The 57,478-nt window shown below is 73.0% G+C and carries 46 protein-coding genes (2 of these 46 running past the window's edge); 19 read left to right on the top strand and 27 right to left on the bottom strand.

Going from position 1 to position 57,478, the window contains the following annotated elements; all coding sequences use genetic code 11:
• Positions 1 to 31 carry the beginning of a DUF3499 domain-containing protein gene (locus ACZ4M3_RS26100; RefSeq protein WP_467736524.1) on the bottom strand. It extends 344 nt beyond the left edge of the window, so 31 of the gene's 375 nt are visible here — the first part of the coding sequence; it begins with the start codon at positions 29 to 31; the stop codon falls past the left edge of the window.
• 172 nt (positions 32 to 203) lie between these two features.
• On the opposite strand from ACZ4M3_RS26100, the gene ACZ4M3_RS26095 reads away from it, so the two are divergent.
• Positions 204 to 698 carry a metallopeptidase family protein gene (locus ACZ4M3_RS26095; protein ID WP_467736522.1) on the top strand — a complete coding sequence of 165 codons (495 nt, stop codon included), beginning with the start codon at positions 204 to 206 and terminating at the stop codon, positions 696 to 698.
• 29 nt (positions 699 to 727) lie between these two features.
• Here the strand turns inward: ACZ4M3_RS26095 and ACZ4M3_RS26090 are convergent, their stop codons facing one another.
• The 3 genes from ACZ4M3_RS26090 to ACZ4M3_RS26080 form a co-directional block, all read right to left on the bottom strand.
• Positions 728 to 2,203, bottom strand: coding sequence for a DUF5719 family protein (locus ACZ4M3_RS26090; RefSeq protein ID WP_467736520.1), 1,476 nt, complete (start codon positions 2,201 to 2,203; stop codon positions 728 to 730).
• Entirely contained in the window at positions 2,200 to 5,808 is a 3,609-nt protein-coding gene (locus tag ACZ4M3_RS26085; protein ID WP_467736518.1) for a glycosyltransferase family 2 protein, read from the bottom strand. The genes ACZ4M3_RS26090 and ACZ4M3_RS26085 overlap by 4 nt, the downstream gene beginning before the upstream one ends.
• A gap of 207 nt (positions 5,809 to 6,015) precedes the next feature.
• Entirely contained in the window at positions 6,016 to 6,279 is a 264-nt protein-coding gene (locus ACZ4M3_RS26080; protein WP_003983763.1) for a WhiB family transcriptional regulator, read from the bottom strand.
• Between the two features lie 641 nt (positions 6,280 to 6,920).
• Here ACZ4M3_RS26080 and ACZ4M3_RS26075 point away from each other — a divergent pair.
• From ACZ4M3_RS26075 to ACZ4M3_RS26065, 3 genes are read left to right on the top strand one after another with little or no spacing between them, the layout of a single operon-like run.
• Complete coding sequence (locus ACZ4M3_RS26075; protein WP_467736516.1) at positions 6,921 to 7,490, top strand: cysteine dioxygenase; 570 nt, start codon at positions 6,921 to 6,923, stop codon at positions 7,488 to 7,490.
• Between the two features lie 42 nt (positions 7,491 to 7,532).
• A complete protein-coding gene (gene cofD / locus ACZ4M3_RS26070; protein ID WP_467736515.1) occupies positions 7,533 to 8,492 on the top strand; it encodes a 2-phospho-L-lactate transferase in 960 nt (319 codons plus the stop codon).
• Entirely contained in the window at positions 8,489 to 9,784 is a 1,296-nt protein-coding gene (locus tag ACZ4M3_RS26065; RefSeq protein WP_467736513.1) for a coenzyme F420-0:L-glutamate ligase, read from the top strand. Before cofD ends, ACZ4M3_RS26065 begins: the two co-directional genes overlap by 4 nt.
• Before the next feature lie 9 nt (positions 9,785 to 9,793).
• Here the strand turns inward: ACZ4M3_RS26065 and ACZ4M3_RS26060 are convergent, their stop codons facing one another.
• Positions 9,794 to 10,789, bottom strand: a complete 996-nt coding sequence (locus ACZ4M3_RS26060; RefSeq protein WP_467736511.1) for a DNA-3-methyladenine glycosylase family protein — start codon at positions 10,787 to 10,789, stop codon at positions 9,794 to 9,796.
• Positions 10,790 to 10,998: 209 nt separating this feature from the next.
• Positions 10,999 to 12,420, bottom strand: a complete 1,422-nt coding sequence (locus tag ACZ4M3_RS26055; RefSeq protein ID WP_467736509.1) for a peptidoglycan recognition protein family protein — start codon at positions 12,418 to 12,420, stop codon at positions 10,999 to 11,001.
• Between the two features lie 139 nt (positions 12,421 to 12,559).
• Between ACZ4M3_RS26055 and ACZ4M3_RS26050 the strand changes: the two genes are divergently transcribed.
• The 4 genes from ACZ4M3_RS26050 (at position 12,560) to ACZ4M3_RS26035 (ending at position 18,462) form a co-directional block, all read left to right on the top strand.
• Complete coding sequence (locus ACZ4M3_RS26050; RefSeq protein ID WP_467736507.1) at positions 12,560 to 13,309, top strand: TIGR03089 family protein; 750 nt, start codon at positions 12,560 to 12,562, stop codon at positions 13,307 to 13,309.
• Positions 13,310 to 13,472: 163 nt separating this feature from the next.
• The gene (locus tag ACZ4M3_RS26045) at positions 13,473 to 14,687 is read left to right on the top strand and encodes an LCP family protein (protein ID WP_467736505.1); all 1,215 of its coding nucleotides are present in this window, start codon (positions 13,473 to 13,475) and stop codon (positions 14,685 to 14,687) included.
• Positions 14,688 to 14,910: 223 nt separating this feature from the next.
• On the top strand, positions 14,911 to 16,650 hold the full coding sequence (locus ACZ4M3_RS26040) for an LCP family protein (RefSeq protein ID WP_467736503.1): 1,740 nt from the start codon (positions 14,911 to 14,913) through the stop codon (positions 16,648 to 16,650).
• Positions 16,651 to 16,773: 123 nt separating this feature from the next.
• Positions 16,774 to 18,462: an LCP family protein gene (locus ACZ4M3_RS26035; protein ID WP_467736501.1), complete on the top strand. Its 1,689-nt coding sequence runs from the start codon at positions 16,774 to 16,776 to the stop codon at positions 18,460 to 18,462.
• A gap of 80 nt (positions 18,463 to 18,542) precedes the next feature.
• Here the strand turns inward: ACZ4M3_RS26035 and ACZ4M3_RS26030 are convergent, their stop codons facing one another.
• Positions 18,543 to 19,586 carry a glycosyltransferase family 2 protein gene (locus tag ACZ4M3_RS26030; protein WP_467736499.1) on the bottom strand — a complete coding sequence of 348 codons (1,044 nt, stop codon included), beginning with the start codon at positions 19,584 to 19,586 and terminating at the stop codon, positions 18,543 to 18,545.
• 192 nt (positions 19,587 to 19,778) lie between these two features.
• Between ACZ4M3_RS26030 and ACZ4M3_RS26025 the strand changes: the two genes are divergently transcribed.
• Positions 19,779 to 21,296: an LCP family protein gene (locus ACZ4M3_RS26025; protein WP_467736497.1), complete on the top strand. Its 1,518-nt coding sequence runs from the start codon at positions 19,779 to 19,781 to the stop codon at positions 21,294 to 21,296.
• A gap of 15 nt (positions 21,297 to 21,311) precedes the next feature.
• Here the strand turns inward: ACZ4M3_RS26025 and ACZ4M3_RS26020 are convergent, their stop codons facing one another.
• Together ACZ4M3_RS26020 and ACZ4M3_RS26015 are read right to left on the bottom strand one after the other, a co-directional pair.
• Positions 21,312 to 22,817, bottom strand: a complete 1,506-nt coding sequence (locus ACZ4M3_RS26020; protein WP_467736495.1) for a glycosyltransferase family 39 protein — start codon at positions 22,815 to 22,817, stop codon at positions 21,312 to 21,314.
• Positions 22,818 to 22,920: 103 nt separating this feature from the next.
• Positions 22,921 to 23,457, bottom strand: a complete 537-nt coding sequence (locus tag ACZ4M3_RS26015) for an acyl-CoA thioesterase (protein WP_467736493.1) — start codon at positions 23,455 to 23,457, stop codon at positions 22,921 to 22,923.
• Between the two features lie 106 nt (positions 23,458 to 23,563).
• Here ACZ4M3_RS26015 and ACZ4M3_RS26010 point away from each other — a divergent pair, with 106 nt between their 5' ends.
• A complete protein-coding gene (locus ACZ4M3_RS26010; RefSeq protein ID WP_467736491.1) occupies positions 23,564 to 24,835 on the top strand; it encodes an LCP family protein in 1,272 nt (423 codons plus the stop codon).
• 181 nt (positions 24,836 to 25,016) lie between these two features.
• A complete protein-coding gene (locus tag ACZ4M3_RS26005) occupies positions 25,017 to 26,153 on the top strand; it encodes an acyltransferase family protein (RefSeq protein ID WP_467736489.1) in 1,137 nt (378 codons plus the stop codon).
• Positions 26,154 to 26,243: 90 nt separating this feature from the next.
• On the opposite strand, the gene manB is transcribed toward ACZ4M3_RS26005, so the two are convergent.
• Positions 26,244 to 27,326: a mannose-1-phosphate guanylyltransferase gene (gene manB, locus ACZ4M3_RS26000; protein WP_467736487.1), complete on the bottom strand. Its 1,083-nt coding sequence runs from the start codon at positions 27,324 to 27,326 to the stop codon at positions 26,244 to 26,246.
• A 109-nt stretch (positions 27,327 to 27,435) separates the two neighbouring features.
• Positions 27,436 to 28,593 (bottom strand): acyl-CoA dehydrogenase family protein, encoded by a 1,158-nt coding sequence (locus ACZ4M3_RS25995; RefSeq protein ID WP_453353931.1) that lies wholly within the window; start codon positions 28,591 to 28,593, stop codon positions 27,436 to 27,438.
• A gap of 239 nt (positions 28,594 to 28,832) precedes the next feature.
• On the opposite strand from ACZ4M3_RS25995, the gene ACZ4M3_RS25990 reads away from it, so the two are divergent.
• Positions 28,833 to 30,176, top strand: coding sequence for a UDP-glucose dehydrogenase family protein (locus ACZ4M3_RS25990; RefSeq protein ID WP_467736485.1), 1,344 nt, complete (start codon positions 28,833 to 28,835; stop codon positions 30,174 to 30,176).
• 101 nt (positions 30,177 to 30,277) lie between these two features.
• The gene (locus tag ACZ4M3_RS25985; RefSeq protein WP_467736483.1) at positions 30,278 to 31,579 is read left to right on the top strand and encodes a glycosyltransferase 87 family protein; all 1,302 of its coding nucleotides are present in this window, start codon (positions 30,278 to 30,280) and stop codon (positions 31,577 to 31,579) included.
• 28 nt (positions 31,580 to 31,607) lie between these two features.
• On the opposite strand, the gene ACZ4M3_RS25980 is transcribed toward ACZ4M3_RS25985, so the two are convergent.
• The 4 genes from ACZ4M3_RS25980 to ACZ4M3_RS25965 form a co-directional block, all read right to left on the bottom strand.
• A complete protein-coding gene (locus tag ACZ4M3_RS25980) occupies positions 31,608 to 32,687 on the bottom strand; it encodes a membrane dipeptidase (RefSeq protein WP_467736481.1) in 1,080 nt (359 codons plus the stop codon).
• Between the two features lie 212 nt (positions 32,688 to 32,899).
• Positions 32,900 to 34,078, bottom strand: coding sequence for a dipeptidase (locus ACZ4M3_RS25975; RefSeq protein WP_467736479.1), 1,179 nt, complete (start codon positions 34,076 to 34,078; stop codon positions 32,900 to 32,902).
• Positions 34,075 to 34,623 carry a 5-(carboxyamino)imidazole ribonucleotide mutase gene (purE, locus tag ACZ4M3_RS25970; RefSeq protein WP_467736477.1) on the bottom strand — a complete coding sequence of 183 codons (549 nt, stop codon included), beginning with the start codon at positions 34,621 to 34,623 and terminating at the stop codon, positions 34,075 to 34,077. Before purE ends, ACZ4M3_RS25975 begins: the two co-directional genes overlap by 4 nt.
• Positions 34,620 to 35,759 (bottom strand): 5-(carboxyamino)imidazole ribonucleotide synthase, encoded by a 1,140-nt coding sequence (locus tag ACZ4M3_RS25965; protein WP_467736475.1) that lies wholly within the window; start codon positions 35,757 to 35,759, stop codon positions 34,620 to 34,622. Before ACZ4M3_RS25965 ends, purE begins: the two co-directional genes overlap by 4 nt.
• Positions 35,760 to 36,016: 257 nt before the next feature.
• Here ACZ4M3_RS25965 and ACZ4M3_RS25960 point away from each other — a divergent pair, with 257 nt between their 5' ends.
• The gene (locus ACZ4M3_RS25960) at positions 36,017 to 36,574 is read left to right on the top strand and encodes a GtrA family protein (protein ID WP_467736473.1); all 558 of its coding nucleotides are present in this window, start codon (positions 36,017 to 36,019) and stop codon (positions 36,572 to 36,574) included.
• 26 nt (positions 36,575 to 36,600) lie between these two features.
• Here ACZ4M3_RS25960 and ACZ4M3_RS25955 read toward each other — a convergent pair whose 3' ends face one another.
• Together ACZ4M3_RS25955 and ACZ4M3_RS25950 are read right to left on the bottom strand one after the other, a co-directional pair.
• Complete coding sequence (locus ACZ4M3_RS25955) at positions 36,601 to 37,866, bottom strand: ATP-binding protein (protein WP_467736471.1); 1,266 nt, start codon at positions 37,864 to 37,866, stop codon at positions 36,601 to 36,603.
• A gap of 50 nt (positions 37,867 to 37,916) precedes the next feature.
• Positions 37,917 to 38,594, bottom strand: a complete 678-nt coding sequence (locus tag ACZ4M3_RS25950; protein ID WP_136213631.1) for a response regulator transcription factor — start codon at positions 38,592 to 38,594, stop codon at positions 37,917 to 37,919.
• Positions 38,595 to 39,097: 503 nt separating this feature from the next.
• Between ACZ4M3_RS25950 and ACZ4M3_RS25945 the strand changes: the two genes are divergently transcribed.
• On the top strand, positions 39,098 to 40,615 hold the full coding sequence (locus tag ACZ4M3_RS25945; protein ID WP_467736469.1) for a peptide MFS transporter: 1,518 nt from the start codon (positions 39,098 to 39,100) through the stop codon (positions 40,613 to 40,615).
• Positions 40,616 to 40,964: 349 nt separating this feature from the next.
• Here ACZ4M3_RS25945 and ACZ4M3_RS25940 read toward each other — a convergent pair whose 3' ends face one another.
• The 8 genes from ACZ4M3_RS25940 to hutU form a co-directional block, all read right to left on the bottom strand.
• Positions 40,965 to 42,314 carry a hypothetical protein gene (locus ACZ4M3_RS25940; RefSeq protein WP_467736467.1) on the bottom strand — a complete coding sequence of 450 codons (1,350 nt, stop codon included), beginning with the start codon at positions 42,312 to 42,314 and terminating at the stop codon, positions 40,965 to 40,967.
• Between the two features lie 14 nt (positions 42,315 to 42,328).
• Positions 42,329 to 43,426, bottom strand: coding sequence for a neocarzinostatin apoprotein domain-containing protein (locus tag ACZ4M3_RS25935; protein WP_467736465.1), 1,098 nt, complete (start codon positions 43,424 to 43,426; stop codon positions 42,329 to 42,331).
• Positions 43,399 to 44,463 carry a COG1470 family protein gene (locus ACZ4M3_RS25930; protein ID WP_467736463.1) on the bottom strand — a complete coding sequence of 355 codons (1,065 nt, stop codon included), beginning with the start codon at positions 44,461 to 44,463 and terminating at the stop codon, positions 43,399 to 43,401. The genes ACZ4M3_RS25935 and ACZ4M3_RS25930 overlap by 28 nt, the downstream gene beginning before the upstream one ends.
• 17 nt (positions 44,464 to 44,480) lie before the next feature.
• Positions 44,481 to 45,164 (bottom strand): LPXTG cell wall anchor domain-containing protein, encoded by a 684-nt coding sequence (locus tag ACZ4M3_RS25925; protein ID WP_467736461.1) that lies wholly within the window; start codon positions 45,162 to 45,164, stop codon positions 44,481 to 44,483.
• A gap of 125 nt (positions 45,165 to 45,289) precedes the next feature.
• Positions 45,290 to 46,483, bottom strand: a complete 1,194-nt coding sequence (hutI, locus tag ACZ4M3_RS25920) for an imidazolonepropionase (protein WP_467736459.1) — start codon at positions 46,481 to 46,483, stop codon at positions 45,290 to 45,292.
• A 17-nt stretch (positions 46,484 to 46,500) separates the two neighbouring features.
• Positions 46,501 to 47,841 (bottom strand): formimidoylglutamate deiminase, encoded by a 1,341-nt coding sequence (locus tag ACZ4M3_RS25915; RefSeq protein ID WP_467736457.1) that lies wholly within the window; start codon positions 47,839 to 47,841, stop codon positions 46,501 to 46,503.
• Positions 47,832 to 49,022, bottom strand: coding sequence for an allantoate amidohydrolase (locus ACZ4M3_RS25910; RefSeq protein ID WP_467736560.1), 1,191 nt, complete (start codon positions 49,020 to 49,022; stop codon positions 47,832 to 47,834). Before ACZ4M3_RS25910 ends, ACZ4M3_RS25915 begins: the two co-directional genes overlap by 10 nt.
• Positions 49,023 to 49,099: 77 nt before the next feature.
• Positions 49,100 to 50,764 (bottom strand): urocanate hydratase, encoded by a 1,665-nt coding sequence (gene hutU, locus ACZ4M3_RS25905; protein ID WP_467736455.1) that lies wholly within the window; start codon positions 50,762 to 50,764, stop codon positions 49,100 to 49,102.
• A 105-nt stretch (positions 50,765 to 50,869) separates the two neighbouring features.
• Here hutU and ACZ4M3_RS25900 point away from each other — a divergent pair, with 105 nt between their 5' ends.
• Positions 50,870 to 52,249: a type III PLP-dependent enzyme domain-containing protein gene (locus tag ACZ4M3_RS25900; RefSeq protein ID WP_467736453.1), complete on the top strand. Its 1,380-nt coding sequence runs from the start codon at positions 50,870 to 50,872 to the stop codon at positions 52,247 to 52,249.
• A gap of 42 nt (positions 52,250 to 52,291) precedes the next feature.
• Here the strand turns inward: ACZ4M3_RS25900 and ACZ4M3_RS25895 are convergent, their stop codons facing one another.
• Complete coding sequence (locus ACZ4M3_RS25895; RefSeq protein WP_467736451.1) at positions 52,292 to 53,134, bottom strand: MurR/RpiR family transcriptional regulator; 843 nt, start codon at positions 53,132 to 53,134, stop codon at positions 52,292 to 52,294.
• 145 nt (positions 53,135 to 53,279) lie between these two features.
• Here ACZ4M3_RS25895 and ACZ4M3_RS25890 point away from each other — a divergent pair, with 145 nt between their 5' ends.
• Positions 53,280 to 53,660, top strand: a complete 381-nt coding sequence (locus ACZ4M3_RS25890) for a hypothetical protein (protein ID WP_467736449.1) — start codon at positions 53,280 to 53,282, stop codon at positions 53,658 to 53,660.
• Positions 53,661 to 54,134: 474 nt separating this feature from the next.
• Here the strand turns inward: ACZ4M3_RS25890 and ACZ4M3_RS25885 are convergent, their stop codons facing one another.
• Complete coding sequence (locus ACZ4M3_RS25885) at positions 54,135 to 55,520, bottom strand: cystathionine beta-synthase (RefSeq protein ID WP_467736558.1); 1,386 nt, start codon at positions 55,518 to 55,520, stop codon at positions 54,135 to 54,137.
• 130 nt (positions 55,521 to 55,650) lie between these two features.
• On the opposite strand from ACZ4M3_RS25885, the gene ACZ4M3_RS25880 reads away from it, so the two are divergent.
• Both ACZ4M3_RS25880 and ACZ4M3_RS25875 read left to right on the top strand, forming a co-directional pair.
• Entirely contained in the window at positions 55,651 to 56,730 is a 1,080-nt protein-coding gene (locus tag ACZ4M3_RS25880) for an SGNH/GDSL hydrolase family protein (protein ID WP_467736447.1), read from the top strand.
• A gap of 166 nt (positions 56,731 to 56,896) precedes the next feature.
• Positions 56,897 to 57,478: the 5' end (the start) of an acetyl-CoA C-acetyltransferase gene (locus ACZ4M3_RS25875; RefSeq protein WP_467736445.1), read on the top strand. It continues 639 nt past the right edge of the window; only the first 582 of its 1,221 coding nucleotides appear in the window; the start codon lies at positions 56,897 to 56,899; the stop codon falls past the right edge of the window.

The raw sequence follows: 57,478 nt of genomic DNA, 5'->3' as shown, positions 1-57,478 counted from the left end.
CGGTGCGCGAACAGCGACGTACAAGGCTCACGACGTTGGACGGTACCGCACTCTTGACCGGGCCGCGACGACTCCGCCGTCGGCCACCCGGCCGTGTCGCCCCGAACGGGCCGCAACCTTGGCCGGATTGTTCGCGGTACGACATCGGTCCGTGACCGGGCCGGGCCCCTGCCGGGCGGCCGGGTGAGGGCTACCCTGCGGGGGTGACGGACAGCCCGCTGACTCCCCCGAGCCCTCCTGGCCCCTCCTCCGCCGGCCCTCCGCCGCCGCCCGCCGAGCCGCGGTCGCGCCGGCGCGACCGGCACGGTCGGGGCATGCGGGGTCCGGTGGCGCCCCCTCAGGTTCCGCTGGCGGCGAGCCGCTCGGAGCTCTTCGGCGACCTGGTCCGGGATTCGGTGGAGCGGCTGGAGCGGCGGTGGCCGCAGCTGGCCGAGGTGGAGTTCGTGGTCGCGGACGTGCCGGGGCCGCCGGGCGGCCCGGAGGGCGGCTGGAACGACGAGGCCGTGCCGCTCGGCGGCCTGACGGAGGCGGCCGAGGGCCGGCCGGCCCGGGTGGTGGTGTTCCGGCGGCCGGTGGAGATCCGCGCGAAGTCGCGGGACGAGCGGGCGCTGCTGGTCCACGAGGTCGTGGTGGAACAGGTGGCGGACCTGCTGGGGCTCTCCCCGGAGATCGTGGACCCGCGCTACGGCCAGGACTGACTTCCCGGGACTCCCCGGACTCCCCGGACCTACCGCATGAGGACCGTCAGGTCTTGCGACGGCTTCGGTACCGCCACCGTCGAGCGGTCGTCCGACAGGGGCTGGACGGTGAACATCGGGATGCCGTCCTGCGGCAGGGTCAGGGTCCGGGAGGCGTACACCGGGCCACCGGACAGGGTCTCGACCGTCAGGGCGTACGTCCCCTTGGCGCCGGTCGGGGCGGGGGCCGGCGAGAGGGCCTGGGTGGTGCCCGCCTTGACGGTGAGTTCCCGGACGGCCGGCTGGCCGCCCTCGGTGCCGGGTGAGGCCGTGACGCGCACCTTCGCGTCGGCGCCGACCGCCGTGAGGGCCAGGACGGTCGCCTTGTCGTCGGTGCGGTTGTCCGCGGCCGTCGCCCGCGCGCCGACCGGGGAGGTCGCCGGGAGGAAGCCCAGCTCCTGCTTCGTACCGCTGCCGCGCACCACCCGTACCGCCGCGACGACCGGTACGGGCTTCTTCGGGTCCGCGGGGGTCAGCAGCAGCGAGCCCGCCTCGCCGCGGGTCAGGTCCTTGAGGTCCACGCTCGCCGTCATGCCCGCCTTGACGTGCAGCTGCTCGTTGCCGGCCGGGGTGATGGCGCCGCCCGCTCCGGCGAGGCGCAGTTTCACGTCGGCGTCGTCCTCGCCGGGCGCGTAGGCGACCAGGCGTACGGAGGTGGCGTCGGCCGGGATGCCCGGCAGGACCAGGGATCCGGCCGGGTCGGCGGAGGCGGGCAGCCAGTCGGCGCCGACGCCGTCCTCGGAGATCTGCGCGGAGGCGCCGACCCGGCCCGAGCCGGTCGTGACGTGGGCGGTGACGTCGGCCACCTGGGTGTCGGGGACGAGGGGCGAAAGCAGGACGCGGGCGGAGGAGTGGGGGTCGACCTTGAAGACGCGGTCGGGGGTGCCCGGCTTGTCCTTGAGCAGCCCGTCGGGGCCGTAGAGCTTGATGTCGACCTCGGCGACGGTGTCGTCGGGGTTGGTGAGGTGGAGGTAGTCCTGGCGGCCCTTGGCGGTGCTGACGCCGGGGAACCAGAAGTCGGTGCCGGGGGCGGTGCAGCCGACCCCGAGGAGGCCGCGGGCCTGGCCGACGGCGACCTTCGTGGTCTGCTGGGCGGTCCAGCCGGGTGCCAGGTTCCCGGCGGCGGTGCCGGTCAGGGCGGGTGCCTCGGCGCCCGAGGCGGTGGCGCCGACGGGCTTGCCGGGCTCCTTCGGTTCCAGGACGGTCTTGCCGTCCTTGGTCGAGAGCCGGGCCGAGCCCTTGCCGCCGGCCGTGCCGGGGGTGATCGAGGTGTACGTGGTCTCGGCGATGTCCGAGGAGCTGGGCGCGGGGCACACCAGTACGGACTGCTCCACCGGCAGCCGGGTCCCGGCCGTCCTCCCGCCGTCGGCGGGGGCGGCCGCCGGGGCGGTGAGGGAGGCGATGCCGGTGACGGCGGCCAGTGCCGCCGCGACGGCCGCCAGCGTGAGGGGGGCGCGCTGCTTCACTGCTGGGGGCTCCCGTCCGGACGCGGGTCGTGCTGTCCGTAGCTGTACGGCGGTTCCTGCTGTGGCTGTTGCTGCCGGTACGGGTCGTACGGCTGCTGGGGATACGGGTACGGCTCGGGGTACGGCTGCTGCTGTTGCTGTTCGTACGGGTAGGTCTGGTAGGCGTACGTCCCCTCCCCTGCCGCCGGGTCCCCGTAGCCCTGGCCGCCGTATCCCTCGGCGTACCCCTGGTCTGCGTACCCCTGGTCTCCGTACGCGGGCTGCGCCGGGATCTGTGCGTACGGGTCGGCGGCGACGGCGGCTTCGGCGGCTGCCGGTGCTTCCGCCTCGGCCTCGGCTCCGGCGCGCAGCCGGCGCGCGCGGCGGCCCTCGCCCGGGCCGGACTGCTCCGGGGCCGCGGCCGCCTCCTCCGGGAGGTCGTCGTCGAGCCGGGCCCGGCGGCCCGGGAGGGCCAGGACGAGGAGCAGCAGGGCGAGCAGGCCCTGCGCCCAGTGCCAGCCGTCCCGGGCGAGGGAGTCCTGGTAGGAGACGTCCAGGCGGCCGCCCGCGGCGGGCAGTTCGAAGCCCTGCGCCCAGCCGTCCAGGGTCTTGGGCTTGAGGGGCTTGCCGTCGAGGGTGGCCTGCCAGCCGGGGGCGGCCCGGTCGGCGATCCGCAGCATCCGGCCCTCGTCCCCGGCCGGGATCTTGGTGTGGGCCTCGACGGGTCCGGCCTCGACGGCGATGGGTGCCTGTCCCTGCTTGCCGGGGACGATGACGGCGCGGGCGAGGGCTCGTTCGACCTCCCAGACGGCGGTGCCGTCGTCCTGGCGGTTGGACTTGAGGCCGGGGGTGGCGTCGAGGACCTGCCGGAACTGCCGGGGGCCGTCGGGCGGCAGGACGATGTAGCGAATGGCGAAGCCGCCCAGCTGGGCGCTCTGGTCGGCGCCGGAGCCGGAGACCAGGCTGGACACCACCTTCGCGAGGCGGGGTTCGGCGCCCGCTTCGGCGAGGAGTTCGGCGTCGCCGAGCCGGGCGCCGGGGCCGCGGACCAGGGCGTAGGACACGGTGGCGGGCGAGCTGCCGCCGAGCACCAGGGTGCGGCTGCGGTTGCTGTCGTCGGCCTGGGCGGCGACGAAGGCGGGGAGCTGAACGGGGTCGCGCCGCCGCAGGGGTCCGTCGGCGCCGGAGATCATCCAGCTGGCGGCGCAGAGCAGGGGGCCGGCGGCGGCGGCGAGCGCGATGAGGGCGGCGAGCGGCTGGCGCCAGCCGAAGCTGCGGGCGGCCACCCGCTCCTTGGCGCCGTCCGCGCCGATCACGGCGGCCGCCAGCAGGGCGAGGCCGTACACGAGGGTGGCGGGGCCGGCCCAGGCGCTGCGGTTGAGCAGGACAGCGAGCAGCAGGGCGGCCAGGGCGGTGGTCCAGCCGGCGCGGACGGCGAACCGCCGGTCGGCGCGCAGCAGGGCGGCGAGGGCGGCGAGTACGACGCCGAAGAGCAGGGTGGCGCCGGGGGTGCCGGGGCCGCCGGGACCGGCGCCGAGCAGGTCGAGGGCGGTGGCGGAGCCGGATCCGTAGGGCAGGCCGGCCTCGCGCAGGAAGCGGTCGGGGTGCGTGAGCAGGCCCAGGGACCAGGGCGCGAGGGCGAGCAGCGGTACGGCGAGGACGGCGAGGAGTCTGAGCGCGTGCGCGGCGCGGCGGCCGGGGCGGGTGAGGAGTGCGGCGGCGCCGAGGACCGCGGCCAGCGGCCAGACGACGGGGGTGAAGGCCGTGGCCAGGGTCAGCAGGAGGGTGGTGGTCCACGCCGCGCGCCAGCCGCTGTCCGGGGAGCCGGCGGCCGCGCCGAGGCCGAAGGCGGTGACGGCGGAGCGGGCGATGAGCGGGAGCAGGGCGGCGAGGACGGCGGTGCCGAGCCGGCCGCCGGCGAGCGCTCCGGTGACGGCGGGCAGGAAGGCGTAGGCGACGGCGGCCCAGGCGCGCAGCAGCCGGGATTCGACGAGCGGGCGGGAGGCGAAGTAGGCGGTCAGTCCGGCGAGGGGCACCGAGCAGACGAGCAGCAGGGTGAGGGCGGCCTGGGCGGAGCCGAACAGCACGGTGGCGACGGCACCGAGGACGGCGAGGTAGGGCGGGGCGCCGACGGTGGTCCCGGCGGCGACGGGCTGCCAGTCGGAGGTGTAGGCGCGCCACAGGTCCAGGCCCCGGTCGGGGGCGGGCAGCAGGGCGCCGCCCATGAGGGAGCCGCCGAAGAGCAGGGCGCGGCAGGCGATGACGGAGACGAGCAGCAGGAGGGCGAACAGGACGGGGGCGGGTTTGCGGGCGATCCGCTTGAGCCGCCCGAACTGTTCGGTCTCCAGGTAGTCGGCGTCTTCGGCTCCCGGCTCCAGGGGGCCGGCGGCGCCGTGCCGGCTGGCCCCGCCGGTGTCGCTGCCGCCGTCCGCGCCGAAGTACCCGGCGAGCTGTTCGGTGTTGGCGCGCAGGGTGGAGCCCGGCGGCGGGAAGAGGGGGCGCAGTTCGGCGGCGGGGACGGCCGGGTGGCGGCGGGCCTTGCGGGCGGCGAGGATCCGGCCGGGGCGGAGCAGGGTGGCGAGCAGGCCGGTGAACTCGTCGACGGCCTGGCCGGGGGCCTTGCCGATGAGGTAGCCGAGGGTGCGCAGCAGGGTGCCGACGACGAGCCGCAGGAGTACGTAGGGCAGGGCGCGGCCGGAGGAGTTGGCCAGCACGGTGTAGACGGCGCCGGCCTTGTCGACGCGGTGGGGGCTGACGGCGGAGCGGCCGGCGCAGTCAACGGTGCGGCGCTCGCGGGCGGCGGCCTCGGCGTGCCGCATGACGGCGTCGGGGGCGACGAGGACGGTGTGGCCGGCGCTGTGGGCGCGCCAGCAGAGGTCGACGTCGTCGCGCATGAGCGGGAGGCGGCGGTCGAAGCCGCCGAGGGCGTCGTAGACGTCGCGGCGCACGAGCATGCCGGCGGTGGAGACGGACAGCACGGGGCGGATCTGGTCGTGCTGGCCCTGGTCCTGTTCGCGCCGGTCCAGGCCGGTCCAGCGGCGGCCGCTGCGGGCGATGGTGACGCCGGCTTCGAGGAGCTGCTTCTTGTCGTACCAGCCGCGGAGTTTGGGGCCGATGACGGCGGCGTCGGGGTTCTCGTCGGCGACGCGCAGCAGTTCGGTGAGGGCGTCGGGTTCGGGGGCGCTGTCGTCGTGCAGCAGCCACAGCCACTGGACGGGTTCGCCGTGGGGGAGTTCGGGGAGGTCGTAGGCGTCGTCCTGCCAGGTCCGGCTGACGGGGTCCCAGCCGCTGGGGCGCTTGAGGTACGGCAGGTCCTCGGGGGTCAGCACGCCCGCGGTGCGGGCGGCTTCGTCCACGGCGGTGCCGAAGCCGGTGCGGCGGGCGAGGTGGAGGACGTTGTCGGCGCCGAGGGCTTCGGCGAGCAGGCGGGCGCTGTCGTCGGAGCTGCCGGTGTCGGCGGCGACGTACCGCTGCGCGGGGCGTTCCTGGGCGAGGAGGCCGGCGAGGGTGCGGGGCAGCCAGCGGGCGCCGTCGTGGGCGACGAGGACGGCGGTGACGACGTGCCGGGGGAACTCGGGGGTGCCGGCCGCCTGCTGGGAGGCCGTCGGGCTGCTGTGCAGGGACATCGCGGTACGGGCCCTCCGACCGTGGGGTTCCCCCGGGACGGGTCCTGGGGGAGGTCCGGGGGTGGTGTGCCCTCGGAGGCTGCTGGACAGCGCCACACTAACGGCTCGGAACGCACCGGTCCGCCTCCTGCGGGGAAGGTGCGGGAGGCGGACCGTTGGCTTGGTTCGCTGTGCGGTTGGGTGTGTCCGTCCGTGCCGGGAGCAGGGTCAGACCGCTGCCTTTTTCAGCCGGCGGCGCTCGCGCTCGGAGAGGCCGCCCCAGATGCCGAATCGCTCGTCGTTGGCGAGGGCGTACTCAAGGCATTCGGAGCGGACCTCGCAGGCGAGGCAGACCTTCTTGGCTTCGCGGGTGGAGCCGCCCTTCTCGGGAAAGAAGGATTCGGGGTCGGTCTGGGCGCACAGAGCGCGCTCCTGCCATCCGAGCTCCTCGTCCGCCTCCTCGACCAGCAGTTCCTGAAACAGCTCGGTCATGTGCGCCCCTCGCTCTGTCTGTGCGTCCCCGTGGTGTTGCCGTTACTGATCGCTACGTAACGACACGAGTGAAATTACAAGTGCGTGGCTCCGGCGCAGTCAAGCCGGGGTCTGCTATTGGGCCCCTTATTCACTCTGCGGAACCAAGCGAATGCATTAAGTGTTCATATCGCCAAAAATCGTGACACATGCCACAGGTGCCCCGAAGCTCCCGCCCCCACCCCTTGCCCACGCGTCACTCGGGGGCGTGGTTGCGATCCGGCCGAAGATGCGGTGCGGATCACATTCCGGTCACGAGTGACGGGATGAGGTTTGAGGTCGGCCGGAAGGGCCATACCCAGCGCCACATGCCCTGGTCGGGACTGCACAAACCTTTCTCCGCACGCAGTAACCGGATGAGGTGAATCTTTTCGACCATTGCGGACATTGGGTTGACAGTCCGGCCCCCGGCCCGTTCTCCTTGTACGCATGTCAGCGCCCGCAGCCGCCACCCGGACCCCCATTCGTGGGTTCCTGTGCGCTGCCCAGGTTCGCTGTCGCTGTTGCAGCTGTTGATGCGCCAGGAGCCCCGGCTCCTCCGAGCAACCGGCTATCCCCCCAGCGACCGCCAGCACGACTGACATCCGTCGAGGACTCCCCCGATGAACAGCACCCCCCGGACCAGCGCTCTGAACACCGGCGCCACGAAGACCGCCGCCGCGCAGACCGCCGCCCCCGCCGTGGTCGAGAGCGACCTCCAGATCGCCGGCGACATCCTCTCCGTACCGCACCTGCTCCAGCCCGCCCGCGAACACCCGGTCACCGTCGCCGAGTTCGTGGGCCTCGCCCGCTCCATCGCCGCGGACCGCGCCCAGTGGCAGCACCTGGTCCGGTACGACGCCACCACCCGCTGGTACCACCGCCTGCGCACCGGCCCCGGCTACGAGGTGTGGCTGCTCAGCTGGGTCCCCGGCCAGGGCAGCGGCCGGCACGACCACGGCCCCTCCGCCGGCGTCCTGACCGTGCTGGAGGGCGAGCTCACCGAGCACGGCCCGCGCGGCCCGCTCACCCTCGCCGCCGGCGCCCAGCGCGTCTTCGCCCCCGGGTACGCCCACGAGGTCGTCAACGACACCCTCGACGGCGCGGTCAGCCTGCACGTCTACTTCCCCGGCCTGACCGAGATGCCGATGCACGGCTGCTCCCCGGCCCGGCCCGAGACCCTCTCCGTCTGACCGGCCGCCTCCGGGCGGCGGGGGCCTGACAGACTGCGCTGCATGCGCATTGTTGTTCTGGCCGGCGGTATCGGCGGCGCCCGTTTCCTGCGCGGACTCAAGTCCGCCGTCCCCGAAGCGGACATCACGGTCATCGGCAACACCGGTGACGACATTCACCTGTTCGGGCTCAAGGTGTGCCCCGATCTGGACACGGTGATGTACACCCTCGGCGGTGGCATCAACGAGGACCAGGGCTGGGGCCGCACCGACGAGTCCTTCACCGTCAAGGAGGAACTCGCGGCGTACGGGGTCGGGCCCACCTGGTTCGGCCTCGGCGACCGCGACTTCGCGACCCACATCGTCCGTACCCAGATGCTCGGTGCGGGCTACCCGCTCAGCGCCGTCACCGAGGCCCTCTGCGACCGCTGGCAGCCCGGCGTACGGCTGCTGCCCATGTCCGACGACCGGGTCGAGACGCACGTCGCGCTGACCGATCCCGAGACCGGCGAGCGCAGGGTCGTCCACTTCCAGGAGTACTGGGTCCGCATGCGCGCCTCGGTCGACGCGGAGGCCGTGGTGCCGGTCGGCGCCGAGCAGGCCAAGCCCGCGCCCGGGGTGCTGGAGGCCATCGCCGCGGCCGACGTGATCCTCTTCCCGCCGTCCAACCCCGTCGTGTCGGTGGGCACCATCCTCGCCGTGCCCGGCATCCGGGAGGCCGTGGCCGCCGCCGGTGCGCCGGTCGTCGGCCTCTCCCCCATCGTCGGGGGCGCCCCCGTGCGCGGGATGGCGGACAAGGTGCTGGCCGCGGTCGGCGTCGAGTCCACCGCCGCCGCGGTCGCCCTGCACTACGGGACGGGGCTGCTGGACGGCTGGCTCGTCGACACCGCCGACGCGGACGCCGTGGCGGAGTTGGAGGCCGCCGGGATCAGCTGCCGCGCGGTGCCGCTGATGATGACCGACACCGCCGCCACGGCCGAGATGGCGCGGGCCGCGCTGGACCTGGCGGAGGCCTCCCGGTGACCGCCCCCTCGTACGAGGTGCGCGCCGTGCCCGGGATCCCGGAGGTGCGGCCCGGCGACGACCTCGCCCGGCTGATCGCCGCAGCGGCGCCCGGGCTGCAGGACGGCGACGTCCTGTTGGTCACCTCGAAGATCGTGTCCAAGGCGGAGGGCCGGATCGTCCGGGCCGGATCGCGCGAGGAGGCGATAGACGCCGAGACGGTACGGGTCGTCGCCCGCCGGGGCGCCCTGCGGATCGTCGAGGACCGGCGCGGACTGGTCATGGCGGCCGCCGGCGTGGACGCCTCGAACACCGAGCCCGGCACGGTGCTGCTGCTCCCCGAGAACCCGGACGCCTCGGCGGCCGCGATCCGGCAGGGGCTGCGGGAAGCACTCGCGGTGGACGTCGGCGTCATCGTGACGGACACCTTCGGCCGGCCCTGGCGCAGCGGGCTGACCGACGTGGCGATCGGCGCGGCCGGGGTGCGCGTACTGGACGACCTGCGGGGCGGCCGCGACGCGCACGGCAACCCGCTGAGCGCGACCGTCGTCGCCACGGCGGACGAACTCGCCGCGGCCGGTGACCTGGTCAAGGGCAAGGCGGCCGGGCTGCCGGTGGCCGTCGTACGCGGGCTGCCCCACCTGCTGGGCGAGGGCTCCTCGGCGGCCGACCTGGTCCGGGCGGCGGGCGAGGACCTGTTCCGGCTCGGCACCTCGGAGGCGGTACGGGAGGCCGTGACGCAGCGCCGTACGGTGCGGGCCTTCACGGACGCGCCGGTCGACCCGGGCGCGGTCCGCCGGGCGGTGGCGGCGGCGGTCACGGCCCCGGCGCCGCACCACACCACGCCGTGGCGGTTCGTGCTGCTGGAGTCGGCCGCGGCGCGGCTGGAACTGCTCGACGCGATGCGGGACGCGTGGGTCGAGGACCTGCGCCGGGACGGGAAGTCCGAGGAGTCCATCGCCAAGCGGGTGCGGCGCGGGGACGTGCTGCGGGGCGCCCCGTACCTGGTCGTGCCGTGCATGGTGACGGACGGGGCGCACGCCTACGGGCACGCGCGGCGGGACGCGGCCGAGCGCGAGATGTTCGTGGTCGCGATGGGCGCGGGCGTGCAGAACTTCCTGGTCGCGCTGGCCGGGGAGCAGCTGGGCTCGGCCTGGGTGTCCTCGACGATGTTCTGCCGGGACGTGGTGCGCAAGGTGCTGGCGCTGCCCGAGGGGTGGGACCCGATGGGGGCGGTGGCGGTGGGCCACCCGGCGGCGGCCCCGGCGGAGCGGCCGGCGCGGGAGGCGGAGGCGTTCATCGAGGTCCGCTGAACGGAGCCCCTAGAACTTGCCGATGTCCGTGCGGTACATGCGCGGGGCCCGGCGGGGCGGGGCGTGGCCGGCGAGGAGGATGAGGCGGGCGGCGCGGTGGCGTTGGCCCGCGTACGGGGCGAGGAGCTCCAGCATGACCGCGTCGTCGGCGTCCCGGTCCCCGGCGAGGGCGTAGCCGATGATGCCGGGCAGGTGGAGGTCGCCGGTGGTGACGGCGTCGGGGGCGCCGTTGCTGCGCTGGAGGGTCTCGGCGGAGGTCCAGGGGCCGATGCCGGGGACGGCCTCCAGACGGCGCGCGGCCGCGAGGGGTTCCATGGCCGCCGCCTCCTCCAGCCGGTTCGCGACGCGGGCGGCGCGCAGGATGGTGGCGGAGCGCTTCATGTCGACGCCGGCCTTGTGCCAGTCCCAGGAGGGGATCAGGGTCCAGGTCCGGGCGGAGGGCATCACGTACAGGTCCTGGCGCGGGCCGGGGGCGGGCTCGCCGTACTGGCGGACCAGACGGCGCCAGGCGCGGTAGGCCTCGTCGGCGGTGACCTTCTGCTCCAGCACGGTCGGGATGAGGGATTCCAGCACCAGACCGGTGCGGGTCAGGCGCAGGCCCGGGCGGCGGCGGTGGCTGGTGTGCACGAGGCGGTGGCGGGGGACGAAGGCGGCGGGGTCGTCGTCGGCGCCGAGCAGGGCGGGGAGGGTGTCGAGGGCCCAGGCCGCGCCGGGGCCCCAGGCCTCGGCGTGCACCTCGTGGGCGGCGGCGGACACGCGGAGGGTGGCGGGGCCGTCGGGGGTGCGGCTGGTCTTCCAGACGGAGCCGTCGGGGGTGGTGCGGAAGGTGGGGTCGGCGGGGCCGCGGCGGAGGGGGCCGAGGGTGAGGCCGAGGTCGACGGGGCCGGGCGGGGCCCAGGCCCGGCTCTGGGCGCCGGCTCCGGCGCGGCGGCCGGTGCCTGCGGGCACGCCGGTGCGGCCGCCGCGGGCTGCGGTGGGGGTGAGGGGTTCGAAGCGGCCGGCCACGGCCTGAGCCTATCCCGGGGCCGGACCCCCCGACCCCGGCCCGGGGCGGCACCCCGGCCGGGACGGGTGCGGCGCCGGGCCCCGACCCGGGACGGGTGCGGCGCCGGGACCCCGGCCGGGGCAGGCCCCGGGGGCCGGGTGCGGCGCCGGCGCGCGAGCGGCCCCGGCTGCGCCGGGCTTTCCGGCGCTCCGCCGGCGGAGCCGGGTCGTCAGCGGCCCTGGAGTTTGGCCGAGGTGGAGCGGGTGGAGGGGAGTTGGTCGTAGAGGAGGCGGCCCGGGCATTCGGTGGCGAAGCCGTCGCGGTGGCCCGAGATGACGTTCATCCGGACCTTGGTGCCCTTCTCGTACCGGTTGCCGCCGCCCGAGGTGAGGGTGGTCTTGGCGCGGGGGTCCGCGCCGAAGAGGCCGAGCTTCCACGCCGTGAGGCCGGCCACCGCCTTCACCGCCGCCGCCGGCGGGGCGGTGGAGGTGAAGGTGCCGATCACCGCGACGCCCATGCTGTTCGTGTTGAAGCCCATGGTGTGCGCGCCGAGCACCGGCTTGGCGACGCCGCCCGCCCGGCCCTCGTACACCGTGCCGCACTTGTCGACGGCGAAGTTGTAGCCGATGTCCCGCCACCCCTCGCTGAGCACGTGGTAGCGGTACAGGCTGCGCAGCACCGACGGGGCGTCCTTGCAGGCGTAGTTGTTGCCGGAGGCGGTGTGGTGGACGAAGGCCGCCTTCACGGTGCTCGTGTACACGAAGCCGGACTCGCGCAGGCTCTCGTCCGCGCCCCACCCCTTGCGGGTGACGATCCGGGGCCGCGGCCCGATGTAGGGGCGGGCGGCGGCGCTGAGGCTGCCGTCGCTCGCGGCGATCGCGTCGGCGGTGGAGTCGGCCTTGTTCAGCGCGGTGATCTCGTCGGCGCCGAGCGCGGCCAGCGGGACGTTCGCGGAAGAGGACTCCGCCATCTCCATGGTCATGCCGGGGGCCAGTTCCGCGTCGCCCTTGTCGTCGTCGCGGGGGGCCGCCGCGGCCCGGCCGGGGGTCCTGCCGGGGTTCTTGCCGTCCGCGGCCTCGGTACGGGTCTCGGTGCCGGGGTCGACCAGTTCGAGCCGCATGCCCGGGGGCAGCGGGGCGGGGGCCCGGGTGCCCGGTTCGGCCTGGACCCGGACCTCGACGCCGTCCGATTCGCCGACCCACAGCGGGGCGGTGCTGCCGCGGACGCGTCGGGTGCCGCGTTCGGCCGCGTCGGGATCGGCCGCGTGTTCGCCGTTGTGGGTGTCGACGTCCTGCCAGTCGGACCAGGCCGCCGTCCGGGTGGAGCGGGTACGGACCTGGACCCGGCCGAGGAGGCGGGTGTCGGCGTCGTCCCAGACGACGCCGACCAGCGAGAACCTCTTGACCGCGCGCGGGGTCAGGCCGCGGGTCTCGGGCAGGCCCGGGGCGGCGCTCATGCCGGGGACGCCGGGGGTGCGGTCCGCCGCCGGTCCCAGGGGGACCAGCGGCAGCGACTGGGTGGACCCGGCTGGGTTCACGGGGGCGGCCGCGCCTCGGGGCACGGCCGCCAGGGCCGGAGTGGTCAGCGCGAGCGGCATGGCCAGTGCGGCGGCCGTCGCGACGCCGATCGAGGAAGCAAGGAATCCACGCATGGAAAAGATGCTGGGCACGCGCTCCACGAACCGCCATCGGAGAACTGACGCCCCGTCCGCCGAAACCCGGATACCCCTCCCCTGTACGGGGTAGCCGCGGGCCGCCGGACGGCGGAGCGCGGCGCGTACGCTGTGCCGGGTGAACGCCACTGACCGCACCCCTGCCGACCTGCTGCGATCCGCGCTCGCCGCCGATCCGGGCCGCCCGCTCGTCACCTTCTACGACGACGCCACGGGCGAGCGCGTCGAATTGTCCGTCGCCACCTTCGCCAATTGGGTGGCCAAGACCGCCAACCTGCTCCAGGGCGACCTGGCCGCCGAGCCCGGGACCCGGCTCGCGCTGCTGCTGCCCGCGCACTGGCAGAGCGCGGTGTGGCTGCTCGCCTGCGCCTCCGTCGGGGTCGTCGCCGAGGTGGGCGGGGACCCGGCCGCGGCCGATGTGGTGGTGAGCGGGCCGGACGATCTGGCGCGGGCCGCCGCGTGTACCGGGGAGCGGGTGGCGCTCGCGCTGCGGCCGCTGGGCGGGCGCTTCCCGCAGCCGCCGGCCGGGTTCGCGGACTACGCGGTGGAGGTGCCGGGCCAGGGCGACCGGTTCGCGCCCTTCCAGCCGGTCGACGCGGACGCCCCCGGGCTGGTGGTCGGCGGCGAGGAGCTCTCGTACGCCCAGGTCGTCGCGCGCGCCCGCGAGGACGCGGCGCGGCGGGGCCTGGGCGAGGGCTCGCGGGTGCTGTCCGGGCTGGGCTACGACACCTGGGAAGGGCTCTCGGCGGGACTGTTCGCCGCGCTCGCCTCGGGCGGCTCGGTGGTGCTGTGCCGGAACCTGGACCGGCTGCCGGAGACCGGGCTGGCGCAGCGGGTGGAGAGCGAGCGGGTCACGCACACCGCCTGACCGCCCCGGCGGCCCCGTACCGCCCCCGCTTCCGCCATTTGTCACCCGCACGGCCCTTTACAAGGCCCCGCCCCCGGGCCGTCCCGGCCGCCCGGGGGCAGGATCGGCACAGGCCGCACCGACCCGTGCGGCCGGCCGGTACGGGTGAGGGGACGGTGCACGAGTGCGGGCCAGCACGGGTATACCAGGCGGTACCGGAGCGGCCGGAGGCCTTCCCGGGCCTCCGCGCGGCCGCCGGCGCCGGCTGCTGCGCTGGGTGGCGCTCGGGCTGGCCCTGCTGGTGCTCGCAGGGGCCGCCGCGGGCTGGTGGCTGTACCGGAAGCTGGAGGGCAACATCCGGGAGGACACCTCCGCCGCCGCCGAACTGGAGCGGTACGGGCGCGAGCGTCCGGCGCACCTCGCCGACGGCGCCCAGAACATCCTGATCATCGGATCGGACACCCGTTCGGGCAAGGACAACGCCGCCTACGGTCAGGACCAGGGCACGCAGCGCTCGGACACCGCGATCCTGCTGCACCTGCCGGCGGACCGGAAGAGCGCGACGGCCGTGTCGATACCGCGCGACCTGGTGACGGACATCCCGGGCTGCCTGACGGCGGACGGGAGCCGCACCGAGGAGCAACGGGCGCAGTTCAACTGGGCCTACCAGTGGGGCGGGGCCGCCTGCACGATCCGTACGGTGGAGAAGCTCTCCGGGATCAGGATCGACCACCACATGGTGCTGGACTTCGGCGGCTTCAAGAAGATGGTCGACGCGGTGGGCGGGGTCGAGATCTGCCTCAAGCAGCCGATGGACGACCCCGAGGCGAAGCTGCGGCTGCCGGCCGGCCGGCAGCTGCTGCACGGCGAGCAGGCGCTCGGTTTCGTACGTGCCCGTTACAGCCTGGGCGACGGCAGCGACACCGAACGGATGCAGCGCCAGCAGCAGTTCCTCGCCGCCCTGGTGCAGAAGGTACAGAGCAACGGGGTGCTGCTGAACCCGGGGCGGCTCTACCCGCTGCTGGACGCGGCGACGTCCTCGGTGACCACCGACCCGGCGCTGGCCTCGCTGCGCGGGCTGTACGAACTCGTGCGCGGGGTGCGGAACGTACCGACGGACCAGGTCCGGTTCCTCACGGTGCCGCGCCGGCCGTACGCCGCCGACCCGAACCGGGATGAACTGGTCGAACCGGACGCGACCCGGCTCTTCCTCCAACTGCGCGCCGATCAGCCGCTGACCGTCACCCCGCCCTCACCCACGGCCCAGCAGCCCCCGGCGGGGTCGTCCCCGACGGACGGGCCGCGGAGCGGCTTTCCGTGGCTCAGGGGAACCGGCGCGCCCCCCTCACCCGTCCCCACTTTCACCGGCACAACGGCGGACACCGCGGACTGCCGGTAAAGCAATCCAAAAAGCCCACGGTCCAACCGGGTCGGTTGGGCGTTTTGGCCTGTTATGCGGAGGGCGGGTTTTACCACCGCCATGGTTTGAGGTCGACATGGCCGGATAAGGTGAGCGATCCGGTGCCCAGGCCGCTAAGGACGCCGGGTACCAGCAGCCGGACGTTGACCGTGCGCCTTGGGGGAGGCGCGTCGCGAGGCACCGACGGAGGATTCGAGCAACCGTGGATGCGCAAAGCCGTGGGCGGGCGGACGAAATCGACCCCGCTGACCAGTGGGTTCTCAACCCCCGCACCGGCAACTACGAACTGCGACTGGGCAATTCCGCTGAGCAGCGGCCGTCCGTCGCCGCCCCCCGCAGAGCGCGCACTTCGCGTACCGCTCCCCCCACCACATCCCCCGCGGCCCCGGCGGTGCCGGGGCCGCGGCGTGGCGACGCGCCGCCCGGCGGCGGCGGGCGGCGGCCCGGGCGGTCCCGTAAGGGCGGCGGCGGGAAGCGGCCGTTCCGGGGCCGCAAGGCGCTGGTCATCGGCGGCGGGACCCTCGCGTTCGTGCTCGTCGCCGGCTCGTTGGGCGCGTACCTGTACTACGAGCACCTCAACAGCAACCTGAACGTCATCGACACCGGTTCCGCGGGCACGGGCGGCTTCAAGAAGGACCAGCCCATCAACATCCTGGTCATCGGCACCGACAAGCGCAGTGGCGAGGGCAACGAGGGCTACGGGGACGCGGGCAGCGTCGGCCACGCGGACACCACGATCCTGTTCCACGTCTCCAAGGACCGCAGCAACGCGACGGCGCTGTCCATCCCGCGCGACCTGATCACCACCATCCCGGTGTGCCCGACGAAGCAGCCCGACGGCTCCGTCAAGAACGTTCCCGGCCAGCACGCGGCCCGCTTCAACGAGAGCCTGGGCCAGGAAGGCCGCGACCCGGGCTGCACGATGCGCACGGTCCAGCAGATCACCGGCATCCAGGTCGACCACTTCATGATGGTCGACTTCAACGCGGTGAAGAACCTGAGCACGGCCGTCGGCGGGGTGCCGGTCTGCGTGGAGAAGGCCGTCCACGACAAGGACTCCAAACTCGACCTGCCGGCGGGCGAGAGCCGGCTGCAGGGCGAGCAGGCGCTGGCCTTCGTACGCACCCGGCACGCCTTCGGCAACGCGAGCGACCTGGACCGCATCAAGACGCAGCAGCAGTTCCTCGGCTCGATGCTGCGCGAGATGAAGTCCAAGGAGACGCTCACCAGTCCGAAGAAGTTCCTCTCCCTCGCCGAGGCGGCGACCAAGTCGCTCAGCGTGGACCAGGGAATAGGGTCCATCGGGCAGCTCACCGCGCTCGCGGGCGAGTTGAAGGGCATCAACCTCAAGAACATCACCTTCACGACGCTGCCGGTGCTCGACAACCCGAACGACCCCGAGGGCAAGCACATCACCGTCGTGCTGAACCCCTCGCAGGCCGACCCGCTGCTGCGGATGATCCGGGGCGACGTCTCGCTCACGGAGGTCGAGCAGAAGGAACAGGCGGCGAAGCAGGACGCCAAGAACAAGGAGGACGCGCAGCTCCAGGGCAACCGCGCGCCCGCGGGGGACGTACGGGTGAACGTCCTCAACGGCGGAGGACCCCCCGGGTCGGCCTCCACCACCTTGACCTGGCTGCAGAACACCAAGGGCGTGGGCAAGGCCAGCAACCTCGGGAACGCCCCCGTGAAGATCGACACCACGCAGCTGGAGTACGCGCCCAACCAGGCCGACCAGGCCCGGGCGCTGGCGGACATGATGGGGCTCGCCGGTTCGGCCCTCAAGGCGGGCCCGGCGGACGCCGCGCCCAGGACCCCGATGACACTGACGCTCGGCGCCGACTTCAAGGAACCGGGGGTCCCGATCTCGGGTCCCGCACCGCAGCAGGCGCCCGAAGGGGTGCAGCGGGTAGAGGCCGACAAGGCGATCTGCGCCAAGTGAGGGCGCCCGGGGCGCCCGGGGGGCGGCGCCCGGCCGCCCCGCTCGTCGACCGACCGGCGAATGACGGCCGGTAGCCGGTAGGACCGGCACCATACCGACCATTGTGATCTTGAGGGGGGACGCGTGAGGCACAGCAGCGTGCGTGGAGAGGGGGCGCCCGACCAGGCCACCGGCGACGGCATACCCGGTGGCGGTCGGGGCGCGACCGGCGTCGTGCCCCCACCGCGGTCGGGCTCCGCGGGGGCCCGGCCCCCCGGCGGCGGCGGACGGCCCGTCCGCAGGCGCCGCCGGCGCGCGCTGTTCTGGGTGGCCTCGGTCCTGGCGTTCCTGATCCTCGCGACGTCGGCGGCCGGGTACCTGTACTACCGGCACCTCGACGGCAACATCCGCAGCGGCCAGCGGCTGAGCGGTGACAGCGGTGTGGCCAAGTCCGAGGCGAACGCCAAGGGCCAGCGTCCGCTGAACATCCTGCTGATCGGCTCGGACAGCCGGAACAAGCCGGAGAACGTGGAACTCGGCGGCAGCCGGGACAGCATCGGGGCGCCCCCACTCGCCGACGTGCAGATGCTCCTGCACGTCTCGGCCGACCGGCGGAACGCCTCGGTGGTCAGCATCCCGCGCGACACCCGGGTGGACATACCCGAGTGCACGGACCCGAAGTCCGGCGAGAAGTTCAAGAAGACCAACGCGATGATCAACGAGTCCCTCGGCCGCGGGGGCCCCGGCTGCACCCTGGCCACCTGGGAGAAGCTGACCAACATCTACATCGACCACTGGATGATGATCGACTTCGCCGGGGTCGTGCAGATGGCGGACGCGATCGGCGGCGTCGACGTCTGCGTGAAGGACAACGTCTGGGACCGCCCCCTGCCCACCTCCAGCGGCGGCTCCGGCCTCAAGCTCAAGGCGGGCGTCACCAAGGTCAAGGGCGAGCAGGCGCTCCAGTGGCTGCGCACCCGGCACGCGTTCAGCAGCGACCTGGGCCGGGCGCAGGCCCAGCACATGTACATGAACTCGATGATGCGGGAGCTGAAGAGCCAGAACGCCTTCACCGACGTCGGCCGGATCACGGCCCTGGCGGAGGCGGGCACGAAGGCGCTGGAGGTGTCCGAGGAGATCGGCTCGGTCAAGAAGCTGTACAACCTGACGATGCAGCTCAAGGACGTACCGGTGAACCGCATCACGATGACGACGATGCCGACGTTCCAGGACCCCCGGGACCGGGACCGGCTGGTCGTGAACCCGGTCGACGCCGACAAGCTGTGGACGATGGTCCGTAAGGACGTGGCGTTCGACAAGAACGGCGATGCCCAGGCCTCCCCGAGCCCGCAGCCGAGCCAGCCGGCCGCCCAGCCCACCCCGGCCGCGCCGGGCGGGGACGCGTCGCAGCAGCCGGTCACCACCCCCGACAAGATCACCGTGCACGTGGTCAACGGCACGGCCGCCGGGATGCCGCTCGCGCCGCAGCGGGCCTCGGTGGTCGCGGGGGCGCTGGTCGGCAAGGGCTTCACCGGGGCGAAGGCGGACAGCGCGCTGATCCCGGAGAAGACCACCGTGGTCCGCTATCCGGGCACGGACCTGGCCGACGAGGCGCAGAGCGTCGCGGCGGCGCTCGGCATCCCGGCGAGTGCGGTGCAGCAGTCGGCCGACGTCTCCCGGATCACCCTGATCGTGGGCGCCGACTGGCGCGAGGGGACCGCGTACCCGCTGCAGGCTCCCCCGGCGGCCGGGTCGGTCCCGGACACGGCCGAGGCGATCAACGGCGCGGACGCGGGACAGTGCATGGACGTGTACAAGCCCTACCGGTGGTGAGCTGAGCCCCGAACGCGAAGGGGTGGCCCCGGTCCGCTGCGGACCGGGGCCACCCCTTCGCGTTCGGGCCGTTCGGCGGCTCAGACCCCCGACGGGGTGTCGCTCCGCACCGAGGGGCGGCGGCTGGCGATGACCTTGGCCGCCAGCGCGCGGGGGCTGGTCAGGAAGCCGAAGCCCCAGCACATGTGCATGGTCGCCAGGGCCACCGGGATCTGCGCCCGGGCCTTGAGGGAGAGCCCCTTGCCGGCCGGGACGGAGCCCGCGGTGATGGCCGCGAGGTAGCCGGCCGGGACGGCGAAGGCCCAGGGGGTCAGCACGGCGCCCGCCACCAGCCCGGCCGCGATGGCGCAGACGGCGGTCGGCGGGGCCAGGTAGCGCAGGTTGATCGAGCCCGAGTGGTAGCGCGCCACCACGTGGCGCCAGCGCCCGTAGTCCTTGTACTGCTTGGCGAGCGCCCGTACGGAGGGCCGCGGGCGGTACTGGACCTTCAGCTCGGGCGAGAACCAGATGAGCCCGCCGGCCTCGCGGATGCGGAAGTTCAGCTCCCAGTCCTGGGCGCGGATGAACTCCTCGTTGTAGCCGCCCTGCTGCTCCAGCGCTTCGCGGCGGAAGACGCCCAGGTAGACGGTCTCGGCCGGGCCGGCCTCGCCGCCGGTGTGGAAGGCCGCGTTGCCGACGCCGATCCTCGACGTCATCGCGGCGGCGACGGCGTCCTCCCAGGCGTTCTCGCCCTCGGCGTGCATGATGCCGCCGACGTTCTGCGCGCCGGTCTCCTCCAGGAGCCGGACGGCGGTGGCGATGTAGTTCGGGGAGAGCATGCCGTGGCCGTCGACGCGTACCACGATCGGGTGACGCGAGGCCTTGATGGCTGCGTTGAGGGCGGCCGGGGTGCGGCCGGTGGGGTTCGGGACGGTGTGGACGCGGGCTCGTTCGTTGGACGCGGTTTCGCGCACGAGCTCGGCGGCGATCTCGTCGGTGCGGTCCGTGGACGGCCCGAGTGCGATCACCACCTCCATCTCGCCTGCGTACTCCTGGCCGAGGATGTGCCGGACGGAGTCACGCAGGTGGCGCTCCTCGTTGAGTACCGGCATGATCACCGAGACTGCGGGCTGCTGGGCGGGCATGTGGTCCTTCACGGTCGGGTATCGGTGTCACGTTACCGCGTACGGGGGAACCGGGTGCGCGGCGGACGAGCGGTACGGACGGACGCCGGTCGTATGGGCCTACTGTTCTGACGATCAGCAAATCCCTCATGGCCGACATACCTGCCGACATCGGCGCATTCGTCCCTGCTGTTCCCCGCGGAGGTGTCCCCCGTGCCCCAGCCGCACCGTCCCACCCGTCCCGCCAGGCCACGGCCGCCCCGGCGCGCGCCGCACGGCGGTGGTGGCGGCGGCCCGGTCCGGCGCCCCGGGGTCAGGCCCCGCTGGGGGGTGCGGCTCGCGGGCGGCCTGGCGCTGGTGGTGCTCGCCTCCGGAGCCGTCGGGCACGCCGTGATGACCGGGCTGGACACCGGGATCGACCGGGTGGACCCGTTCAAGGACATGAAGAACCGCCCGCAGGCCGGGCACGGGATGAACTTCCTGCTCGTCGGCACGGACGGGCGCGACAAGATCACCCCGGAGGAGAAGCGGGAGTACCGCCTCGGCGGGGCGCCCTGCCACTGCACGGACACGATCATGCTGGTGCACCTGTCCGCCGACCGGGACCGGGCGAGCGTGATCAGCCTGCCCCGGGACAGCTACGCGGAGGTCCCCGCCCACCAGGACCAGAACACCGGCGAAGCGCACCAGCCGCACCCGATCAAACTGAACGCCGCGTACTCGGAAGGCGGCCCCGGCCTGACCGTGCGGACCGTGGAGAACATGACCCGGGTGAAGATCGACCACTACCTGGAGGTGGACTTCACCAGCTTCATGAAGACCGTCGACGCGGTGGGCGGCGTGGAGATCTGCACCGCCAAGACGATGCGCGACAGCTACACCGGCCTGGAGCTGCTGCCCGGCACCCACCGCCTCACGGGCGGCCAGGCCCTGCAGTACGTGCGCTCGCGCCATGTCGACGGGGCCGCGGACCTCGGCCGGATGCAGCGCCAGCAGCGGTTCGTCGCCGCTCTGATCAAGCAGGCCACCGGCAGCGGGGTGCTGCTGAACCCGGTGAAGTTCAAGCAGCTCAGCTCGACGCTGCTGGGCTCGGTGCGGGCCGACCGGGACTTCGGTTCGGAGCAGATGCTGGCGCTGGGCCAGGCGATGCGCGGCTTCACCCCGTCCTCCTCGGAGTTCGCCTCGGTGCCGGTCGGCGACACCTCGTACGAGGTCAAGGGGATCGGCTCGACCGTGAAGTGGGACGAGCCGAAGGCGGCCAAGCTCTTCGAGGCGCTCCGCGAGGACCGGCCCCTGGCCGGCGCCCCGACCGGGCAGCACCCCCCGGCCGACCGGCCCGGCAGTCGTCCCCCGGCGGCCGTCCCGGTCGACGTCCCGCCCGACCAGATCCGGGTCCAGGTGGAGAACGGCACCCGGATCGAGGGGCTCGGCGGCCGGGTGGACGCCGCGCTGCGCGCCACCGGCTTCGACACCACCGGCCGCCCGGGCGGCGCGGCCCGCCGGGACGTCAAGCGCACGGTGATCACCTACGACCCCCGCTGGGACCGCTCGGCGCGCACGGTGGCCACGGCCCTGCCGGGCAGCGAGCTGCGCGCCGTCCCGGGCCAGGGCCGCACGGTCCTGGTGACGGCGGGCACGGACTACAAGAAGGTCCTGCCGGTCCGCGAGGACGACCCCTACGAGGGCCCCTTCGCGGCGGCCACGGGAGACCAGGTGAACTGCGGCAAGTAGCGGCGCACTCCGGTCCTACTTCGTCCGCTCCAGCAGGGACACCTGGAGGCCCTTGACGTTGGTCTTGCGCAGCACCTTGTAGTGGCTCGCCAGCGCCTTCGCCTGCTGCTCGGGGAGCTTGTGGTACGGGTCGTCCGTCCCGCTCAAGGTGACGACCCAGATCCGGCGGGTGGTGTCGAGGCACGCGACGGGCTGCGGGCACTCCTGCGGGAACAGGTCGTCGCGCTGCACCGCGGTGCGCTCCGAGAACACGTCACGGAGCTTGACGCGGTCGGGAAGGAAGTACTCCACCTGCAAGTCGATCATGTACACGCTTTCGGCACCCCGGAGGGGCACGAAACCGTCCCCCGGCCGGTAGCCCGCGGCGATGGTGTGCGCGGCCGCCTCGCCGTCGATGCGCGCCTTCACGAACTCCGTGCGGAGCTGGCGCTGGTCCGGGAGACCGAGGAGCAGGATGGCGGCCAGCCCGGCCGCGCCCACCGCCTTCGGCTTGACCGCGGCCAGCCCGGCGGCGGCCAGCACCACCCAGGCGGGGACGGTGAACAGCAGGTAGCGGTCCACGAAGTACGAGGTGCTGCCCTGCGAGACGAGGAAGTCGGCCGCGATGGGGACCGCTCCGATCAGGCCGAGCTCCAGCGCGGGTCGCCGGCCCCGGGTCCAGGCGAGCGGGAGCAGCGCCGCCGCCGCGACCGCGAGAGCGATCAGCGGGCTGCCGTAGAGGGCATTCCAGACGGGGGCGAGGCTCCGCAGGTGCGGGGTCTTGATCCAGCCGATCTGCCGGTCGGCCTGGCGCTGCCCCAGCAGCACCAGCGGGATCATGGGCAGCAGCGCGACCGCGGTCGTCAGGCCGTAGGCACCGATGGTGCGGCCGCCGGGCCGGCGCAGCACCACGATCAGCGCGTGCGGTAGCAGGCAGAGCAGCGACACCATGTGGAACAGGCCGGCCAGTGCCACCGCGAGGGCGTACGGGGCCCAGCGCCGCAGCGTCGGACGGTCGAGCGCCCGCATCAGCAGCCAGGTGGCGGCGGTGACCGCCAGCAGGGCGAACGCGTACGACCGCGCCTCCTGCCCGTACCGGGAGACCGACGGGAGCAGGGCGAAGAGCAGGCCGGCGAAGACGGCGGTACGCCGGTCGAAGAGCCGGCGGCCCGTCAGTACGACGAACGCCGCCGCCGCGGCCATGGCGAGCGCCGACGGCATGCGCAGCATCGTCTCGGAGTCGCCGAACGCGGCTGTCCAGAAATGGAGGAGCAGGTAGTAGAGGCCGGAGACCGCGTCCACGTTGCCGAGCGTCCGGATCAGCTCACCGGTACTGCGCGAAGCGGCGCTCCAACTGGCCAACTCGTCGCGCCAGGGCTGTACTCCACCGCTGCCGTGCACGGTGACGGCGAGGGTCAGCAGGGCCGCCCACAACCAGTCGAAGCGCGCCGCCGCCGAGGTCCGCGGGCCGCTCCTCGCCATGCGCGTCACGCGGCGGGCCGGCCCGGCCTCCGGCGTGGCAACCGTGCTCCTGCTCGTCATCTGCTCATACCTTCGGGACCATCGGGATGGCTGCGGTGCGCCGGCGCATAGGAGTCCGGACCGGTCTCGATGTGCCAGGGTAGATCAGTCCCCGCTCACGACGTCAGTCGTCGAGCCCGTCCGCCGACCGGCGCTCGCGGAGCTCCATGATGGCCTGGCGGCGGGCGAGGCGGTGGGTGCGGCGGATCTGGGCCTCCTGGAAGCGCCGCTCGTCCTGCTCCGTCTCCGGGAGGACGGGCGGCACGACGCGCGGCTTGCCCTCGCCGTCGACCGCCGCGAAGACGAGGTAGGCGCTGCCGACCTGGGTGGCGGGGGTGGATTCGTTCCAGCGTTCGGCCAGCACCCGTACGCCGATCTCCATGGAGGTACGGCCGGTCCAGTTGCACTGGGCCTTGACGTGGACGAGGTCGCCGACGCGGACCGGGGCGAGGAAGACCATCTCGTCCATGGACGCGGTGACCGCGGGACCGCCCGAGTGGCGCCCGGCCACGGCGCCGGCCGCGTCGTCCACCAGCTTCATGATCACCCCGCCGTGGACCGTTCCCAGGAGGTTCGTGTCGTTGGCGGTCATGATGTGGCTGAGGGTGGTGCGGGAAGCCGAGGTCGGCTTGCCCGCGGGGTCGCCCGCTATCTCTGTCATACGGACACCTTAGAGCGGTCCCGGAAGCATCAGCTCTGCAACAGCACCGGTACGAAGTGCCCACCGGGCTGTCGGGGGGCTCGGCCGGGAAGGCATCCTTGGGCACATGAATGACTGGCCCGAGCCCGAGGGTCCGCAGCGGATGCGGCACATCCAGCGGCAGCAGCAGCCGCCCGTCCGGCAGCCCGGCCCGCCGCGGCCGCCCGTCGACCCCCCGGTGCGGCAGCCCACGTACGGTGTGCCGCCGCAGCAGACGCAGAGCCCCGGCGGCTACGACAGCGGCTACAACACCGGACAGGTCTACGGCACGCCCGCCGGCGGCGGCGCCGGGCGTCCGCCGGGCGGCCCGCGCCGCCCGGGACAGGGCGGCGGCGACGGCCCCGTACCCGTCCGCGTCGTCGTCGACTGGCGCAAGCGGATCAAGATCGGCGCGATCGTCCTCGTCTCCGCCCTGGTGGTCACCACGGTCGGCACCTACTTCTGGGCCGACTCCAAGGTGCGCCGCGAGGTGGACCTCGCCAAGGTCATCGAGCGCCCGAAGGAGGGCGCCTGCACCACGTACCTCATCGTGGGCTCCGACAGCCGCGAGGGCATGTCCGACGAGGAGAAGAAGAAGCTCCACACCGGCTCCGCCGAGGGCAAGCGCACCGACTCGATGATGATCCTCGCGAAGTGCTCCAGCGGGAACACGATGGTCTCGCTGCCGCGCGACTCGGACGTGGAGATCCCGTCCTTCGTCGGATCGCAGTCCGGGAAGAAGTTCCCCGCCCAGGGCCGCCGGGTCAAGCTCAACGCGGCGTACGCGGAGGACGGCCCGGAGCTGCTGGTGCGCACGATCGAGTTCAACACCGGCCTGCGCATCGACCACTACGCGGAGATCGGCTTCGCCGGCTTCGCGAACATCGTGGACGCGCTGGGCGGCGTGGAACTGAACATCGAGAAGGGGTTCAAGGACGAGAAGTCCGGAGCCGACTTCAAGGCCGGCCGGCAGACCCTGAACGGCAGCCAGTCCCTGGCGTTCGTCCGTACCCGCTACGCCTTCGCCGAGTCGGACCTGCAACGGACCAAGAACCAGCAGAAGTTCCTGTCGGCCCTGGCCAGTCAGGCGGCGACCCCGGCCACGATCCTCAACCCCTTCGCCCTGTACCCGGTGATGGGCGCGGGCCTGGACACGGTCATCGTGGACAAGGACATGGGCCTGTGGGACATGGGTCAGATGTTCTTCGCCATGAAGGGCGTCAACGGCGGTGACGGCGTGTCGATGAACATGCCCATCTCCGGTGAGCGCGGCGGCAACCTGATCTGGGACAAGGCCAAGGTGCAGCAGCTGGTGAAGCAGATCCAGAACGACGAGAAGGTCACCGTGCAGAGCCGCTGACCGGGCGGCCCCGACGGCGTGCGGGGCGGCGCGCAGGAACGGCGTGCGCCGGGGGTACGGGGACGGTCCGATAGGTTGCCGTACAACTGTTGCGGCTCACGCGCCGGGGGGAAGTCCGGGAGTCCGTGCTGTCGCTGCGGCACGGAACCGGACGGGCGTCCTTCATGGCTCTGGAGCGTCCATGTCCCTGCACCCGTCCCCGCGCGCCTTCCGCCGGCCGCAGCCAGACGGTGACCACCTCGCGAAGCCCATCATCCCCGGCCAGACGGCGGTCGGACCGGTGTCCGGGGCGCGGCTGCGCGTCCTGGACGGGCTGCGCGTCGTCGCGGCGGCGGCCGTGCTCTTCCACCACTACACCCGCCAGGAGATCTGGGGGCACGACGCCTTCGGCTGGCTGACCACGGGCGGCCGGTACAGCTGGCTCGGCGTCGAACTGTTCTTCATGATCAGCGGCTTCGTCATCTGCATGTCGGCGTGGGGCCGGCCGCTGGGCGGCTACCTGCGCAGCCGGGTGGTCCGGCTCGGACCGGCCTACTGGTTCTGCGTGCTGGTCACGACGGCCGTCCTGCTCGTCGACGGCAAGCCGTTCGGCGGCGCCGGGCCCGGGCTGAGCCAGGTCCTGACCAACCTGACGATGTTCCAGACCCCGCTGGGGAGCGGCCAACTGGACATGTCCTACTGGACGCTCTGGTCCGAGGTCAGGTTCTACCTGCTCTTCGCCGTGGTCACCTGGACAGGACTGACCTACCGCAAAGTGCTGAACTTCTGCTGGATCTGGACCGTCGCCTCCCTGTTGGCGCCGACGTCCGGACTGCCGCTCCTCGACACCCTGGCCAACCCGGTCTACTCGCCGCTGTTCGTCTCCGGGATCTGCTTCTTCCTGATCCGCCGCGAGGGCTCGCGCGCCGGCGAGCCGTGGGCGCTGCTGGGCCTGTCGTGGCTGCTGATGCAGCGCTGGCTCAACGACATCGTCGCCTGGAACACCGTCAAGGGGGACCGGCTGTCCTGGGAGGCCTGCCTGGCCGTGGTGAGCGTCTGCTACCTCGTCATGGCGGCCGTGGCCCTGCGGTGGCTCGACCGGATCGACTGGCGCTGGCTGTCGGTGGGCGGCGCGATGTCGTACCCGCTGTACCTGCTGCACCAGCAGATCGGGATCACCCTGCTGCGGCAGTGGCACCGCGACGTCGAACCGTGGACGCTGCTGCTGTCGGCGGTCGCGGTGATACTGCTGGCCTCGTGGCTGATCCAGCGCTACGTGGAACGCCCGTCCGCCCGGCTGCTGAAGCAGTGGCTGGAGAGCCGGCCGGCGCGCGCCTGAACGCCGGACGCACGAAAGGGGCACCCCGTCGCGGGGTGCCCCTCGTCATGGACGCGGGCGCCTATGAGCGGGCCACGCCGAGCATGCCGGTCACCGGTCCGAGGAGAAGCGGACGGACGCGGACGGCAGTTGGGCCTCGCACCACACCCGCGCCCCTGCGCGAAGTTCGTTGTCAGCCCCTACGACGGCGCCGTCTCCGACGACCGCGCCGTCCAGGACCGTGCGCGTACCCACCGAAGCGCGGGCGCCGATCAGACTGGCGTTCACGATGGTGTCGGCACCGATGATCGCCCCGTCCAGGACGATGGAGCCCTGGACGACCGCCCCCGCCTCGATCCGGGCGCCGGCCCCGACCACGGTACCGCCCGACAGCTTGGCACCCTCCGCCACCTCGGCACCCGGGAGTACGAGGGCCTCACCGCGCGGTCCGGGGACCGCCGGGGAGGAGACGATTCCACGGACGAGGTCGGCGGAGGCCTGGACGAAGGACTCGGGCTTACCGAGGTCCAGCCAGTAGGTGTCCTCGGTGACACCGTGCAACTTGGCACCGGAAGCGAGTAGACCGGGGAAGGTCTCCCGCTCGACGGATACCGGCCGACCGGCCGGAATGGCGTCGATGACACTGCGGCGGAAGACGTAGCATCCGGCGTTGATCTGGTCCGTGACGATGTCCTCGGCGGTCTGCGGCTTCTCGATGAAGGCCAGCACCCGCCCCTCGGGGTCGGTCGGGACCAGGCCGAAGGCACGCGGGTCCTGGACCCGCACCAGGTGCAGGGAGACGTCCGCCCCGGCCGCCTGGTGGGACTCGACCAAACCGGCGATGTCCAGACCGGTGAGGATGTCGCCGTTGAAGACGAGGACCGGGGCGTCCGGGCCGCCCGTCAGCCGCTGGGCGGCGTTGCGGATGGCGCCGCCGGTACCGAGGGGTTCGTCCTCCACCACGTACTCAAGGGTGAGGCCGAAGGCCGATCCGTCGCCGAAGTAGGGCTCGAAGACCTCGGCCAGGTAGCAGGTCGCCATCACGATGTGGGTGACACCGGCGGCAGCGGCCCTCGCTATCTGGTGGGCGAGGAACGGAACACCCGCGGCCGGAACCATCGGCTTGGGGGTGTTCACGGTCACGGGACGCAGCCGCGTCCCCTGCCCGCCAACCAGCAGGATCGCTTCCGCCATTGCTTTCTCCCCTGCCGGTTCGGGCATACGAAGGTCCAAATTTAGCCCATGCCGAGACGCACGAAGGCCGGAGGCGGCTGACTTCACCTCCTCCGGCCCGATGTGGGTATTACGGCAGGTTGCGCGCCATCACGATGCGCTGGACCTGGTTCGTGCCTTCATAGATCTGGGTGATCTTGGCATCGCGCATCATGCGCTCGACCGGGTAGTCGCGGGTGTAGCCGTAGCCGCCGAGGAGTTGGACGGCGTCCGTGGTGACCTCCATGGCCACGTCGGAGGCGAAGCACTTGGCGGCGGCGCCGAAGAACGTCAGGTCGGCATCGACGCGTTCGGACTTGGCGGCCGCCGAGTACGTGAGCTGGCGGGCGGCTTCGATCTTCATGGCCATGTCCGCGAGCATGAACTGCACGCCCTGGAAGTCGCCGATCGGCTTGCCGAACTGCTTGCGCTCCTGGACGTACCCCTTCGCGTAGTCCAGGGCGCCCTGGGCGATGCCGAGGGCCTGGGCCGCGATGGTGATGCGGGTGTGGTCCAGGGTCTTCATGGCGGTGGCGAAGCCGGTGCCCTCGGCGCCGATCATGCGGTCCGCGGGGATGCGGACGTTGTCGAGGTAGACCTCGCGGGTCGGGGAGCCCTTGATGCCGAGCTTCTTCTCGGGGGCGCCGAAGGAGACGCCCTCGTCGCCCTTCTCCACGACGAAGGCGCTGATGCCCTTGGAGCGCTTCTCCGGGTCGGTGACCGCCATGACGGTGTAGTACTCGGAGACGCCCGCGTTGGTGATCCAGCGCTTGACTCCGTTGAGCACCCAGAAGTCGCCGTCGCGCACCGCGCGGGTCTTCATGCCGGCCGCGTCGGAGCCCGCGTCGGGCTCGGAGAGGGCGTACGAGAACATCGCGTCGCCCTTGGCCAGCGGGCCGAGGTACTTGGCCTTCAGCTCCTCCGAGCCGGAGAGGATCACCGGGAGCGAGCCGAGCTTGTTCACGGCCGGGATCAGCGACGAGGAGGCGCAGACGCGGGCCACTTCCTCGATCACGATCACCGTGGCGAGCGCGTCGGCGCCGGCGCCGCCGTAGGTCTCGGGCACGTGGACGGCGTGCAGGTCGTTGGCGACCAGCGCGTCGAGGGCCTCCTGCGGGAAGCGGGACTCCTCGTCGACCGCCGCGGCGAACGGCAGGATCTTCGCCTCGGCGAGCGAGCGGACGGACTCGCGGAGCATGTCGTGCTCCTCGGCCGGGCGGTACAGGTCGAAGTCGGCAGAACCCGCCAAGATCTCTCACTCCCCAGGTGTGATGCGTGGTGCGCGCCGCGGGTGCCGGCGCACGATCCGTGATGCTAACTACCGTTAAGTAACCCGAAGCTTAGTCTCCGGCGTCAGGGCAGCGATATGTACGGCGTACGTGAGCTGCGTGACAGCGGGGGCGCCCGGTGGGTTCACGGGGAGCGTCCCCCGGGGCGGGCCCGACTATGCTCAGTGGCCGCAAACGGCCCCGCACCTCTGGAGCACCCATGGCCCCCCTCAAGATCACTGTGATCGGCACCGGCTACCTCGGCGCGACGCACGCCGCCGCCATGGCCGAGCTGGGCTTCGAGGTGCTGGGCCTGGACGTGGTGCCGGAGAAGATCGAGATGCTGGCCGCGGGCCGGGTCCCGATGTACGAGCCCGGGCTGGAGGAGCTGCTGGGCGCGCACGTGGCCGGGCTGCCGGGGTCGTCGGGGCGGCTGCGCTTCACCCGGTCGTGGGAGGAGGTCGGCGCCTTCGGCGACGTCCACTTCCTGTGCGTGAACACTCCGCAGAAGCACGGCGAGTACGCCTGCGACATGTCGTACGTGGACTCCGCGCTGGAGTCGCTGGCCCCGCACCTGACCCGGTCCGTACTGGTCGTCGGCAAGTCCACGGTGCCGGTCGGCTCGGCGGAGCGGCTCGCCGCCAAGCTGGCGGCGCTGGCCCCCGCGGGCGCGGACGCGGAGCTGGCGTGGAACCCGGAGTTCCTGCGCGAGGGCTTCGCGGTCCAGGACACCCTGCACCCGGACCGGATCGTGATCGGCGTCCAGGGCGACCGCGGCGAGAAGGTGCTGCGGGAGGTCTACGAGACGCCGATGTCGGAGGGCACGCCGCTGGTGGTGACGGACTTCCCGACCGCGGAGCTGGTCAAGACGGCCGCCAATTCCTTCCTCGCGACGAAGATCTCCTTCATCAACGCGATGGCCGAGGTGTGCGAGGCGGCCGGCGGTGACGTGGTGAAGCTGGCGGAGGCGATCGGCTACGACGAGCGGATCGGGTCCAAGTTCCTGCGGGCCGGGATCGGCTTCGGGGGCGGCTGCCTGCCCAAGGACATCCGGGCGTTCATGGCCCGGGCCGGCGAGCTGGGCGCGGACCAGGCGCTGACGTTCCTGCGCGAGGTCGACTCCATCAACATGCGCCGCCGCGGGCACATGGTGGAGCTGGCACGCGAGGCGGTCGGCGGCTCCTTCCTCGGCAAGCGCGTCGCGGTGCTCGGCGCCACCTTCAAGCCGGACTCCGACGACGTGCGCGACTCCCCCGCGCTGAACGTGGCCGGGCAGATCCACCTCCAGGGCGGCCAGGTCACCGTCTACGACCCGAAGGGCATGGACAACGCGCGACGCGTCTTCCCGACCCTGGGGTACGCCGAGTCCGCCGTCGCGGCGGCCCGGGGCGCGGAGGTGGTCCTGCACCTCACCGAGTGGCGGGAGTTCCGCGAGCTGGACCCGGCCGCGCTGGGCGAGGTCGTCACCGACCGGCTGGTCCTGGACGGCCGCAACGCGCTCGATCCCGACCTGTGGCGGGGCGCCGGCTGGACCTACCGCGCGATGGGCCGCCCCCGCGCCTGACCTGCCGGGGCGCTGACCTGACCCGGGCCGGGGACCTGACCCGCCCCGGGCCGCTGACGGGTCCGGCCGCGGGCGGGGGCGCATCGGTAGAGTGGCGGCCGATGACCGCGACCAGCAGCCCTCCGACCGCCCCCCGCCCCGGCGCGACGGCGCCCGCCGCACCCGGCGGGCGGCGATCCTTGGGAGCAGCCGTGCGCGGACGCGGCGCGCTGCTCGGCATCGGGGGGTGCTGGCTGGCCACCCGGGCGCTGATGCTGTGGATGCTCGTACACGACTTCTACGGCTCGAACCTGGTGCGCGTGGAGGTCACCGGGACCTACCACAACTGGTACGACGTCCTCGTCACCTGGTCGATGCCGCACGACGACATCATGTGGCAGTACCCGCCGGCCGCCGCGGCGGTCTTCCTCTCGCCCGACCTGCTGCCGTTCCTCAGCTACTTCCAGGCCTTCGTCGCGCTGACGGTGCTCTGCGACGGTCTCATCCTCGTCGGGCTGCTCCGCGCCGCCCGCCGCGGCGACGGCAGCCCGGCCGGCGCCCTGCTCTGGCTGGGTGCGCTGCCGCTGCTGATGGCGACGCCGTTCGCGCGCTACGACGTCCAGGTGACGCTGCTCGCGGTCGGTTCGCTGCTGTGCCTGCGCCACCGCCCGCGGCTCGGCGGGGTGATCGCGGGCATCGGCGCCATGGTCAAGGTGTGGCCGCTGCTCGCCCTGCTGGGGGTGCCGCGCGGCAAGTCCGGGCGGGAGGCGGTCATCGCGGCCGCGCTGTCCTGCGTCGCGCTGCTGGCCGTCTTCGCGGTCCTCTTCCGGGACTCCCTGGGCTTCCTCGGCAACCAGGGGGACCGCGGCGTCCAGATCGAGTCCCTCGGCGGTTCGGCGCTGATGCTGGCCATGAAGACGAAGGCCTGGCCCGGGAAGATCGACTTCCAGTACGGCGCCTTCGAGTACGTCGGCCCCTACGTCCCGGCCATCGCGCGGGCCTCGCTCGCCCTCACCGCGGTCGGCTTCCTGCTGTTGGTCCTGTGGCGCGTCAAGGCCCGTCGCTGGACGACGGCGACCCCGCTGGACGCCGCGCTCTGCGCGATCATGGTGTTCACGGTGACCAGCCGCGTCATCAGCCCGCAGTACATGATCTGGCTGCTCGGCCTCGCGGCCGTCTGCCTGACCTCCCGGCACACCACCCAGCGCCCGGTCGCGTGGCTGCTGGCCGCGATCGCGCTGCTCACGTCGCTGATCTTCCCCGTCTGGTACGGCGACGTCCTGCAGAACACCTGGACCGGGACCGTCCTGCTGTGCGCCCGCAACGGCATGCTGCTCTACGCGACCGTCTGGTCCGGCATCCGGCTGTGGAAGGCGACCGTCCCGCCCGCCGCCGGCGCCGGGCCGGCCCCGGCGGACGGCTGACCCGGCGGACGGCTGACCCGGCGGCCCGCTAGACCGGGCGGCGGTGTTGGGCGGCGCGGGCGGTGAACTCCGCGTCGCGCAGCACCCGTTGGGCATTGCCCCAGGTGAGCAGGGCCAGATCGGGCTCCGTCCAGCCCCGCTCCAGCAGTTCGGCGACCAGCCTCGGGTAGCCCGAGGGGTCGGTCAGCCCGGCGGGGCGGGGGCTGCCGGGTTCGGCCCCGAACGCGGCGCCGAGGCCGACGCCGTTCGGGCCCGCGAGTGCCCGTACGTGGTCCACGTGGTCCGCCACCGCGTGCAGGGAGTCACCGGTCCGCTCGGTGTCGAAGGTGACCATCGCCAGCCCGCCCGCCGCGCGCAGCGCGAGCAGCACCTCGTCGGTCACGTTCCCCGGATGCGGGTTGAGGGCGGCGGCGCCGGTGTGCGAGATGATGACCGGCGACTTGGAGGCGCCCGCGAGCTGGCAGGCCACCGCCGACGGGCAGCCCGCCAGGTCGAGCAGCATCCCCAGCCGGTTCATCTCCTTGACCACCTCGTGGCCGAAGACGGTCAGGCCCTCCCGGGCCCACGGCGCCCCGGCGGGCGCGAGGATCCGTACGCCCAGCGCGTGGAAGGCGCGCAGCGTCCCCAGCGAGCCGGTCAGCGTACGGCCGGGCACCGGGCCGAGGAACGCGGCGATCCGGCCCCGGTTGCGGGCGTCCGCCATGTCGTCGGGGGTCAGCGCGAGGCACAGGCTGTCGGGGTAGCGGCGCACGAGGGACAGCGCCACGTCGATCTGCTCCAGGGTGTCGGACACCACCTGGTCGGCGGCCGGCGCCCCGCTCGGCGTCAGCAGGGACCAGAACTGGGCCCCGACCCCGCCGGCGCGCAGCCTCGGGATGTCGGTGTCGACACCGAGGTCCGGGGTGTCGATGTCGTGGTACGGGCTCTGGCGCAGGGTCCACACCAGGGTGTTGCACCCGTCGGCGACGGGATGCTCGGCCAGCAGTTCCGCGGCCCGGTCCAGGGCTCCGGTCGCCGCCCCCGGGGCGGCGAGGTCTTCGGATCCCAGGGAGCCGGGGCCCACGTCGGTGCCGGGGCTCTGGAGGGGTTCGTCCTGCAAGTCGGCCATGGCGTTCGCTCCGGTCTCGGCGCAGCAGGGAGAGAAGCGGGGTTCGTCTGGCCACGGTGACACGCGGGGCGCGCGGGTTCACGGCGGATGTGGCGTTCGGGTGGCACCGCGGGGCGGCCCAGGAACGCCGAGCCCCCGGTGGGCGGGGGTGCGACGGATCCGGGGCGGGGGTGCGACGGATCCGGGCCGGGCCCGGATCCGTCGGACACCTCCTAGATCACCGCGTTGGACGGCCCGCGCGAGGCCGAGAGGTCGCGCGCCACCGCCTCGGCGTCGCGCACCACGCGGACCGCGTTGGACCAGGTCAGCTTGGCCAGGTCGGCCCGCGACCAGCCGCGCGCCAGCAGCTCCGCGATCAGGTTCGGGTAGCCCGCCACGTCGTCCAGCCCGGACGGGGTGAAGGCCGTGCCGTCGTAGTCGCCGCCGATGCCGATGTGGTCGACGCCGGCCACCTCGCGCATGTGGTCGAGGTGGTCCGCGACGGTGGCGGCCGTGGCCACCGGGCGCGGGCGCTGCGCCTCGAAGGCCCGGTGCAGGGCCATCGCCCCGGGGGTGGTGTCCAGGTGGTGGAACCCGTGCGCGCGCAGGTTCTCGTCGGCGGCCAGCGTCCACTCGACGGCCCCGGGCAGGATGAACTTCGGTACGAAGGTGGCCATGGCCACCCCGCCGTTGGCCGGGAGCAGCGCCAGTACGTCGTCCGGCACGTTGCGCGGGTGGTCGCAGACGGCCCGCGCGGAGGAGTGCGAGAAGATCACCGGCGCGGTCGACACCTCGATGGCGTCCCGCATCGTCGTGTCGGCGACGTGCGAGAGGTCGACGAGCATGCCGATGCGGTTCATCTCGCGCACGACCTCGCGGCCGAAGCCGGTGAGGCCGCCGTGCCGGGGTTCGTCGGTCGCCGAGTCCGCCCAGTCGATGGTGTCGTTGTGCGTGAGGGTCATGTACCGCACGCCGAGCCGGTGCAGGGCGCGCAGCGTGGCCAGCGAGTTGTTGATGGAGTGGCCGCCCTCGGCGCCCATCAGCGAGGCGATCCGGCCCTCGGCGCGGGCCGCCTCCATGTCGTCGGCGGTGAGGGCCCGGGCGAAGGCCGCGGGATAGCGCGCGATCAGCTGGTCGACGCCGTCGATCTGTTCGAGGGTGGCGCTGACCGCCCTGTCGCCGGCGTAGTCCGACCGTACGAAGACGGACCAGAACTGCGCGCCGACCCCGCCGGCGCGCAGCCGGGGGATGTCGGTGTGCAGGGTGCCGCGCTGGTCGGCGGCGATGTCCAGCCGGTCGAGGTCGTAGCGGGCCTGCTCGCGCAGCGCCCAGGGCAGGTCGTTGTGCCCGTCCACCACGGGGTGTTCGGCCAGCAGCTCGCGCGCCTCGGCCAGGCGCTGCTCGGCACTCACTTGACGAATCCGAACGACTCCGTGCCGGCCGCCTTGGCGCGCAGCCGCTTGCCCTTCTCGGTGGCCTGGTCGTTCAGCTCCTGCTGGAAGTCGCGCATCCGGGCCAGCAGCTCGGTGTCGTGCGCGGCCAGCATCCGCACGGCCAGCAGGCCCGCGTTGCGCGCTCCGGCGATGGAGACGGTGGCGACGGGAACCCCGGCGGGCATCTGGACGATCGACATCAGGGAGTCCATGCCGTCGAGGTACTTCAGCGGCACCGGGACCCCGATGACGGGCAGCGGGGTGACCGCGGCGAGCATGCCGGGCAGGTGGGCGGCGCCGCCGGCGCCCGCGATGATGGCCTTGAGACCGCGCGCGTCGGCCTGCTCCCCGTACGCGATCATCTCGCGCGGCATCCGGTGCGCGGAGACGACGTCGACCTCGTAGGGGATCTCGAACTCGTCCAGCGCCTTGGCGGCGGCCTCCATGACCGGCCAGTCCGAGTCGGAGCCCATGACGATGCCGATCACGGGGCCCGTGGTGCCTGCGGTAGAGCTGCTGCTCATTCGGTGATCGTCCCTCTGAGGTAGCCGGCTGCGTGACGTGCGCGCTCCAGCACATCGTCCAGATCGTCGCCGTAGGTGTTGACGTGGCCGACCTTGCGGCCGTGTTTCACGTCCTTGCCGTACATGTGGATCTTCAGCTGCGGGTCGTGGGCCATGCAGTGCAGGTAGGCCGCGTACATGTCGGGGTAGTCCCCGCCCAGGACGTTCGCCATGACCGTCCAGCGGGCGCGCGGGCGCGGGTCACCGAGGGGCAGGTCCAGCACCGCCCGTACGTGGTTGGCGAACTGGGACGTGACCGCGCCGTCCTGGGTCCAGTGGCCGCTGTTGTGCGGGCGCATGGCCAGTTCGTTGACCAGGATCCGGCCGTCGGTGGTCTCGAAGAGCTCCACGGCCAGGTGGCCGGTCACCCCGAGTTCCTGCGCGATGCGCAGGGCCAGCGCCTGGGCCTCGCCCGCCAGCTCCGCCGAGAGGTTCGGGGCGGGCGCGATGACCGTGTCGCAAACGCCGTCGACCTGGATGGACTCCACGACGGGGTAGGCCACCGCCTGGCCGTGCGGGGAGCGGACGATGTTGGCCGCGAGCTCGCGGACGTAGTCCACCTTCTCCTCGGCCAGGACCGGGACGCCCGCCTTGAAGGGGGCCGCCGCGTCCTCGGGGGTGCGGACGAACCACACGCCCTTGCCGTCGTAGCCGCCGCGCACCGTCTTGAGGATGACGGGGAACCCGCCGACCTCCTGCGCGAAGGCCGCCGCGTCCGCCGGATCGCTCACGATCCGGTGGCGGGGACTGGGCGCGCCGATCTCGTCGAGCCTGGCACGCATCACCCCCTTGTCGGCGGCATGCATCAACGCGTCGGGCCCCGGGCGGACGGGGATGCCGTCCGCTTCCAGGGCCCGCAGGTGTTCGATGGGTACATGCTCGTGGTCGAAGGTGATCACATCGCAGCCGCGCGCGAAGGCGCGCAACGTCTCCAGGTCGCGATAGTCGCCGATGACGACGTCGTTCACGACCTGGGCCGCCGAGTCCTGTGCGGTGTCACTGAGGAGCTTGAATCTGATGCCGAGGGGGATGCCCGCCTCGTGGGTCATGCGGGCGAGCTGTCCGCCGCCGACCATGCCGACTACCGGGAACGTCACCTCTCCAGGGTATCCGCCGGTATTCCGCCATCCGGACGCAGCCCTGGCGTGGACTCGCCGTGCGGGCGTGTGCAGTGCGACGCAGGGGGGCACATGCGCGGACGGAGCCGCGGGGCGGCACTTATCATGGACGGGCGACGAGATTCGGTTGACGGATACGTGTGACGCAGAAACGTGTGCGCCGAGACGCGGGTCGTCGACGACGAGTGACGCCTCCTCCAGGGGGCGGCGACGACGGACAGGGACTGAACCATCACATGAGCACGCCGAAGCTCGGATCCGCCCTCGAACGCATACGCGATATGGCCCGGGAGGTCGCCAAGTTCGGGGCGGTCGGCGGGCTGGGCGTGCTGGTCAACATGGGCGTGTTCAACCTGATCCGCAGCACCACCGAGCTCCAGGTGGTGCGGGCGAGCGTGATAGCGACCGTGGTCGCCATCGCGTCGAACTACCTGGGGTTCCGCTACTTCGCCTACCGGGACCGCGCCGACAACAGCAGCCACACCCGCACCCGTGAGCTGGTGCTGTTCACCGCGTTCAGCGTGATCGGCCTGGTCATCGAGAACGGCGTGCTGTACACCGCCACCTACGGGCTCGGCTGGGACGGCTCCCTCGCGACGAACTTCTTCAAGTTCACCGGTATCGGCATCGCCACGGTCTTCCGTTTCTGGTCGTACCGGACGTGGGTCTTCAAGGCACTGCCCACGCCCTCCGCGGCCTCGCTGGTCGTCGAGCAGCGCGACGGGCAGCACGACGGGCAGGCCCCCGCGGCCGCGCCCCTCGCCACCGAGCCGGCCGCGACGCCGGTCCGCTAGCGGACCGTGGCTCGGGCCGGCGGCGGCTAGCGGACCGGCCGCTCGGGCTCCGCGGGCGGGGGCGCCGTCCGGCTCAGGAACAGGGCGAACACGGGCGGCTGCGCCTGGAGCAGCTCCAGGCGGCCGCCGTCCGCCTCCGCGAGGTCCCGGGCGACGGCGAGGCCGATGCCCGTCGAGTTGCGGCCGCTGATGGCCCGCTCGAAGATCCGGTTGCCGAGGTCGGGCGGAACTCCGGGACCCTCGTCCGTGACCTCCAGCACCGCCTGGTTGCCGGTGACCCGGGTGCGCAGCGCGACCGTGCCGCCGCCGTGCATCAGCGCGTTCTCGACGAGGGTGGCCAGCACCTGCGAGACCGCCCCCGGCGTGCCGACGGCCCGCATGCCCGTCTTGCCCGAGCGGACGATGGCCCGGCCGGCGCTGCGGTAGGCCGGCCGCCACTCCTCCACCTGCTGTTTGACGACCTCGTCCAGGTCGAAGGGGACCGCCGAGCCGGTCCGGGGGTCGCGCGAGTTCGTCAGGAGCCGCTGCACCACGTCCGTGAGCCGCTCCACCTGGGTCAGGGCGATGCTGGCCTCTTCCCGTACCGTCTCCAGGTCGTCGGTGACGGTGATCTCCTCCAGCCGCATCGACAGGGCCGTCAGCGGGGTCCGCAGCTGGTGCGAGGCGTCGGCGGCCAGCCGCCGCTCGGCCGTGAGCATCCGGGCGATCCGCTCCGCGCTGGAGTCCAGTACGTCCGCCACCCGGTCCAGCTCGGGAACCCCGTAGCGCTTGTGGCGGGGGCGCGGGTCGCCCGACCCGAGCCGTTCGGCCGTCTCGGCGAGGTCGGTGAGCGGCGAGGCCAGCCGGTTCGCCTGGCGGACGGCGAGCAGGACGGCCGCCACGACGGCCAGCAGTGCCACCGCGCCGACCACCACCAGGGTCCGTCCGACCTCCTTGGTGACCGTGGAGCGGGACTCCTCGACCACCACCACCTCGCCCTGCTCCCCGCGGGCGGTGCCGCGCAGGACGCTGTCCGGGATCCGCTCGCCCACTTCGACGGGCGGCCGGCCGGGAACGCTGATCCGGGCGTACCGCCCCACGTCCAGCTGCTCGCCCAGCGCGACCGGGTCGACCGGCTTGCCCTCCAGCACGTCCGTCTCGACGATGCCCACCAGTCGCAGCGCCTCCGACCCGATCCGGTCCTGGGCGCTGCTGGTGATCGTCCTGGTCTCCACGATGACGAGGGAGACCCCGAACACGGCGATCACGACGAGCACCACGGCGAGCGTGGAGTTGATCAGACGGCGGCGCACGGCCCGGTCCGCACTCGGTTCTTCACCCGGTCATTCACCCGGTTCTTCGCTCAGCTCTTCTCGAAACGGAAGCCGACGCCCCGTACGGTCGCGATGTAGCGGGGGTTCGCGGCGTCGTCGCCCAGCTTCTTGCGGAGCCAGGAGATGTGCATGTCCAGGGTCTTGGTCGAGGACCACCAAGTGGTGTCCCAGACCTCGCGCATCAGCTGGTCGCGCGTCACGACCCGGCCCGCGTCCCGGACCAGGACCCGCAGGAGGTCGAACTCCTTGGCGGTGAGCTGGAGCTCCTCCTCCCCCATCCAGGCGCGGTGCGACTCGACGTCGATCCGCACGCCGTGGGTGGCCGGCGCCTGCGAGGCCTCGTTGGCGCCGCGCCGCAGCAGGGCCCGGACCCGGGCCAGCAGTTCGGCGAGCCGGAACGGCTTCGTCACGTAATCGTCGGCGCCCGCGTCCAGGCCGACGACCGTGTCGACCTCGTCCGCCCGGGCCGTCAGCACCAGGATCGGGAAGCCGTGTCCCTCCGCGCGCAGTCGTCGGGCCACTTCCAGGCCGTCCATGCCGGGCAGTCCCAGGTCCAGGACGACGAGATCGACGCCGCCTTGCAGTCCCGCGGCCAGAGCGGTGGGGCCGTCCTCGCGGACCTCGACCTCGTACCCCTCCCGGCGCAGGGCGCGGGCCAGGGGCTCCGAGATGGATGCGTCGTCCTCGGCGAGCAGTACACGCGTCATGTGGGTGATGGTAGTCCGCGGCGACCGAAACGTGGGCCAGCCCGCATACCCCTGCCTATCTGGGCTTATGGACTACTACCCGCCTTCGAATACGGTCGAACGGTTCCCGCGCCGCCTTGTGATCCATATCTCAAGTCCTTCCATATGCCGCAGTGTCGTGTCGTATGGTGGCGAGACGCCTGATGCACTACCCAGGGGACCTTTGTGCCGAAAAACGAGCCAAGGGTCTCTCCTTCTGTCCCGAGCGGATCGGCGCCTTGATGCCTACACGTGTCAAGGCCGGCCCCTTCCGCCCCGGATGAAGTGAATGACCTAGGGGCCGGGCCCTGCGCGCGAAGGTGCGCGAAGGGCGTGGATCCCGGTTACGGACCTTCCTTCGACCCCACCCGTGGGTCGAGACCCCGAGGCGTGGGGTGGGCGGCCCGTCGCCGGTGCCGGCCACCCCCCACAGGGCGCCGCCCCGCTCACGAAGCGACGGCGTCCCGATCAAGCAAGGATCGACCATGGCTTCCAGCCTGACGAAGGAATCGGCGGCTCCGGCCTCCGAGAAGACCTTCTTCGGCCACCCCCGTGGCCTGGCCACTCTGTTCATGACCGAGATGTGGGAGCGCTTCTCCTACTACGGCATGCGCGCCCTCCTCGTGTACTACCTGGTCTCGGGCGGCGCCGACGCCGCCACGGGCAGCCAGGGCGGCGGGCTGGCGATGACGGCGGCCACGACCACGGCCATCTACTCCGTCTACGTCTCCATGGTCTACCTGATGGCCATGCCGGGCGGCTGGTTCGGTGACCGCGTCTGGGGTGCCCGCAAGACGGTCACCATCGCCGGCTTCGTGATCATGGCCGGTCACCTCTCGCTGGCGCTGCCCGGCCAGGCGATGTTCTTCGTCGGTCTGATCCTGGTCGCGGCGGGTTCCGGCCTGCTCAAGGCCAACATCTCCACGATGGTCGGTCACCTGTACGAGGGTCCCGAGGACCCGCGTCGTGACGGTGGCTTCACGCTCTTCTACATCGGCATCAACCTCGGTGCCTTCGTCGCTCCGTTCGTGGTCGGAACGGTCGGCAAGGAGCACAACTGGCACCTGGGCTTCGCCCTCGCCGCCGTCGGCATGGGCCTGGGCCTGACCCAGTTCCTGCTCGGCACCAAGCACCTCAGCCCCAAGAGCAGCCTGGTCCCGAACCCGCTGTCGCCCGAGGAGCGCAAGACCGTCCTGACGAAGGTCCTCTTCGCGGTGATGGGCATCGCCGTCTTCTACGGCGCCGTGGTCGCGCTCGGCGCCTACACGCTGAACTGGGCGCTCGTCCCGCTGACCCTGGCCGGCCTGGTCATCCCGGTCGCCGTGCTGACGCGCATCAAGCGCGACAAGGACCTGTCGACGACCGAGCAGTCGAAGATGACGGCCTACATCTTCTTCTTCATCGCCGCCGCCGTCTTCTGGATGATCTACGACCAGGGTGGTTCCACGCTCTCCCTGTTCGCGGACGACAAGACCGCCGACACCATGTTCGGCCTCGGCTTCTCCGCCACCTGGTACCAGTCGCTGAACCCGCTGTTCGTGATGGCCCTGGCTCCGGTCTTCGCCTGGCTGTGGCTGTGGCTGGCCCGCAAGAACCAGGAGCCGAACACCATCGTGAAGTTCGCGATGGGTCTGGTCCTGATCGGCGCCTCGTTCTTCGTCTTCATCGTCCCGATGAACATGGCGGGCGGCGACACCAAGGTCTCCCCGATGTGGCTGGTCTCGATCTACATGATCCAGACCATCGGTGAGCTGTGCGTCTCCCCGGTCGGCCTCTCGGTCACCACCAAGATGGCGCCGCAGAAGTACGCCTCGCAGATGATGGGCGTCTGGTTCCTCGCCGTCACCGCCGGTGACTGCATCACCAGCCTGCTGTCCATCGCCGGTGTCGACCTGAACGGGCTCGGCGTCATCGCCCTGCAGGCGGCCGCCGCCGCCGTGGCCGGCTTCGCGGTCTACGCCTACCGCAAGCGCGTCCAGACCCTCATGGGCAGCGTCCACTGACGCACCGCGCCCCGCGCACGGAAACGGCCCGGCACACCGGAAGGTGCGCCGGGCCGTTTTCCTTCCGCACGTGTGCGGTACGGATTGGCCTGCCGTTACATCAGCACTGGACGCCGAAGGTCCAGCCCGCCAGGGCACAGCCGCCGCGGTAGCCGGCTTCCCCGCTCTGCCGCTTACCGGGAGCGCGCTCCCCGAGCCCACCCCCGGCCGCGCTGGCGGTGCCCGCCGCTCCCGGCGTCATGACACCCGCCAGTGCGCAGGTGAATCCCCGTTTCGGTCCGATCGGTCCGAACCCCCTTCCCTGGGCCCGGCGGTCGACCTACGGCAAGAGTTACTGCCTGGTAGCCGCTCAGCGGTGGCCGCGGAGGCGGCGCCAGGGGGTGAAGGTGAAGACCGCCGCGCCGAGCAGGATGACGGTGCCGGCGACCAGGCCGAGGGCCTTGAGGCCGCCGCCGTCCGCCGCGCCGGTCTCGGCGAGGCCGCCGGATGCGGCGGAGCCGCTGGTGGTGCTGCCGGTGGTGGACGGCGAGCCGGAGCCGCCGGGCTGGGCGGTGGTGTCCAGTTCCAGGGACACGCCACTGCTGGTGGCCTTGCAGGGCACGTTGATCGGCGTGGCACCCGGGGCCATCGTGACGTCGATCGTCAGCTGGTCCGGGCTGAGGGTCACCTTGCCGGTCTTGCCCGGCTTGTAGGTGCCGGTCATGTCGCTGAGGCTGACCGGGGCCTTGTCGGGGATCGGTTCCGCGTTGGCCGGGCCGGTGACCTTGACCGTGCCGCTGTCGGCGCCGCCGAGCTTGATGTCCATCGAGGGCTTGAGGGCCCCCGCCGGGAGGGCCATGGGGCTGGCCATCGCGCCCTTGGCGGTCTTGACGGTGAGGTCGTAGCCGCTGCCGTTCTTCTTCGCGTTGATGGTGACCGGGGTCTTGATGCCGCCGGGGACGACGGCGCCGCAGTCGTAGGCGACCTCGATCGGCTTACCGGGGAAGTCGGTCTGGCCGCCGGTGGTCCCGCCGGTGGTCCCGCCCGTCGTCGAGCCGCCCGTGGTGCCGCCCGTCGTGCCACCGGTGGTCGAGCCGCCCGTGGTGCCGCCGGTCGTGCCACCGGTGGTCGAGCCGCCCGTGGTGCCGCCGGTCGTGCCACCGGTGGTCGAGCCGCCCGTGGTGCCGCCGGTCGTGCCGCCTGCGCCCTCGGTGACCTTGATGGTGGCGCCGACCCCGGCCGCCTCCTGCGGGGAGCACTTCGTGACGAAGCCACTGAAGTCCACGTCGTACTTGCCCGGCGTGATGGTGACGTCCCCCGCCTTGGTCAGCTTGACCTTGCCCTTCATGTCGGACATGACCATGGGGGCCTTCTTCGGGATGGGCGGGTTCTTCCGCTCCCCCTCCAGCTTGACCTCGGAACTGAGCGCGCCGCCGAGCGTCACGTAGCCGGTGGGCTTGACGGTGTCCTTGCCCAGGTCCATGAGGTCGGTGTTGTTCGAGGCGGGCTTGACGGTCTTCCAGACCACCTCGACCTCGTCGCCGACCTTCGCGGTGGCGGGCGCGGTGATGGAGACGGTGGTGGTGCCCTGGACCGGGCCGCCGCCTCCCGCCGGCGGGATGCACTCCACCTTGTAGGAGACGTCGGCCGCCTGGGCGGGGGCGGCCGCCAGCAGGATGCCCGCGCCGCCGAACAGCAGCGCGACAGCGGCCGCGCTCACCCTCCGTTGGGTCTTCACGAATGTCCCTTCGTCGTCGGACGGTTCTCAGACGGTGCGGATGTCTGCGGTGTGTGTGGTGCTGGTGGTGCTGGTGGTGCGTCTGTTTCCGGCGCGGTGTCCGGGGTGAACCACGGCAGTACCGCCGTGGGGGCTTCGGGCGCCGCCACCGGGACGGCGGAGGCGGCGCGGGCAGGGACGGGGACGGGGCTCGGGCGGACCCGGTCCACGACGGCCATGCCGACGCGGAAGACGGCGGTCGGGACCACCACCAGCAGCAGGGCCCAGAACAGCAGCACCCCGTACGGGCGCCCCACCCCCCACGGCTGCGTGGCCACCACCTTGTCCCCGTATTTGAGCGAGACCGTGTAGTCCCCGTGGGCACCGGCGGCCAGGGCCACGTCCAGCCGGATCTCCGCCTTGCCGCCGGGTGCGATGGTGCCCTTCCAGCGGGCCTCCTCCCACAGCGGCGCGTACACCCCGTGCGCGGTGCCGAGCTGGAAGACCGGGTCCTTGACCGGGGCCGAGCCGAGGTTGCCCACGGTGACCGTGAACTTGCGCGCGGGCGGCGCCCCGAACCAGGTCAGCACCCCGTCGTCGCCCTCCAGCCGGACCCCGGTGAGCAGCGCGAGGCGGCCGGTGCCGGACTCGGCGGGCAGCTCGGCCACGGGGTGGTCGGTGATCTTCAATGGGAGGGCGACGGTGGACCCGTCCCCGTTGACGGAGGTCACGTTCACCACGCAGGGGCACGGCTTGGGCGGCCCCGCGACCGGCAGCCGGGCGGTGAAGTGCCCGTCGTCGCCGACCGCGACGGCGACCCCGTCGGCGTTGGCACAGCTGTTGGTGCCGCCGATCATGTTCTGGCCGCAGACCAGCAGCATCACCAGCGTCTTGGCCCGCCAGCCGGTACCGGTGACCGTGATGCCGGTGCCCTTGGCGGCCTCCTGGAGGGAGAGCGCGGCGGCGGCCTTGCCCTCGTCGGCGACCGCGGCCGGCGCGGCGGGGGGCAGCGCCAGGGCGAACACCGCCAGTCCCGCCGCGAGTAGGGCCGTGATCCGGGCGCGGGCCGGCCGGCCGGCGTTGGCGCTCACCTGTTCGCTCCCGTCAACTGGCATCGGTGTGGGTGCGGTCGGCGCTCCGGTACGTGGTCCTCGGACGGGTCGGGCGCCCGGCGGGTGCGCCGGGTACGCCGCGTGCGTACGAGGAGCAGCGCGGCCGCGGTGGCCGCGCCGAGGGCGAGGAGGCCGGGGCCCGCCCAGCCGGCGGGGGAGCCGGGCAGGCACCACGCGGAGGCGGTGGCCGTGGCCCGGGGGGCGCCGGGGGCGGTGACGGTGAGGGTGAGGTGCACGCGGTCGAACACCGGCGCGCCGGGCCAGGGTTCGGTCAGCCCGACCCGCTGCCCGGGCAGCAGTTCCACCGCCAGGGCGTGCGGACCGCGCCCGGGGGCCTTGCCCAAGCCGGCGTCGGCGTGGACCGCGAGGGTGGGGGCGAGGGCGACGTTGCCCCGGTTGACCAGGGTGTACGCGATGACGGCCGCCCCGCCCCGGCCCCGTACGGCGACGTCCTCGACGGTGAGGGCCGCCACGGCCGGGCCGCTGACGCGCAGGTGGACCCGTACGCCCACCTCGTGGCCGGCTTCGGTGGCGACGACGGCGGCCGGGTGGTCGCCGGGCGCGGCGGCGGGCGGCAGGGTGACGGTGAAGGGCACCACCGCGCGGGTGCGGGCGGGGAGCCGGACGGTCGCGCCCCGGCCGAAGCTGACCCAGGAGCCGGGGCCAGGGGCCGAGCCGGAGCCGGGGCCGGGGCCGCGGCCGGTCCCGGGGCCGGGTTGCGCCGGGGGGCGTACGGCGGAGGCCCCGTCGGCGGTGTTGTCGGCGTCGGCTCCGCGCAGGGTGACGGTGTGCTCCCGGTCGGTGGGGTTGACCAGGGCGAGGCTGTCTTCCAGCACGGTGCCGGGGGCCCCGGCCAGGTAGAAGTACGGGCGGGCGGCGGCGCCCGCCCGGCCCGCGGCGGGCTCGGCGGTCCAGCCGGGACCCTCGGGGGCGGCGGCGGCCCGCGCGGGCGCCGCGCCGAGCAGCAGCGCGGCCGCCGCCAGCAGGGCGGAGCCGAGCCGCCTGGGGGCGCGGCGCCGGGGCGTGTGGAGCACGGGCATGGGCGGGGCCGCTCCGTTCAGGACCGGGCCCGCTGGGCCGGGCGGCCGCGCCGGGTCAGCCACAGCACGCCGGCCGCGCCGGAGAGCAGCACGGTGGCGCCGAGGGTGCCGAGCGCGAGGGCGGAGTCGGCGGGGCCGGTCTGCGGGAGGGTTTCGGGCTCCTGGCCCCCGCCGGCGGCCGTCACGTCCAGTTCCAGGGACGGTTTGGGGCTGTTGCCGGGGGTGCAGGTCGTGGTGGTGCCCATCGCCTTGATGGTGAGCACTCCGGCGGTGAAGGTGACCTTGCCGCTCTTCTTCGGGGTGTAGGTGCCCGAGAGGTCGGAGATCTTGATGGGGGTGTCGGCGGGGACGGCCTCGGAGTTCGCGGGGCCGGAGACGGGTACGGACACCTTCTCCGCTCCGTCGGTCTGGAGGACGGCGCTGGGGTTCATCGCCCCTTTGCCCAGCTCGATGGGGCTGGAGGAGACACCCTTCTGGAAGGTCATCGTCAGCTTGTACGCGTCCCCCTCCTTGACGGCCTTGACGTCGATGGGCGAGACCGCCGACTTGTCCCCGATGGGGGTCTGGCAGTTGTACGCGACGTCGACCACGTCGGCGTGGGCCGCGGGGGCGGCCGCCAGCAGGGCGGCCGCCGATCCGGCCACCGCACAGAGCAGGGCGGGGACCGGTGCGGGCGTGGTGATTCGTTTCCGGTTGGACACCTTCGTCTTCCCCTCGGACCACAAGTTACTGACGGCACATCAGATCGGTGGCTCAAGGTACGCCCGGGACCTTATGGAGGGAAGACAAAGGGCGAGGATGTTCAAGCGGGGCGCCGCACCGGCTCTCAGACGGCGCGGACGCCTCGCTGCCAGACGGCGGAGACCAGCGGCACGCCCGGCCGGTAGGCGAGGTGGACGTGGCTGGGGGCCTCCAGCAGGGCCAGGTCGGCGCGGGCGCCGGGGGTGAGTACGCCGATGTCGGTGCGGCGCAGGGCCCGGGCGCCTCCGGCCGTGGCCGACCAGAGGGCTTCGTCGGGGGTCATCCGCATGTCCCGGACGGCGAGCGCGATGCAGAACGGCATGGAACTCGTGTAGGAGGAGCCGGGGTTGCAGTCGGTGGACAGGGCTACGGTGGCGCCCGCGTCGAGCAGCCGGCGGGCGTCGGGCCACTGGGCGCGGGTGGAGAACTCGGCTCCGGGGAGCAGGGTCGCGACGGTGCCGGTGCTCTGGGCGAGGGCGTCGACGTCGGCGTCGGTGAGGTGGGTGCAGTGGTCGGCGGAGGCGGCGTCGAGCTCGACGGCGAGCTGGACGCCGGGGCCGTGCGAGAGCTGGTTGGCGTGGATGCGCGGGATGAGCCCGGCGGCGGCGCCGGCGGTGAGGATCGCGCGGGCCTGGTCGCCGTCGAAGGCGCCCTTCTCGCAGAAGACGTCGACCCAGCGGGCGTGCGGGGCGCAGGCCGCGAGCATCTCGCCGGTGACGAGGTCGACGTAGGCCGCGGGGTCGTCGGCGTAGTCCGGGGAGACGATGTGCGCGCCGAGGTAGGTGACCTCCTCGGTGTGCGCGGCGGCGATGCGCAGGGCGCGGGCCTCGTCCTCGACGGTGAGGCCGTAGCCGGACTTGGTCTCGAAGGTGGTGGTGCCCTGGCGGCGGGCCTCGTGGAGGTGGCGCAGCAGGTTGGCTTCGAGCTCGGCGTCGGTGGCGGCGCGGGTGGCGGCGACGGTGGTGCGGATGCCGCCCGCGGAGTAGGCGCGGCCCGACATCCGGGCGTTGAACTCGGCGGTGCGGTCGCCGGCGAAGACCAGGTGGGAGTGGGAGTCCACGAAGCCGGGGATCACCGCCCGGCCGGCCGCGTCGAAGGCGTTGTCAGTGGCGGGTGCTTTGCTGGATTCACCGACCCAGGCGATGCGGTCGCCGTCGATGACGACCGCCGCGTCCTGGATCAGTCCGAGGGGGGAAGCGTCACCGAGGGAGGGGTCGTTCGTGACCAGGTTGGCGATGTTGGTGATGAGCGTGGTGCTCGCGCTGTTCAGGGTGCTCATGGTGTTCAGGGGCTCCTTCAGCCGCGGACGGCCGCGATCGACTCGGCGAGGGCTGCGGGGACGTCCGGGACCAGGGTGTGCGCCCCGTCCCGTACGAGGTGGCGGCCGCCCACGACCGTGTGGCGCACGTCCCCCGCGGAGGCGGCGAATACGGCCGTCTCGGCGCCCAGTCGGGGCAGCGGCCCCGCGGTCCTGACGGAGTCCAGGGCGATCGTCGTGAAGTCGGCGAGGGCGCCCGGCTCCAGGCGGCCCGCGTCGGGGCGGCCGAGGGCGGCGTGGCCGTCGGCGGTGGCGGCGGTGAGCAGGGCGTTCGCCGTCCAGTGACCACGGGTGCGGCTGCTGAGGCGCTCGTTCAGCTCCATCGCGCGGGCCTCTTCGAGCAGGTCGATCACCGCGTGGCTGTCGCTGCCCAGGGAGAGCGGACTGCCCGCCTGCTGGAGCCGGCGGGCCGGGCCGATGCCGTCGGCGAGGTCGCGTTCGGTGGTGGGGCACATGCAGGTCCCGGTGCGGGTGCCGCCGAGCAGGCCGATGTCGAGGTCGGTGAGGTGCGTGTTGTGGACGCCGGTGGTGCGGGGGCCGAGCACGCCGTGTTCGGCGAGCAGCTCGGTCGGGGTGCAGCCGTGGGCGGCCTGGCAGGCCTCGTTCTCGGCGGTCTGCTCGGAGAGGTGGACGTGCAGCGGGGCCTGCTGCTCGTCGGCCCAGCGGGCCACGGTGGCGAGCTGGTCGGCGGGGACCGCGCGGACCGAGTGGACGGCGGCGCCGATCAGGGCGTGCTCGCGGGGGCGCAGGGCGCTGACGCGCTCGGCCCAGGCGTCGGCGGTGCCGTCGGAGAAGCGGCGCTGGTGGGCGCTCGGTTCCTGGCCGAAGCCGGCGGAGAGGTACGCGGTGTCGAGCAGGGTGATCCGGATGCCCGCCGCGGCCGCCGCCTCGATCAGGGCCTCGCCCATCGCGTTCGGGTCGCTGTAGGCGGCGCCGCCGGGCGCGTGGTGGAGGTAGTGGAACTCGCCGACGTTGGTGATGCCGGCCAGGGCCATCTCCGCGTACACCGCGCGGGCCAGTGCGAAGTAGGTGTCGGGGGTGAGCTTCTGGGCGACCTGGTACATGAACTCGCGCCAGGTCCAGAAGGTGCCGCTGCCGACCTGGACGAGGGAGCGCAGGGCCCGGTGGAAGGCGTGGCTGTGCGCGTTCGCCAGGCCGGGGAGGGTGAGGCCGCGCAGCACCTCCGCGCCGCGCGGCGGGGTGTGGACCTCCCTGGACAGCCCGGCGATCCGGCCGTCCTCGGACACCTCCAGGGCGACGCCCGGCTCGACGTGGGTGCCGAGCCAGGCGTGTTCGAGCCAGTACGTCTTCAGCGGCACGCGAGACCTTCCAGTACGTCGGCGAGGGCGAGGACTCCGGCGACGCAGTCGTCCTCGGCGGCGAACTCCCGCGGCGAGTGGGAGACGCCGGTGGGGTTGCGTACGAACAGCATGGCGGTCGGGACGGCGGCGGAGAGGATTCCGGCGTCGTGTCCCGCCCCGGTGCCGAGGACGGGGACGGCACCGCCCAGGATCCGGTTCAGCTCGTCGCGCAGCGCGTGCTCGAACTCCACGACCGGGGTGAAGGACTCCCGGACCACGGCCAGGTCGATGCCGTCCTGGCCGGCGCGCTCGTGGGCGGCCTTCTCGATGGCCGTGACGACCGTGTCGAGGGTGGCCTGGTCGGCGGCGCGGGAGTCGAGCCAGCCCCGGACGAGCGAGGGGATGGCGTTGACCCCGTTTGGCTCGACCGCGATCTTGCCGAAGGTGGCGACGGCGCCGGCGAGGGCCGCCTCGGTGCGGGCGGCCAGAACGGTCGCCGCGTACGTGAGCATCGGGTCGCGCCGGTCCACGAGCCGGGTGGTGCCGGCGTGGTTGGCCTCGCCGCGGAAGTCGAAGCGCCAGCGCCCGTGGGGCCAGATCGCGGAGGCGATGCCGACGCGGTCGCCGGACAGGTCCAGCGCCCGCCCCTGTTCGACGTGCAGCTCCACGAAGGCGCCGATGCGGGCGAGGCGTTCGGGATCGGCCCCGATCGCGTCCGGGTCGTATCCGGCGGCTTCCATGGCGCGGGGCAGGCTCACGCCGTCCGCGTCGCGCAGCTCGTACGCCTTCTCCTTGGTCAGCTGTCCGGCGCTGAGCCGGGAGCCGACGCAGGCGAGGCCGAAGCGGGCCCCTTCCTCGTCACCGAAGTTCGTGATGGCCAGCGGCCTGGAGAACTCCGCACCCCTGCGGCGGAGTTCGTCCAGGGCCGCGAAGGAGGACACCACGCCAAGGGGGCCGTCGAAGGCGCCGCCGTCGGGGACGGAGTCCAGGTGCGAGCCGGTGACGACGGCGTCACCCGCGAGGGGGTCGCCGAGCCAGGCCCACTGGTTGCCGTTGCGGTCGGACTCGTACGCCAGCCCGCGGGCCAGCGCCTGTTCCCGGAACCAGGCCCGGCAGTCGGTGTCGGCGCCGGTCCACGCGTACCGGCGGTACCCGCCGGTGTCCGCGTGGCGGCCGATGGGGGCCAGTTCGTTCCACATGCTGTGGAAGGAGCGGGCGCCGCCGGGCGCCGCCGGGGCCGGGGCTCCGGCGGCGCCGTGGTCGGGGGTGTGCGAGGTCACGCGTCGTCGCCCTCGCGCATCGGGACGCGCACGCCGCGCTCGTCCGCCACCGTCTCGGCGATGTCGTAACCGGCGTCGACGTGGCGGATGACGCCCATACCGGGGTCGTTGGTCAGGACGCGGCGGATCTTCTCGCCCGCGAGCTTCGTGCCGTCGGCGACCGAGACCTGGCCGGCGTGGATGGAGCGGCCCATGCCGACGCCGCCGCCGTGGTGGATGGAGACCCAGGAGGCGCCGGAGGCGACGTTGACCATGGCGTTGAGCAGCGGCCAGTCGGCGATCGCGTCGGAGCCGTCCAGCATGGCCTCGGTCTCGCGGTACGGGGAGGCCACCGAACCGCAGTCGAGGTGGTCGCGGCCGATGGCGAGCGGGGCGGCCAGCTCGCCGGAGGCGACCATGTCGTTGAAGCGCTCGCCGGCCTTGTCGCGCTCGCCGTAGCCGAGCCAGCAGATCCGCGCGGGCAGGCCCTGGAAGTGGACGCGCTCGCCGGCCATCTTGATCCAGCGGTGCAGGGACTCGTTCTCGGGGAAGAGTTCGAGCATCGCCTTGTCGGTCTTGTGGATGTCCGACGCCTCCCCGGACAGCGCCGCCCAGCGGAAGGGACCCTTGCCCTCGCAGAACAGCGGCCGGATGTAGGCGGGGACGAAGCCGGGGAAGGCGAAGGCGCGCTCGTAGCCGGCCAGCTGGGCCTCGCCGCGGATGGAGTTGCCGTAGTCGAACACCTCGGCGCCGGCGTCCATGAAGCCGACCATGGCCTCGACGTGCTTGGCCATGGACTCGCGGGCGCGGGTGGTGAAGCCCGCCGGGTCCTTGGCCGCGTAGTCGGCCATGTCGTCGAAGGCGACGCCGGTCGGCAGGTAGGCGAGCGGGTCGTGGGCGGAGGTCTGGTCCGTCACGATGTCGATCGGGGCGCCCTCGGCGAGCATCTGCGGGAGCAGGTCCGCCGCGTTGCCGAGCAGGCCGATGGAGAGCGGCTTGCGGGCGTCGCGCGCCTCGACCGCGAGCTGGAGCGCGTGCCGCAGGTTGTCGGCCTTCACGTCCAGGTAGCGGTGCTCGATGCGGCGCTCGATGGCCCGCGGGTCGACGTCGATGCAGATCGCGACGCCGTCGTTCATCGTCACGGCGAGCGGCTGGGCGCCGCCCATGCCGCCGAGGCCGGCGGTGAGGGTGATGGTGCCGGCGAGGGTGCCGCCGAACTTCTTCGCCGCGACGGCCGCGAAGGTCTCGTAGGTGCCCTGGAGGATGCCCTGGGTACCGATGTAGATCCACGAACCGGCGGTCATCTGCCCGTACATGGTCAGACCGAGGTGCTCCAGGCGGCGGAACTCCTCCCAGTTGGCCCAGTCGCCGACCAGGTTGGAGTTGGCGAGCAGGACGCGCGGCGCCCACTCGTGCGTCTGCATCACGCCGACCGGACGGCCGGACTGGACGAGCATCGTCTCGTCCTGCTTCAGCGTGCGCAGGGTGCGGACCATCGCGTCGTACGAGCGCCAGTCGCGGGCGGCCTTGCCGGTGCCGCCGTAGACGACGAGCTTGTCGGGGTGCTCGGCGACCTCGGGGTCGAGGTTGTTCTGGAGCATCCGCAGGGCGGCTTCCTGCTGCCATCCCAGGGCGCTGAGCTCGGTGCCTCGCGCGGCACGTACGGGGCGGGGTCCTGACATGGCGGGTGCCTCCTCCGATGTTGGTCAATCCATTCACATCCTCGCTGCATGAATAGATCCAGTCAACAGCTGCGGGCCATCGCGCCGGATGATGGGATGGCGGGCATGGCTCCAGACGAGGCGTACGACGGGGTGTCCGACGGCCGGGCGGAGGCCGCCGCCCGGCGGCGGGACCTGGCCGTCCGGGCGGCCGTGGAACAGGGCCTGGTGGGCGGGGCGGAGTCGGCCGAGCCGCTGGTCTGCCTGCTGGACACCGCCGGGATCCGCGCCTCCGCCGCGGCCCTGACCAGTGCGTTCGCCTCAGCGCTGGCCCCTGGCACGCCCGTCCTGCACGCCTTCGCGGTGAAGGCCGCCCCCCTGGTCCCGGTGCTGCGGCTGCTCGCGGACGCGGGGATCGGCTGCGAGGTGGCCAGCCCCGGGGAGCTGGCGCTCGCCCGGGCGGCGGGGGTGGCGGCCGGCGCGACCGTCCTCGACTCCCCCGCGAAGACGGTGGCGGAGCTGCGCGAGGCGCTCGCCCTCGGGATCGCCGTCAACGCGGACAGCCGCCAGGAGCTGGAGCGGCTGGACGCTCTGGTGGCCGCCGCGCCGACCCGCTCACCGGTCGGCGTCCGGGTCAACCCGCAGACCGGCGCCGGCACGATCGACGCCCTCTCGACGGCGACCGCCACCTCCAAGTTCGGTGTCCCGCTGCGCGATCCTGGGGCCCGCGCCTGGCTGGTGGGGGCCATCCTGGACCGGCCGTGGCTGACCCGGCTGCACGCCCACTCCGGGTCGCAGGGCGTGCCACTGGCGCTGATCGCGCAGGGCGTACGGGAACTGCACGCCCTGGCGGAGGAGATCAACGCGGCGGCCGGCCGGCGCCAGATCGACACCCTCGACATCGGCGGCGGCCTCCCGGTGAACTTCGCCTCGGACGTCGCCACCCCCACCTACGTGCAGTACGTGACGGCGCTGCGGGAGGCCGTCCCGGCCCTGTTCGACGGCGGCTACGGCCTGGTCACCGAGTTCGGGCGGTCCCTGCTGGCCAAACACGGCCTGGTGCTGGCGCGGGTGGAGTACACGAAGGCGACGGGCGGCCGGCGCATCGCGGTGACCCACGCGGGGGTCCAGCTGGCCACCCGTACGGTGTACGCCCCGGCGTCCTGGCCGCTGCGGATCCTCCCGTACGACGCGAAGGGCGCCCCGCTGACCGGCCCGCCGCTCGCCCAGGACGTCGCGGGCCCGGCGTGCTTCGCGGGGGACCTGCTGGCCACCGCGCGGGAGCTGCCGCAGCTGTCGGCGGGGGACCTGATCGCGGTGCCCGACACGGGTGCGTACTTCTTCACCGCCCACTACGGCTACAACAGCCTTCCGCGCCCGGCGGTCCACGGCTTCACCGTCACCGGCGCCGACGGGGTCCGCTTCGCCCTGGCCCGCCCGGCCCAGACCATGGCCTCGATCGTCACGGAGGCGGGCGGCGACCTGCGCGACGCCCTCCGGCAGTAGCCGCACCGGGGGGCGCCGGGCTGCCCCGTCACTCCCCGGCCGTCACTCCACGAACAGGCCGCGGGACGCCGCCCGGGCGTCGAAGGCCTCCAGCCGGGCCTGGGCGTCGGGCAGGGCGTCGGCCATGGCCTCCAGCAGGACCCGGCCCAGCAGCATCGGCGCGCACGCGGTGTCGAAGGCCAGCCCGGTACCCACCGGCGCCGGGATCAGCAGGTCCGAGTGGCGCGCCACCGGGGCGAAGGCGGAGTCGGCGACCGTCACCACGGTCAGCCCGGCCGCCCGCCCGTGGTCCAGGGCCTCCACGACTTCCCGCGGGTGCCGGGGCAGGGCGAAGCACAGCAGCGCCGAGGCCCCGGCCGCCACCGCCGCGTCGATCCGGTCGGCGAGCATCGAGCCGCCCTCGTCGAGCAGCCGTACGTCCGGATGGACCTTGGCGGCGAAGTACGCGAAGCCCCGCGCCTGCGAGGACGCGGCGCGCAGCCCCAGCACCGGCAGCGGCCGCGACCCGGCCAGCACCCGGCCGGCCTCCTGGACGGGCGCGGGGTCGGCGAGCATGGCCGACAGCCGGCGCAGGTTCTCGATCTCCCCCTGGACGGCCTGTTGGTACTCGTTGTACGGATCCTCCTGACCGCCCTCCGGCCGCTCGGCCGGAGCCACCTCGCGCAGGTGGCGGCGGAGCGCCGGGTACCCGTCGAAGCCGAGCGCCACCGCGAAGCGGGTCACCGACGGCTGGCTGACCCCGGCCAGCTCCGCGAGCTCCACGCTCGACAGGAAGGGCACTTCCGCGGCGCCCCGCACCATGCAGTGCGCGATCCGCCGCTGGGTCGGCGTCAGCCGGTGCCCTTCGAACAGCTTCTGCAGCCTCGCGGCCGGGCTGTCGCTCATCCCGTCCCCTCCGTCCCCGTCCCGGTGAATATTCAGTCATCGAGCACTCTGCATGTGGTTATGCAGGACGGCAAGCCGCGGACCGTCCCGCGAGACGGGGGTTAGCCCCAGTGTCCGGGCGCGCGGGGGTTCCTACGGTGGGCGCATGGAGCGCCAGGAGCTGAAGAAGGAACTCGACGCCACGTTGGACGCGCGGAGGGAGCTGGGACCGGAGTACGAGGCCGCGCTGGTGGACTCGTTCGTGGACAAGATCCACACCCAGGTCAGCCGCCGGCTGGCGGAGGAACGGCTGACGACGGCCCGCGGCGAAGTCCCTGCCGGGTCCTCGGCGGACGACGGCAACTTCGGCGAACGGTTCGGCTTCGCCATCATCACGCTGGTGCTGGCGATCCCGCTGACCGCCATCGCCGCCACCCAGGCCCACCTGACGGGCCTGCTGGTCTCCTGGGCCGGAATCGTGGCGGTCAACTTCGCCCACGCCGCCAAATCCTTCCCCCAGCGCACCCGCCGCCACCCGCCGGCCTGAGCCGAAAGGCTCCGCCGGGGCACGGGCAAGCCCGAGGCGTGGCCCCTCGGCCGAACGCCACGGACATGCGAAGCAAAGGCCGCCTGCAAGGGGCCTACCCCCTGCGCGAAGTCGGCACGGGCGAGTGAGGCGAAGGGGCCCGCCTGTGGGGGCACCTCCCGGCCGGAGGCTGGGGGGACCGAACCGAGCCCACAAAAAGAGGAAAGGCGCGGGAACCGCCGCACCCCCGGTCGCCCGGGGGGCGGGACGACGGCGGTTCCCGCGCAGGACACGGGCCGGGTCAGGGCCGGCCGCGTCCGTGGCGTTCACGCGGTCCGGGAGCCGCTCCGGAAGTACGCCAACGCCGTTCGGTGGTGTCGGCGGGGGGCTTCTGCCGTTCCCTGCCGACAACCACCACTGTGCCGGAGCCGTGTTAAGCCGGTGCTGCCGTCACGTGTCGGGCCCGTACCGTTTGGGCGACGGACCGCAACCGGCCTACTTGCCCGACTTGGCCAGGAACGCGAGCAGGTCCTGCCGGCTGACGACACCCGTCGGCTTGCCCTCGACCAGCACGATCGCCGCGTCCGCCTCGCCCAGTACCGCCATCAGCTCGGCCACCGGCTCGCCGGAGCCGACCTGCGGCAGCGGCGCGCTCATGTGCTTCTCCAGCGGGTCGCCCAGCGAGGCCCGCTGCCCGAACAGGGCCGCGAGCAGTTCCTTCTCGACGACGGAGCCGATGACCTCGGCCGCCATCACGTCCGGGTGGCCGGCGCCCGGCTTGACGATCGGCATCTGCGAGACGCCGTACTCGCGCAGCACGTCGATGGCCTCGCCGACCGTCTCCTCGGGGTGCATGTGGACCAGGGACGGCATGGCGCCCTCCTTGTCCGCGAGCACGTCACCGATGCGCGCGGACGGACCGGCCTCCTCCAGGAAGCCGTGGCCCGCCATCCACTCGTCGCTGAAGATCTTGCTCATGTAGCCGCGGCCGCTGTCGGGCAGCAGTACGACCACCACGTCGTCCGGCCCCAGGCCCTCGGCGGCCTTGAGCGCCGCGACGACCGCCATGCCGCAGGAGCCGCCGACCAGCAGGCCCTCTTCCTTGGCGAGGCGACGCGTCATCTGGAAGGAGTCCTTGTCGGACACCGCGATGATCTCGTCGGTGACGTTGCGGTCGTAGGCGGTCGGCCAGAAGTCCTCGCCGACGCCCTCGACCAGGTAGGGGCGGCCGGAGCCGCCCGAGTAGACGGAGCCCTCGGGGTCGGCGCCGATGACCTTGACCTTGCCGCCGGACACCTCCTTGAGGTAGTTGCCGGTGCCCGAGATCGTGCCGCCCGTGCCGACGCCGGCCACGAAGTGCGTGATCTTCCCGTCCGTCTGCTCCCACAGCTCGGGACCGGTGGTCTCGTAGTGCGAGCGGGGGTTGTTCGGGTTGCTGTACTGGTCGGGCTTCCAGGCGCCCGGCGTCTCGCGCACGAGGCGGTCGGAGACGTTGTAGTACGAGTCCGGGTGCTCGGGGTCGACGGCGGTCGGGCAGACGACCACGTCGGCACCGTACGCGCGCAGCACGTTGATCTTGTCCAGGGACACCTTGTCAGGGCAGACGAAGATGCACTTGTAGCCCTTCTGCTGGGCCACGATGGCGAGTCCTACGCCGGTGTTGCCACTGGTCGGCTCCACGATGGTGCCGCCGGGCTTGAGGGCACCGCTCTGCTCGGCGGCCTCGATCATCCGGACGGCGATCCGGTCCTTCACGGACCCACCGGGATTGAAGTACTCGACCTTCGCAAGGACGGTGGCCTGCAGGCCTTCGGTCACACGGTTGAGCTTCACCAGCGGGGTGTTGCCGACGAGGCTGATCATCGAGTCGTGGAATTGCACCATGTTCTCCAAGGAGGGGACTCCACGGGTTCTCCGGGAGGTCCGGCCAGAGTATGCGGAAAGGGATTGGCCGACCGGCTGTACGGGGCAGGAAGGTCATCGGGGCAGGAGGAAAGCGAGGTGCCCAAGGGTGTCCAGGGCGAGGACGGCCCGCCGGATCGCGGCGGGCGCGGCGTACGGCGGCGGCGGGCTCGGGCTGCTCGGGGTCGCCGCGGTGGGTCTGGTGCTGGCGGAGGTCCAGTTCGCCAAGCGCACGGTGGGCACCGGTCTGCCGGATCCGCCCCGCGCCGACGGGGTGTACGGGAGCGAGTTCGGTGGTCCCGAGCTTAGTCCCGGTCCGCTGCGGCTGGGCATGCTCGGCGATTCCACGGCCGCCGGTCTCGGGGTCCGGCGGGCGCGGCAGACCCCGGGAGCGCTGCTGGCCTCGGGCCTGGCGGCGGTGGCCGAGCGGCCGGTCGAGCTGCGCAACGTGGCCCTGTCGGGAGCCAGGTCGGACGACCTCGACCGGCAGGTGGGCCTGCTGCTGGACGGGGACGCCCCGGTCCCCGACGTCTGCGTGATCATGATCGGCGCGAACGACGTGACCCGCCGGATGCCGCTCACCCAGTCGGTCCGGCTGCTCACCGCGGCGGTACGCAGGCTGCGGCTGGCGGGCTCCGAGGTGGTCGTCGGCACCTGCCCGGACCTGGGCACGATCGAACCGGTCTACCAGCCGCTGCGCATGCTGGCCCGCCGGGTCTCGCGCCAGCTGGCGGCCGCCCAGACGATCGGGGTGGTCGCGCTGGGGGCCCGTACGGTCTCGATGGGGGACCTGCTGGGGCCGGAGTTCGCGGCGAACCCGCGCGAGATGTTCGGCCCGGACTCCTACCACCCGTCGGCGGAGGGGTACGCGACCGCCGCCATGGCCGTCCTGCCGACCCTGTGCGCGGCGCTCGGGCTGTGGCCCGGGTCGGACCGCCTCGACGTGTCCCGGGACGAGGACCTGCTGCCGGTGGCGAAGGCCGCTTCGGCCGCGGCCGGGGAGGCGGGCACGGAGGTCACCCCCGCCCGCGGCCCGTGGGCCCTGCTCAAGCACCGGCGGCGCCGGCGGGTGCCCGAGTCCGAGCCCATCGGCCAGCCGGCCGAGGCGGGCCAGCCGGGCGAAGCGGGCCGGCCGGGCGAAGCCACCGGGGCCGCCGAAGGTACGGACGCCCCGGTGCCCGGGTCCTGACCCCCGGCCCGCGAGGGATCCTGGAGACCCGGCCGCCCTCCGGGTGCCCGGCCCGCCGCCCGGTGCGGTCCTCATCACACCGCGAGGCCGGTGACCTCGACGGTACGGGCCGGTAACTTCACTTGCTGGTCCGGTACGAGCCGCAACGCACCCCCTTGGAGCCCCGATGCCCGAAGCAGTCATCGTTTCCACCGCCCGCTCACCCATCGGGCGCGCCTTCAAGGGGTCCCTCAAGGACGTCCGCCCGGACGACCTGACCGCCACGATCATCCAGGCCGCCCTCGCCAAGGTCCCCGAGCTGGACCCGCGCGAGATCGACGACCTGATGCTGGGCTGCGGCCTGCCGGGCGGCGAGCAGGGCCACAACCTGGGCCGCATCGTCGCCGTGCAGATGGGCATGGACCACCTGCCGGGCTGCACGATCACCCGCTACTGCTCCTCCTCCCTCCAGACCTCGCGCATGGCGCTGCACGCCATCAAGGCGGGCGAGGGCGACGTCTTCATCTCGGCGGGCGTCGAGATGGTCTCCCGTTCGGTGAAGGGCTCCTCCGACGGCATGCCGGACACCCACAACCCGCTCTTCGCCGACGCGGAGGCCCGGACGGCCGCCGTGGCGCAGAGCGAGGGGGCGTCGTGGCACGACCCGCGCGAGGACGGCCTGGTCCCGGACGCGTACATCGCGATGGGGCAGACCGCCGAGAACCTGGCCCGGCTGAAGGGCGTGACCCGCCAGGACATGGACGAGTTC

This window comes from Streptomyces sp. NPDC026522 (genome assembly GCF_055567555.1).
This window is presented reverse-complemented; position numbering and strand designations above follow the sequence as displayed.

Bases quoted from the DNA above. Each gene is read 5' to 3' on its own strand.
- manB (WP_467736487.1), bottom strand. From the start codon at position 27,326: ATGGCGGAAGCGATCCTGCTGGTTGGCGGGCAGGGGACGCGGCTGCGT.
- ACZ4M3_RS25900 (WP_467736453.1), top strand. From the start codon at position 50,870: ATGGCTCCAGACGAGGCGTACGACGGGGTGTCCGACGGCCGGGCGGAG.
- ACZ4M3_RS25945 (WP_467736469.1), top strand. From the start codon at position 39,098: ATGGCTTCCAGCCTGACGAAGGAATCGGCGGCTCCGGCCTCCGAGAAG.
- ACZ4M3_RS25950 (WP_136213631.1), bottom strand. From the start codon at position 38,594: ATGACGCGTGTACTGCTCGCCGAGGACGACGCATCCATCTCGGAGCCC.
- hutI (WP_467736459.1), bottom strand. From the start codon at position 46,483: ATGAGCACCCTGAACAGCGCGAGCACCACGCTCATCACCAACATCGCC.
- ACZ4M3_RS25910 (WP_467736560.1), bottom strand. From the start codon at position 49,022: ATGTGGAACGAACTGGCCCCCATCGGCCGCCACGCGGACACCGGCGGG.
- ACZ4M3_RS26005 (WP_467736489.1), top strand. From the start codon at position 25,017: ATGTCCCTGCACCCGTCCCCGCGCGCCTTCCGCCGGCCGCAGCCAGAC.
- ACZ4M3_RS26080 (WP_003983763.1), bottom strand. From the start codon at position 6,279: ATGACCGAGCTGTTTCAGGAACTGCTGGTCGAGGAGGCGGACGAGGAG.
- hutU (WP_467736455.1), bottom strand. From the start codon at position 50,764: ATGTCAGGACCCCGCCCCGTACGTGCCGCGCGAGGCACCGAGCTCAGC.
- ACZ4M3_RS26020 (WP_467736495.1), bottom strand. From the start codon at position 22,817: ATGACGAGCAGGAGCACGGTTGCCACGCCGGAGGCCGGGCCGGCCCGC.
- ACZ4M3_RS25890 (WP_467736449.1), top strand. From the start codon at position 53,280: ATGGAGCGCCAGGAGCTGAAGAAGGAACTCGACGCCACGTTGGACGCG.
- ACZ4M3_RS26010 (WP_467736491.1), top strand. From the start codon at position 23,564: ATGAATGACTGGCCCGAGCCCGAGGGTCCGCAGCGGATGCGGCACATC.
- ACZ4M3_RS26075 (WP_467736516.1), top strand. From the start codon at position 6,921: ATGAACAGCACCCCCCGGACCAGCGCTCTGAACACCGGCGCCACGAAG.
- ACZ4M3_RS26030 (WP_467736499.1), bottom strand. From the start codon at position 19,586: ATGCCCGCCCAGCAGCCCGCAGTCTCGGTGATCATGCCGGTACTCAAC.
- ACZ4M3_RS25895 (WP_467736451.1), bottom strand. From the start codon at position 53,134: ATGAGCGACAGCCCGGCCGCGAGGCTGCAGAAGCTGTTCGAAGGGCAC.
- cofD (WP_467736515.1), top strand. From the start codon at position 7,533: ATGCGCATTGTTGTTCTGGCCGGCGGTATCGGCGGCGCCCGTTTCCTG.
- purE (WP_467736477.1), bottom strand. From the start codon at position 34,623: ATGAGCAGCAGCTCTACCGCAGGCACCACGGGCCCCGTGATCGGCATC.
- ACZ4M3_RS26015 (WP_467736493.1), bottom strand. From the start codon at position 23,457: ATGACAGAGATAGCGGGCGACCCCGCGGGCAAGCCGACCTCGGCTTCC.
- ACZ4M3_RS25930 (WP_467736463.1), bottom strand. From the start codon at position 44,463: ATGCCCGTGCTCCACACGCCCCGGCGCCGCGCCCCCAGGCGGCTCGGC.
- ACZ4M3_RS25985 (WP_467736483.1), top strand. From the start codon at position 30,278: ATGACCGCGACCAGCAGCCCTCCGACCGCCCCCCGCCCCGGCGCGACG.
- ACZ4M3_RS25990 (WP_467736485.1), top strand. From the start codon at position 28,833: ATGGCCCCCCTCAAGATCACTGTGATCGGCACCGGCTACCTCGGCGCG.
- ACZ4M3_RS25935 (WP_467736465.1), bottom strand. From the start codon at position 43,426: ATGCCAGTTGACGGGAGCGAACAGGTGAGCGCCAACGCCGGCCGGCCG.
- ACZ4M3_RS25960 (WP_467736473.1), top strand. From the start codon at position 36,017: ATGAGCACGCCGAAGCTCGGATCCGCCCTCGAACGCATACGCGATATG.
- ACZ4M3_RS26085 (WP_467736518.1), bottom strand. From the start codon at position 5,808: ATGTCCCTGCACAGCAGCCCGACGGCCTCCCAGCAGGCGGCCGGCACC.
- ACZ4M3_RS26055 (WP_467736509.1), bottom strand. From the start codon at position 12,420: ATGCGTGGATTCCTTGCTTCCTCGATCGGCGTCGCGACGGCCGCCGCA.
- ACZ4M3_RS25980 (WP_467736481.1), bottom strand. From the start codon at position 32,687: ATGGCCGACTTGCAGGACGAACCCCTCCAGAGCCCCGGCACCGACGTG.